This is a genomic window from Chromobacterium haemolyticum, from assembly GCF_002081825.1.
In the GTDB taxonomy this organism is placed as follows: Bacteria; Pseudomonadota; Gammaproteobacteria; order Burkholderiales; family Chromobacteriaceae; genus Chromobacterium; species Chromobacterium fluminis.
The window spans coordinates 1-55686 of sequence record NZ_MUKU01000033.1; the positions used below are offsets into that span (position 1 = coordinate 1).

The following is a 55686-nucleotide window of genomic DNA, read 5'->3' on the forward strand; positions in this document are numbered from 1 at the left end:
ATTGAATGTGTTGTGCTTTGCCAGTCTGGCATCAGCAGGTACGTTACCCGCCCAATTGGCGCGCTTACTGGAGCAGTCGAGGCTGTTTGTGCTGCCACCACGCAGACCAGGCCGACATTGCCCGCGAGTCGTGAAGAACAGGGCACACAAATATCCAACGAAAAATGCCAGTCAGCGTTAACTGACTGGCATTAGGCCGCCAGGCCGGGTTTTTCATTGCCGCTCTCTTCGCGAAACGCCGCTGCGCGCTAAGAGCCTGTTCAAAATCTTGCGAGCAAGAGCGAGACAAGGCGAAAACGGCTTCGAAATGCTCATGTACCATCTGTACATTCCGCTTCCTCAGCTGTTTTCGCCTTGTCTCGCTCTTGCTCGCTAGATCGTAAACAGACTCTAAGCGTGGCGGGAGCGGCGGGTAAAGGGTGTTTTTGCCGTGGCGGGCTGTCCGTCCGGACAGGCGGCGGCGCGGACGGGGTCATGCCTGCCGGGCGGCGAGGGGGTCATGTCCCCGCGGTGCGGATCTGGGCTCGGTTCCGGTCCGCGCGATCTTGTTTTCATACATTTCATTTTCTTTTCAATGGCTTGTGCCGTTTGGTGTCAGGCGATCCGCGCGCTGTCTTTCCGGTTTCCAAATACCGTCATGCGCTTTGTCATGGTCGGAAAATTCATTCTTGTCCCTTATACCTATCGAGTATGTCTATTACAGTGCAATCCATATTGCATAACAAGACGGCGCGCCGCCGCTTGTTGGCATCCATATCGATTGGGAGGTTTAGGCATGCAAAAGGAAAGCGCCTGGAAGGCGGTGTTGCTGTTGGCCCGGTTCGCGTTGGCGGCGGCGTTCTTGTCGGCGGTGGCGGATCGTTTCGGCTTCTGGGGCCATATGGGTGAACTGGGGGTGTCCTGGGGAACGATGGAAAACTTCTATCGCCATGTGGCCAAGCTGTGCCCGTGGGCGCCGGCCGGTCTGATTCCGGTGCTGGCCTGGGCGGTGAACGCGCTGGAGGCGGTGTTGGGCGTGACCCTGTTGCTGGGCGTGCAGTTGCGCGCCTCCGCCTGGATCAGCGCGGCGCTGCTGCTGGTGTTCGCCTTGAGCATGGCCGCGTTCCAGAGCCTGAAGCTGTCGCTGAATTTCAGCGTGCTCACCTGCGCCGCCTGCGCCGCGCTGGTGTACCTGGCCAGTTCGCTGGAAGCGGCGCCGGGCGCGCGCCGCGCTTGAAGTTTCCGGGCGCGGCCGGGCCGCGCCCGCTTCCTGTCCTTATCCAAATTTAGGAGTGTTGATCATGAGTAGCTTGCGTCTTGCGTATTACGAATTGTCCCCGGAACTGCTGCAGGGCTTCCGCCTGGTGAAGCAGGGCCTGGAAAAGAGCGTGTTGGGTCTGCCGCTGATCGAGCTGATCTATCTGCGCGTGTCCCAGATCAACGGTTGTTCCTTCTGCCTGAACATGCACACCAAGGCCCTGCGCGAGCGCGAGGAAAGCGACCGCCGTTTGGCGGAGCTGGCCGGCTGGCGCGTCAGCGCCCAGTTCAGCGAGCGCGAGAAGGCCGCGCTGGAATGGGCGGAGGCGCTGACTTATGTCGTTGAAAGCCATGCCGACGACGCCGCCTATCTGCCGCTGAAAGCGCATTTCAGCGATCAGGAGATTTCCGATCTGACCTTCGCCATCGCGTTGATGAACGGCATGAACCGGCTCGCCGTTGGCATGCGTCAGTAAGCGCCTGACCAAGGGCCCGCTCGCGAGAGCGCGAGCGGGCTCGCAGACAGTCCACCCACCCGCCTGGCCGCAAGCGGCGGGCTAAACCAACGCCAGCAGACACACACCGACATGGACCACCTGATTAAAACGCAAGCCTGGGACGCGCTGTTCAACGATCCGGAACTGGGCGCCGGCAATTTCCTGTTCAAGGCCCACGCCGCCTACGGCGGCAGCCGGGAAGACTATCTGTTCCTGGAAAAGCCTTTTATCGGCCCGCGCGGCAACGCCTATCAGTCCTTTTCCTTGGACAGCCTGTTCCATCTGGTGAGCGATCTGGCGGCCTGGTACCGCCAGCAGGGCATCCAGGCGGGGCGGCATGTCTGCTTGTTCCTGGGCGACGGCATTCCGTCCTTCCTGCACTTCCTGGCGCTGGGCAGCCTGGGCTGCGTGCCGGTGCTGATCAACGGCCATCTGCGCGCGGACATCGCGGCGCTGTACGCGCAGCGCAACCGCTTCGACGTGTTCGTCTACGACAAGGAAACCGACGCGCGTTGGGACCTGGCCGGCGCGCTGCGCGGCCTCACCGCGCTGGACGCGGGCTTCAACGCCGGCGCGGCGGTGGCGTTGGCGCCGCTGCCGGCTTCCGGCTGGCCGGCGGCGGTGAAGGACGAGGACATCGTGATGGTGTGCCACAGCTCCGGCACCACCGGCATTCCCAAGGCGGTGCTGTTTGGCCACGCGCAGTTCTTCAACGGCAAGCGCGAGCGTCTGCGCGGCTTTGTCGAGCAAGACGAAGACAAGCTGGCCACGGCGATGCCGCCTACCCACGCGGCCGGCGTCAGCTATCTGATGACGGCCACCATGCTGCAATTGCCGGCGCTGGCGCTGGCGACGCAAACCGGCCAGGTGGCGGCCAATCTGATCGCCAGCTTCCAGCCCACCATCGTCACCGCGTTTTCCCAGACTTACGCCTCCTTCGCCGAACTGAACCTGCCGGACGGCTATTTCGACTCGGTGCGCCGCTATTACAACACCGGCGACACCGCGCACGAGGCGCATATCCGCCAACTGCTGCGCCTGGCGCCGCGGGGCCGCTTCACCGATATGTTCGGCGCGTCCGAGCTGGGCATGTCGCAGTTCTTCAAGGTGTCCACGCCGGAGCAAGTGGCCAGCAAGCGCACGGTGGGTGCGGCCGCGTCCTACGCGCGCTGCGACGTACTCACTCCGCAGGGCGAGTTGCTGCCGGACGGCCAGCCGGGCTATATCGGCGTGCGTTCGCCCACGGTGACGCCGGGTTATTACGGCCAGCCGCACCTGACCGCGCTGACCACGCTGAACGGCTACTGGCTGACCGGCGACATCGGCCTGCGCCTGGACAACGGCGAGTTCGTGCACCTGGACCGCATCGTGGACGCGGTGCCGACCCCGCTGGGCGTGCCGGCCTACACCCTGCTGCTGGAAGAACATTTGCTGAGCCATGCGGATCTGTTCGACGTCAGCGTGATCGGCGTTTCGCGCGGGCCGACGCGCGAAGAGGCGGTGCTGGTGCTGGCGCGCGGCAAGGCCGGCGCGGCGCTGGACGCGGACGAGGTGCTGCGCCAGGCGCTGGACTGCTTCCCGTTCAAAGGCCGCGGCGCGCTGCCGGACTACACCGTGTGCGTGGGCGTGCTGGGCGACGACTACGCGCTGCCGGTGGGCTCCACCGGCAAAGTGCTCAAGCGCGTGGAGCGCGATCAGTTCTGGAGCTGGCAGCGCGACTACGACGACGGCCTGCGCGACGTATTCAGCGCGCTGCGCTGGAACCAGTCCCTGGACCGTCAGCCGGAGGCGGCGGCGGAGCCGCAGAGCCTGCTGGACTACCTGAGGGGCTGAGGGATGGAGACGACGGACGATCTGGAAGCGCTGGAGCTGGCGTTTCAACAGCGGATAGACCGCGGCGAGAAGATAGAGCCGCAGGACTGGATGCCGGAGGCCTACCGCCGCACTTTGCAGCGGCAGATGGCGCAGCACGCTCATTCCGAATACGTGGGCATGTTGCCGGAGGGCGCCTGGATCACCCGCGCGCCCAGCCTCAGCCGCAAATGCATTTTGTTGGCCAAGGTGCAGGACGAGGCCGGCCACGCCCAGTATCTGTACAGCGCGCTGGAGAGCCTGGGCCTGAGCCGGGAGCAGGCTTACGGGCAGTTGCTGGCCGGCGAGGCCAAGTATCTGAATATTTTCAACTATCCGGCATTGAGTTGGGCGGACGTCGGCATGATCGGCTGGCTGACCGACGGCGCCGCCATCGTCAACCAAGTGCCCTTGTCGCGCTGTTCCTACGGCCCTTACGCCCGCGCCATGGTGCGCATCTGCCAGGAGGAGAGCTTCCACCACCGCCAGGGCTTTGATCTGGTGCGGCGGCTGGCGGAGGGCACGCCGGCGCAGCGGCGGATGGCGCAGGACGCGCTCAACCGCTGGTGGTGGCCGACGGTGATGGTGTTCGGCCCGCCGGACGAGGATTCGGTGCACTCGCAGCGTTCGATGCGCTGGGGCGTCAAGCTGTATTCCAACGACACCCTGCGCCAGAAGTTCGTCGATCAGACCGTGCCGCAAGTGCTGCACCTGGGCCTGACGGTGCCGGACCCGGATCTGCGTTTCAACCCGGACACCGGCCATTACGAGATCGGCCGCATCGACTGGGACGAATTCAACCGGGTGATCCGGGGCCAGGGCCTGTGCAACCGCGAACGCATCGCCAGCCGCCGCCGGTCCTGGGACGAGGGCGCCTGGGTGCGCGAAGCCGCCGCCTGCCACGCCGTCAAGCTGGCGGCGCGGCCGCAAGGAGAACGAGATGCATGAGTGGAAGCTTTGGGAAGTGTTCGCGCGCAGCCAAAACGGCGTGGCGCACCGCCACGTGGGCAGCGTGCAGGCCAGCGACGCGGCGATGGCGCTGCAGCACGCGCGCGATGTGTTCACCCGCCGCGGCGAGTTCGTCAGCTTGTGGCTGGTGGCCGCCGAAGACCTGGTGAGCAGCGGCGAGGTGGAGCGCGCGCCGTGGTTCGAGACCGCGGCGGACAAGGGCTTCCGCCACGCTACCTATTACGAGGTGCCAGAGGGAGTGCAACACCTGTGACCCTGCATCCGGAATTGAAAAACCTGCGCGCGGAATACCTGCTGCGCCTGGGCGACAACGCGCTGATTCTGTCGCAGCGCTTGTGCGAATGGTGCGGCCACGCGCCCACGCTGGAAGAAGACCTGGCGCTGAGCAATGTGGCGCTGGACTTGCTGGGCCAGGCGCGGCTGTGGCTGGACGCCGCCGGCCTCGGGCTGACGCCGCCGCAGAGCGAGGACGATCTGGCCTACGGCCGCGAGGCCCAAGCCTTCCGCAACGTGCTGCTGGCGGAGCTGACCCGCGGCAATTTCGCCGACACCCAGATGCGCCAGTTCCTGTTCGACAGCTGGCATTGCCTGCTGCTGCGCGAGCTGTCGGATTCGGCGGACGCGGAAGTGGCCGCCATCGCCGCCAAGGCGTTGAAAGAGGCCACTTACCACCTGCGCCGCAGCAGCGGCTGGGTGGTGAGGCTGGGCGACGGCAGCCGGCAAAGCCGGGAATTCTGCCGGCTGGCGCTGGAGCGCTGCTGGCATTACGTGGGCGAATTGTTCGAGATGGACGAACTGGAGCAGGCGATGCTGGCCCAGGGCGTGGGCTGCGACCTGGCCGCGCTGTATCCGGAATGGCTGGCCTACGTCAACGAAGTGCTGGCCGCGGCCACGCTGGAGCCGCCGCGCGCGGCGCCCGGCGTTAGCGGCGGCAAGCGCGGCGCGCACGGCGAGGCGCTGGTGGCCCTGCTGATGGAGATGCAGTTCCTGACCCGCGCCCATCCGGGAGCCGGCTGGTGAGCCGGGTGCACGGCCTGGAGGTGCAAAGCGGCACCGAGCGCGTTTGGGAATGGCTGGCCGGCATTCCGGACCCGGAAATGCCCTACGTCTCCATCGTGGATCTGGGCATCGTGCGCGACGTGCGCTGGGAGGACGACGCGCTGCGCGTGGTAGTGACGCCCACCTATAGCGGCTGCCCGGCCAAGGCGCAGATAGACAGCAATATCCGCCAGACCCTGCAAGACCGGGGCGTGGAGGCGGTGCGGCTGGAAACGCGGCTGCACCCGGCCTGGAGCACGGACTGGCTCAGCGAAAGCGGCCGGTCCAAGCTGCGCGCCGCCGGCATCGCCCCGCCCTTGCCGGCGGAGCCGGGCTGGCAGCGCTTGAGCTTCGTCGCCGTCGCCGCGCCGCGGGTGTCCTGTCCGCGCTGCGGTTCCGACGCCACCCGCCCGCAGGGCGAATTCGGCGGCACCGCCTGCAAGTCGCTGTATCAGTGCGACGCCTGCCGCAATCCGTTCGAGCACTTCAAGAGTTTATGAGGGAGTAGCCATGCCGCAGTTTTACCCCTTGCAGCTGACCGAGATCCAGCGCGACACGCCGGACAGCCTGCTGTTGACGCTGGAGCCGTCGGAAGAACACCGCGACCGCTTTCGCCACGAGCCGGGCCAGCATCTGACCCTGCGCGCCTGGCTGGACGGCGAGGAAGTGCGCCGCAGTTATTCGCTGTGCAACGCGCCGGACGCGCCCAAGCTGCAGCTGGCGATCAAGCGGGTGGCCGGCGGCCGCTTCTCGCAATGGGCGCACGATAGTCTGGGGCCGGGCGCGATGCTGGAAGCCTTGCCGCCGTCCGGCCGCTTCGGCCTGCCGGCGGCGCCGGAAACGGCCCGCCATTACGCCGGCTTCGCCGCCGGCAGCGGCATCACCCCGGTCTTGTCCATCCTGCAGGCCTCCTTGCTGCGCGAACCGCTCAGCCGTTTCACCCTGGTTTATTGCAACCGCAACCTGGCCTCGCTGCAGTTCCGCGAAACGCTGGCGACGCTGAAGGACCGCTACCCGGCGCGGCTGTCCCTGGTCTATCTGTTCAGCGCGGAAGAGCAGGAGATCGAGCTGTTCAACGGCCGGCTGGACCGCGAGCGCTGCCTGGCGCTATTGCGCGGCTGCCTGCCGGCGGCCTCCATCGACCACGCTTACGTTTGCGGCCCGGCCGGCATGATGGCGGCGGTGAGCCAGGCGCTGAGCGACAGCGGCCTGCCGCCGGAACGCATCCGCAGCGAACACTACGCCGCGGCCCCGGCCGCCGGTCCGGCCCGCGCCGAGCGCGCGTTGGCGGACAGCCCGGAGCGGGTGCGGGTGACGGTGAGGATGGACGGCATGCAGCGCCAGGTGGAATTGGGCGCGCCGGTGGACAACCTTTTGGACGCGCTGCTGCAAGCCGGCGTCACGCCGCGCTATTCCTGCAAGGCCGGCGTTTGCGCCACCTGCCGCTGCCAGGTGCTGGCCGGCGAAGTGGACATGGAGGCGCCGCACGCATTGGCGCCCGAGGAGGTGGCCGCCGGCTATGTGCTCAGCTGCCGCAGCCGCCCGCTGACTTCAACACTGGCGCTGTCATTCGACTGATCCGCGCCTAAGGACACACATCATGACCTCTCAAAACGCCCTGTCCCGCTGGGCGCTGACCCTCTATTGCCTGGCCACCGGGTTTTCCGTGGCGGCGGTGGTCTACCACCAATCCATGACGCAGCTGATCGCCGTCTCCTTCGGCCTGTCCGCGGACTCGCTGTGGGGGCTGTCGGTAGCCACCCAGTTCGGCTACGGCGCCGGCCTGGTTCTGGGCTTGCCGCTGGGCGACATGATCGCGCCGCGCCGGCTGATCCCCGCCGCCATGCTGGCGCTGGGCGTGGTGCTGCTGCTGGTGGGCATCGCCCCGTCGCCTTGGCTGATGGTGCTGCTGTGCGGCCTGGCCGGCCTGCTGTCCATCGCTGGCCAGCTGTTACTGGCCTACAGCGCCAAGGCGCTGGCGGCGGAGCAGCGCGGGCGGGTGGTGGGCAGCTTGCTCACTTCTTTGTTCGCCGGCCTGCTGCTGGCGCGGGTGCTGGCCGGCTGGGGCGGCGAACATATCGGCTGGCGCGGCATTTATCTGGTGGTGGGCGGCCTGACCTTCGTCATCGGCCTGGCGCTGCGCGGCTGCATCGGCGAGGTGCCGCTGGCCGGCCAGCTGCGCTACGGCCGCATGCTGAGCCAGCAGGGCGCGCTGTGGCTGAAGCTGCCGGAGCTGCGCCGTCTGGCGCTGGTGGCCGCCTGCTTCTTCGCCGCCTCCAACGGCATCTGGGCCAATTTGTCCTCGCTGACCCATTCCACCCTGAACTGGAACGCCGGCCAGACCGGCCTGCTGGCCTTCACCTCCATCGCCGCGCTGCGCGCGCCGTGGTTGGCGCAACGCCTGCAACGGCGGCTGGACTGGCACGGCGTGATCGCGCTGCTGGGCATCGCCATCGCCGCCACCTCGCTGGCCGGCGTCTGGCTGGGCAGCCAGGTGCTGATGATCGTGGCTTTCCTGATGGTGACCGATCTGGGCGTGCGTTCGGTACAGACCATTGCCCAGGGTCGGGTGCTGGGCATAGACCCCGCCGCCGCCTCGCGGCTGAACAGCTTGTTCATGACGGTTTTCTTCTTCGGCGCCGCGCTGGGCTCCTGGTTGGGCGGCATCGCCATCCACCGCTTGGGCTGGGCCGGCATGTATCTGTTCCCGGCGGCCTGCGCCGCCGCCGGGCTGCTGTTCCTGAGCTGGCGCAACCCCGCGCTGCGCTTTGCCCGGGCCTGATTTCGCAACACCGCAACACCTGGACGCCGCGGCGCTTTCCGCGCCGCGAACCGCACACTTCGATTGGGAGATGGACATGGAAGCATTGTTGGAAAAGAGCGGCAGCAAGACCCCGTTGATCGCAGGCATGAGCTTGATCTGGGCCGACTGGCTGAAAGAAGAAGACCTGCAGGACCTGGTGGAACACCCGCTGCTGCAAGCGCTGGAACGCAATGAGGCCAGCCTGGCCACCGTGCGCACCCTGCTGATTCAGCACAGCCATTACTCGCGCCACTTCACCCGCTATCTGTGCGCCTTGATGGGCCAACTGAGCGATCCGGCCGACGTGATGGCGCTGATGGAAAACATGCGCGAGGAAATGGGCGTGGACGGCGGCAGCGCCATCACCCACGCCGAAATGTTCCAGCGCACCTTGCGCGTGGTGGGCGCGGTGCCGGCCTCGCACGCGCCGCTGCCGCAGACCCTGGCGATGGTGGACACCATGATGGGCCACTGCCAGTCCTCGGACGCGTTGGCCGGCCTGGCCGCGATGTGCCTGGGCGCGGAAGCCATCGTGCCGTTGATCTACCGCCCCATCCTGCAAGCGCTGCAACACCACGGTTTTGGCGAGGACGCCACCGAGTTCTTCAGCCTGCACATCGAGGAAGACGAAGACCACGCGCTGACCATGCTGGCCATCATGCAGCGCCTGACCCTGGACCAGGACGCGCGCCGCGAGCAAGCCATCGCCGTGGGCCGCGAGCTGATCGCCCGCCGCGTGGCGATGTTCGACGCCATCTGGGCGCATTGCCAGGCGCAGCCGGCCGCCGCGCCCGCCGCGGCCCCGGCCGGCCATTTCTCCTCCGCCGATTTCTGGCGCGTGCCCAGCCAGTTGCAGGCCCAGTTGCCGGCGCGGCTGAGCCACGAGCAGGTGATGGCAGCCAGCCAGGGCGGCGACCAGGCCTTCTCCTCCGAGCGCAAGCACAAGGTGCACATCGTCGATCTGCCCAGCCGCACCATCAGCCTGACCATAGGCCGGCTGGAAGAGGGCGAGTCCACCCGCCTGCACCGCCACAACTACGAGACGGTGATCTACGTCACCCAGGGTCAGGGCTATTCCCGCATTGGCGACCGCCAGGTGCCGTGGCGCGCCGGCGACGCCATCTACGTGCCGGTTTGGGCCGAGCACCAGCACGTCAATACCGGCGCGGAGGAGTGCGTCTACCTGGCCTGCGAGAACGCGCCCTTGTTGCAGAACCTGGGCGGCATCGCGCTGCGCGAGGAACTGAGCGCCTGAAGCCCGGCCGCGTCTCCCGCCCCTGGGCGGCGCGGCCCGCCAGCCTTGCCCGGCGCAAGCGGCCCTTGTCGGGCGGGCTTTTCCCAATCAGCACCCGATAAACGAGATCCCGATGCTGACACTATCCAAAGCCTGGAGCCCAAGCAGCTGGCAGGCGAAACCGCACACGCAAATGCCTGATTACGACGACGGCGCCGCGCTGCATGCCGTGCTGTCGCGTCTGAGCGCCTATCCCAACCTAGTGCCCTCCGCCGAAATCCGCCGGCTGCGCGCCGCGCTGGCCGGCGTGGCGAGGGGCGAGGGTTTCGTCATCCAGGCCGGCGACTGCGCCGAGCGCTTCGCCGGCCTGCGGCCGGACGTGCTGGGCGGCCACTACCGCCTGCTGGAGCGTATGGCCGCGGACCTGGGCCAGGCGCTGCAACGCCCGGTGCTGCGCATCGGCCGCATCGCCGGCCAGTACGCCAAGCCGCGCAGCCAGCCGCAGGAAGCGCTGGGCGGATTGAGCCTGCCCAGCTACCGCGGCGACATCATCAACGGCGTGGAATTCGCCGCCGCCGCGCGCGCCCACGACCCGCAGCGGCTGGAATCCGCTTACTTCCACGCCGCCGCCAGCCTCAACTACCTGCGCGGCCTGGACCGCGAGGCCGCGCCGCGCGACAGCGGCTACTACGTTAGCCACGAGGCGCTGCTGCTGCCCTATGAACAGGCCCAACTGCAACAGGACGAGCGGGGCGACTGGTATTGCGGCTCCGGCCACTTCCTGTGGGTGGGCGAACGAACCCGCCAACTGGACGGCGCGCACGTGGAATTCCTGCGCGGCGTGAACAACCCCGTGGGCGTCAAAGTGGGTCCCGGCATGGCGCGCGACGAACTGCTGCGTCTGATCGACGCGCTGAACCCGGACAACGAGGCCGGCCGGCTGACCCTGATCACCCGCTTCGGCGCGGCTCACATCCAGCGCCTGCCGGAACTGCTGAACGCGGTGCGCGCCGAAGGCCGCCACGTGTTGTGGCTGTGCGACCCGATGCACGGCAACGGGGTACAGGCCGCCAACGGCGTGAAGACCCGGCGCTATGAAGACATCCTGGCCGAGGTGGAGGCCTTCCTCGCCGCCCACCGCGACTGCGGCAGCCACGCCGGCGGCGTGCACCTGGAATTGAGCGCCCAGGACGTCACCGAATGCCTGGGCGGACCGGAGGCGCTGGCCGAGGAAGACCTGGGCCGCGCCTATCACAGCAGCTGCGACCCGCGGCTCAACCCACGCCAGGCGCTGGCCCTGACCGATCGCTTGATCGCCGCGTTGACCCAGCCCTCCGGCGCGGCGGCGAGGCCGGCGCCGGACGCCGCCGCCCCGGAACCGCTGATCAATCTGGCCGAGCGCCTGGCCGCCAGCCGGCCGGACAGCGACCGGCTCTGCTTTGTCGGCCCCGGCTTCAGCCTCAGCTACCGCCAGCTCAACCGCGCGGTGCGCCGCCAGGCCGCCTGGCTGCAAACCGAAGGCGTGGCCGCCGGCGAGCGCGTGCTGATTGCCCTGGACGACGGCCCGGAGCTGGCGGTGGCTTTCTACGCCGCGCTGGCGGTGGGCGCTTTGCCGGTGGTGGCCAATCCGCGGCTGGACGCCGCCTCGCTGCACCATCTGCTGGCCGACGCCGCCCCGGCGCTGTGCCTGGGCCAGTCCTCGCAGATCGCGGTGTGGCCGGCCGCGGCCAAGCTGCGGCTGCTGGACGCCGGCGCTCACCTGGAATGGCTGGCCGGCGACAGCGCCGACGACGATTGGGACGATTTCGCGCGCCAGCCGGAAGACGCGCCGGCGCTGATCCAGTACACCTCCGGCAGCACCGGCCAGGCCAAGGGCGTGGTGCACAGCGCCCGCTCCATGCTGGCGGTGTGCTCGCACTTCGCCGCCGGCCAACTGCGGCTGGGCGCGGACGACGTGCTGTACTCGGCGCCCAAATCCTTCTTTGGCTACGGGATGGGCAACAGCCTGTTCTTCCCGCTGTATCTGGGCGCTTGCGGCGTGCTGGACGGCGCCTGGCCGTCGGCCGAACGCGTGGCCGGCGTGCTGCGTCAGTTCCGCCCCACCGTGCTGTTCGCCGTGCCCACTCTGTACCGGCTGCTGCTGGAACACGGCCTGGAGCCGTCCGACGTGGCGATCCGGCTGGCCTTCTCCGCCGGGGCTCCGCTGTCCGCCCCCTTGGCGCGGCGCTGGCGTCAGCGTTTCGGCTTTGATCTGCACGATGGCATCGGCGCCACCGAAATGTGCCATGTGTTCGCCACCAGCTACCCGGACGCGCTGCGCTCCGGCAGCGTTGGCCGCATGTTGCCGGGCTGGGAGGCGCGCATCGTCGACGCCGACGGCCGGGACGCGCCGGCCGGCGAATGCGGGGTGCTGCTGGTCAAGGCGCCCAGCCGCGCGCTGGGCTACTGGCGGCGTCCGCAGGAAGAACAGGAGCGTTTCCAGGACGGCTGGTATCGCACCGGCGACCTGTTCAGCCGCGACGAGCACGGCTATCTGAGTTTCCACGGCCGCGAGGACGACCGCTTCAAGGTGTTCGGCCGCTGGGTGGTGCCGGTGGAAATCGAAAACCTGCTGGCCGCGTTGTTGCCGGAACTGGGCGACGCCTATGTGGTGGCCGCGCCGGACCGCGACGGCGAAGCCCGCCCGGCGCTGATTCTGCGCGCCGGCGACGACAGCGAGGCGCTGGTACGCCTGGTGCACGCCACGCTGGAAGCCCATCTGGAAAGCTATAAGCGTCCGGCGCTGGTGCTGGCGCTGGAGGAGATTCCGCTGAACAAGAACGGCAAGCCGGACCGGCGTGCGATGGCGCAGCTGGCCGCCCGGGAACAGGCGGAGCGCAAGGAGGAAAAAGTATGCTGAGCGAAGAGGCGTTTCTGCGTTACGGCGACCACGGCTTCAGCCTGGCGCCGCTGTGGCGGACCCTGCCGCTGCCGGCGGGCGCGGACCCGCTGGCGCTGTACCAGGCGCTGGCCAACCAGGGCAGGGACTATCTGTTTGAAACCGGCCACTGGCGCTACGGCGAATTCCAGCGCGCCTATTCGGTGATCGGCCTGCCCTGCCGCGAGCGGGTGGAACTGGACGAAGGCCGGCTGCGCCATTGGCGCGACGGCCAACTGCTGCGCGAACTGGAGTGCGAGGACCCGCTGGCGGAGCTGGCCAGGCTGCGGCTGGGCTGGACCGCGCCGCATTTCAGCGCCTTGCCGCCGTTCTCCGGCGGCCTGTTCGGCTATTTCGGCTTTGAAACCACCCGTTTGATCGAGCCGCGGCTGCGCCGCCAGCCGCGCAAACCGTCAGGGCTGGCGCTGCCGGACGCGCTGCAATGGCTGAGCCTGGATTTGCTGGTGCTGGACCACCAGCAGGCCAGCGTCTACTGCATCGTCCACGAATCCACCGAGGCGACGGCCGCTTACGCGCGCGGCCAGCGGCGCTTGAGGGAGCTGTGCGAGCGCACCCGCGCGCTGCTGGCGGAACCGCCGGCGCCGCCGCCGGCGTTCGCCGCGGACGCGGCGGCGGACCCCGCGCTGAATCACGCTTTTTCGCGCGAGGACTTCCAGCGGGCGGTGGGCCGGATCAAGGACTACATCGCCGCCGGCGACGTGATGCAGGTGGTGCTGTCCCAGCGCATGAGCCAGCCCTTCGCCGCCGATGCGCCCACGCTGTACCGGGCTCTGTCCGGCCTGGGCGACACGCCTTACCGCTACCTGCTCAATCTGGGCGACGCCCAGATCGTCGGCGCCTCGCCGGAAATGCTGTTCCGCCAGCAAGACGAGCGGGTGACCAGCCGCCCGATGGCCGGCACCCGCCGCCGCGGCGCGGACGCGGCGGAAGACCAGGACCTGCGCCGCGAACTGCTGGCCGATCCCAAGGAAATCGCCGAGCACATGATGCTGGTGGACCTGGCGCGCAACGATCTGGGCCGGCTGGCCGAGCTGGGCAGCGTGCAGGTGGACGAGTTGCTGACCGTGGAGAACTTTTCCCACGTCATGCACATCGTCTCCACCGTGTCCGGCAAGCTGCCGCAACAGGCGCAGGCGCTGGACGTACTCAAGAGCACCTTCCCGGCCGGCACCCTCAGCGGCGCGTCCAAGGTGCGGGCGCTGGAAGTGATCGCCGAGCTGGAGCCGCATTCGCGCGGCGTCTACGGCGGCTCCATCGGCTACATCGGCTGGCGCGGCAACGCCGACCAGGCCATCACCATACGCACCGGCGTGCTGCAAGGCGGCCAACTGCACGTGCAGGCCGGCGCCGGCGTGGTGCAGGACTCGCTGGCCGAGCGCGAATGGCAAGAGACCCTGGAAAAAAGCCGGCTGATGCTGCTGGCGGCCAAGCTGGCCGCGGCGGCGCGGCAAGAGGAGGCGGCATGCATTTGATGATCGATAACTACGATTCCTTCACCTACAACGTGGTGCAGTACCTGGGCATGCTGGGCGCGGACATCATGGTGAGGCGCAACGACGAGATCAGCCTGGAGGAGATAGAAGCGTTGCGGCCGCGCTCGCTGATCGTTTCGCCCGGACCCTGTTCGCCCGCCGAGGCCGGGGTGTCGCTGGCGGCGATTCGCCGCTTCGCCGGCCGCCTGCCCATCCTCGGCATCTGCCTGGGCCACCAGTGCATCGCCGCCGCCTTCGGCGCGCAAGTCCGCCGCGCCGACGAAGTGCTGCACGGCAAGGTGTCGCGCCTCCATCACGACGGCGAGGGCCTGTTCGAAGGCCTGGCCGACGGCCTCAAGGTGGCGCGCTACCACTCGCTGGTGGCGGACGCGCTGCCGGAGGAACTGGTCGCCACCGCCTGGGCGCTGCGCGCCGACGGCGGCCGGGGCGAGATCATGGCGCTGCGCCACCGCAGCTTGCCCATTCACGGCCTGCAATTCCATCCGGAATCGGTGCTGACCGAACAAGGGCTCAGCATGCTGGGCAATTATCTGCGGCTGGCGGAGCGCGCCGCGCAAGCGGAAGCCGAACCTATCTGACACGCGTAAGGGGCGGCCATGGCCGCCCACGCCAAGAAAGCGACAAGATGCAAGATCCCCATTTTTCCAAGGCCTACCCGATCCGCTTCTCCCACTGCGATCCGGCCGGCATCGTTTACTTCCCGCAATACCTGGTGCTGAGCAACTGGCTGGTGGAAGACTGGTTCACCGAAGGGCTGGGCATCAGCTTCGCCGACTTCATCGGCCCGCGCCGGCTGGGCCTGCCCATCGTCAAGCTGGACTGCGAATTCCTGCGCCCGTCCCGCCAGGGCGATCAGCTGACGCTGCAACTGCGCGTGGCGCGGCTGGGCGGCAGCTCGCTGACCCTGGACATCGAAGGCCACGCCAACGGCGAACTGCGGCTGCGTTGCCGCCAGGTGCTGGTGCACACCTCGCTGGACAGCGGCGCCGCCATCGACGCCCCGGCCGACGTGCGCGCCGCCTTGAGCGGTTTGCTGGAGGAGGCGGCGGCATGATGCAAATCCTGCAACCACCGGAATGGGCGCGCCCGCGCGGCTACGCCAACGGCATCGCCGCGCGCGGCACCCTGGTGTTCACCTCCGGCCAGCTGGGCTGGGACGCGGAAGAAAAGCTGGTGGGGCCGGGCTACGCCGAGCAGGCGATCCAGATCCTGAAGAACATCGTGGCGGTTCTGGCCGAGGCCGGCGCGCGGCCGGAGCATCTGGTGCGGTTGACCTGGTATGTGTCCGACCGCGACGCTTATTTCGCCGAGGCCCGGGAAGTGGGCCGCGCCTACCGGGAGCTGATCGGCCATTTCCCGGTGATGAGCGCGTTCCAGGTGGCGTCTTTGATGGTGCCGGGGGCCAAGGTGCAGATCGAGGCGACGGCGGTGATTCCGGATTGAGGCTTACTGGGTCGGGCGGGGCCCTTGGGCGACGCCCGCCAAGCCCCGCCGTTTTCAACGCCGTATCGACGACGCGCGGCAGATCGTAAACAGGTTCTCAGCCGCCCGACGGCAAGGACCGGCCTTCCAGACATAGGCGCAGATTCCGCGCCTGTTGCGCGGCCTGCTCCGGCGTGGCCACATTGGCGAAACCGAACAACAGCCCTTTGCCGCAATCCGCCTCCAGCGCCCGCGCAGACAGCGCGGCGATGCCGAAGCGCTCGCGCTTGGCGCGCTGAGCCAAGGCGATGTCGTCCTCCGAACGATGCAGCCGCGCCAGCAAATGCAGGCCGCAGGCCGGCACGTCGAAACTCATTCGTTCGCCGAACTCATGCCGCAAACTGGCGATCACCAGCTCGCGGCGCTGGGCGTAGGCGGAGCGCATCTTGCGCAGATGGCGGATGAAGTGCCCTTCCTGCATGAAATCCACCACCACCCCCTGATTCAACAGCGGGCAGCCGTCGTGCCAGGTGTGGCAGGCGGCGTTGAAGCGCGTCAGCAGGGGCTTGGGCACCACCAGATAGGCCAGGCGCAGCGCCGGGCTCAATACCTTGCTGAAGCTGCCGACGTAGAGCACGTTGTCGTTGGCGCCCAGGCTGGCCAGCGCCGGCTGCGGGCGACCGTCGTAGCGGTATTCGCTGTCGTAATCGTCTTCGATGATGAAGGCGTTGTTGTGCTCGGCCCAGGCCAGCAGCTCAAGGCGCCGCACCAGGGACAGCGACACCCCCAGCGGGCTTTGATGCGCCGGGGTCACCAGCGCGAAACGGGCGTGCGGCGCTCTCTCCTTGGCGATGGCCACCTGCATGCCGTCCCGGTCCACCGGCACCGGCACCAGCTCCGCGCCCATTTCCGCCATCAGGTGACGGCTGGGCGGGAAACAGGGGTCTTCAATCCACACCTGGTCCAGCGGCCGCAGCAGGGTGCGGCCGATCAAATTCAGCGCGCCGCGGTAGCCGGCGGTGATGAATACCTGCTGCGGCGAGCAGTCCAGCCCGCGCGACAGGTGCAGATAGGCGGCGATGGCCTCGCGCAGCGGCCCGTAGCCGGCGGGCTGCGGGTAGGACAGAAAACGGTTTTGCAGCCGCAGCTGGCGGGTGTTCAGGCTGGCCCACAATTTGCGCGGGAACAGGTCCAGCGCCGGCAAGCCCAGTTGATAGGGCAGGGGCTGCCAGTCCGAGGCGGAGTCGAACAAGGACAAGCTGGCCGGGCGCGGCGCCGGCGCGTCCGCAGGGCGGGGCTGCTGCATGCGCACTTCCGCCAGCCGCGGCGACACCACGGTGCCGGCCTGGCCGCGCGCCTCCAGATAGCCTTCGCCTATCAATAATTCGTAAGCCAGCTCGACGGTATTGCGCGACACTTGCAGCTCGCTAGCCAGCGCGCGGATGGACGGCACCCGTTGTCCCGGCGTCAGGCTGCCCTGGCTGATGGCCTGGATGAAGCGTTGATACACTTGGCGGTACAGCGGCAGCGCGTCGTCCTGACTGGATAGCTCCGGGGCGGCAAGGCCGGCGCTCACGTCGGCGCTCCCGAGCGCGGACAGGAGAAGAGGGGGACTTGCGGCAACTGAGGCATGGCGGCTTCCTGAAAGCGGTTTAGTTTGAAAGTCGATAGCCGTTGCAGAATCAATTCTGACATTTGCTGTCATCATTAAAAACAAAACAATATGCTCATGTCAAATTAAGATTCCGCAGCCGCGCCCGTAGTTCGGGGAAACATCCTTCCGGCGCGGCGGTCAAGCACTAGACGGACGAATTCATTGAAGCAAGGAGAGCAAGCGTGTTGACCATGGGGTTTCTGAGCTGGTTGTTCGGGGATGAGAATCTGATGTCCTTGCTGGCGCAGAACTGGGTGCTGGGGGTGTGGATCGTGGCCGCCATCGTGTTTTGCGAAACCGGTCTGGTGGTCCTGCCCTTCCTGCCCGGCGACGGGCTCTTGTTCGCCACCGGTGCCTTGTTGGGCGCGCAGGGCGTGTCGCCGTGGTGGCCCATGGGGCTGATCATGCTGGCGGCCATCCTGGGGGATTTGCTGAATTACAGCATTGGCCGCTCCGCCTTGGGACAGACGCTGATCCGCCGCGGCTGGGTCAAGCCGCGGCATCTGGCCAAGACCCAAACCTTTTTCGACCGCTACGGCGCGCCCACCATCACCATCGGCCGTTTCGTGCCCATCGTGCGCACGGTGGCGCCGTTCCTGGCCGGCTTGACCGGCATGTGTCCGCGACACTTCGCCTGCTACAACGTGCTGGGCGCGGTGATCTGGTGCGGCGGGCTGGTGTCCATGGGCTATTGGCTGGGGGCGATTCCATGGGTGCAGGACAATATGCTGTGGCTGGTGCTGGGCATGGTCGCGCTGCTCTTGCTGCCGCCGCTGTGGCAATGGCAGCGCAGCCGCCGGAACGGCTGAGCCGGACTCAGCGCGGCCCTAGCAGCCGTTGCAGGGTGGCCGCCGTGGGCAAGCCCTGCACTTTTTGCAGCTGGCCCTGGGCGTCGCGGTAGAAGGAGGCCGGGGTGGCGAACACGCCGAAGCGTTCCATCAACTGTTGGTTGGCCGCCAGTTTGGCGCCGACGGCGGCCGGCGGTTTGGCCAGCGGTTGGATTGAAGCGCCGGCCTCGTGGCGCGCCAGCGCGGCGGCCGGGTCCGGCGCGGCCAGCAGGGCGGCGGCCTTGGCCGGGCTGTCTTCGGCCAGCAGGCCCACCAGGATGTGGCGGATCTGGACCTTGCCGGCCTGGACCCAGGGCCGGGCGTCGCGCCAGAGTTGTCGGCAGTACGGGCAGTTGGGATCAGTGAAGGTGTAGATCACGCGTTGGGCGCCGGCCTTGCCGTCGGCGATCCAGTGGCTGGTCTCCAGCTGCCGCCACAGCGCGGCGCTGAATTGCCGGTCCAGCAGCTCGGAGTTCCATTTTTCGCCCTTGGCGTCGGTGACGTTGCCGACGATGGCCTGCTGGCCGTTCGCGGTCAGGTAGACGGCCTGCGGGCGGCCCAGGTAGAGCGAGGCGTAGCCGGTGAGCCCGGATGGGCCGGGAAAGCTGCCGAGAATTTCATAGCCCTGGGCCTCCAGTGCCTGGATAGGCGCCGGCCAGGGCTGGGCGTGGGCCGGGAGGGCGTTCAGGCTGAGCCAGAGCGCCAGCGGCGCCAGGCGGAGAACGAGCGGAGCGGTCATGGTGCGCTTATTCCTTGGAGTTTGAGCGGGCGAGCGTTTGCAGTTTGCTGGCCAGGGTGGCCGTGGAGAGTTCGCCCAGATGGACGGAGGCCAGACGTCCGTCTGCGTCGAAAAACAGCGTGGTGGGCAGCGCCACGGAGCCGTATTCCCGGCCCAGAGCGCCGGCGGGGTCCAGCAGCACGTGCTGAAGCCGCAGCGGCTGTTTGCGGAAGAAATCGCGCACCGCGACTTCGTCCTCGCCCTGGTTGGCGAAAAGGAAGCGCACGTCGGACCTTTGCTGTTGGGCGTCTTGCAGCAGCGGCATTTCCCTCAGGCAGGGCGGACACCAACTGGCCCAGAGGTTGAGCACCACCGGCTTGCCGCTGGCCAGGGCCGGCAGCGAGGCGGGCGGGCCGTCCAACTGGCGCAGTACGCGCGGAGACAGCGAGGCCTCGGTGCCGCTTTGTTGCAGCGCTTCGCCGCCGGCCCAGACCAGGGCGCCTGTCAGGACGGCGGCGGCCAGCGGGCGGCGCCGTTCCGGCCGGCGCCAGCCGCGCCACGCGGCCAGGGCGAGCGCGGCGGCGATGCCGGCCCAGGGCAGAAAGCCGCCGTCGCGCAGGTCCAGCATCGCCAGCGGCTGGTGGGCGTACAGCGAAAACCAATACAGGACGAAACCGACGCGCGCGGCGACGAAGCCCCACAGCAGCATGTCGTTGAGGTGGGCGGCCACGCTGACGCGGCGGCCTCGACCGGCGAGCAGGCCGGCGCTGTGGGCGGCCAGCCAGGCGGCGACGACGACGATGGTCAGGCTGGTGGGAATGGCCAGCGGGCCAAGGTGGAAAGAGAGCATGGTTCAGTCCTGTGCCGCGCGGGGCGGCATGGCGGGGGCTCCCTCTTCGCGCCGGCCGCTTAAGATGGCCGTGCGCGTGGCGGGGGCTGTTTTTTTAATCGTTTGAATAGACTGAGTTCTTTCCAAAAAATTCAGAGGGTCGCGTCGGTTTGGCGTCAAGCCGGCGTCAACGCGGGCCAAGAATGCGGCGCAGCAGTTCGGAATTGGGCGCGCCCTGGATTTTTTGCAGGGCGCCCTTGGCGTCGGCATAGAAGATCACCGGGGTGGCGAACACGCCAAAGCGCTCCATCAGTTGATGGTTGGCTTCCAGTTTGGCGCGCGCCTCGGCGGGCGGCTTTGTCAGCGGTTTGACGCCGCCGCTGGCGTGTTGCCGCTCATGGCGGTTCAGCGCGGCGGCCGGGTCGGCATCGGCCAGGATGGCGGCGGCCTTGCCCGGGCTATCCGCCTTGATCACGCCCACCAGGATATGGCGGATTTGAACCTTGCCGGCTTGCACCCAGGGGCGGGCGTCGTTCCAGAAGCGGTTGCAGTAGGGGCAATTGGGGTCGGTGAAGACATAGACGGTGCGCGGGGCGCGGGCGTCGCCGTCGGCGACCCAGTGGCTGTTTTCCAGCTGCCGCCACAGGACTTGGCTGAATTGCCGTTCCAGTTGCGAGGCGTTCCAAGGCTCGCCGTTGGCGTCGCTGAGCTGGCCGACGAGGGCCTGCTTGCGGTCCTGAGTCAGGTAGACGGTTTGAGGCCGTCCCAGATAAAGAGCGGTGTAGCCGCTGAGGCCGCCAGGCGCGGGGAAGCTGCCCAGGATTTGATAGCCTTGGCGTTCCAGCGCCTGGATGGGAGCGGGCCTGGCCGGCGCGGCCAAGGCGTGGACGGGCAGGCTCAAGGCCAGCAGCAGGGGCGGAATCATTCTGAAAAACATCGATAGTCCTTTGCGGTGTGTTGAGCTCAGCGGGCCTGCCGCGCCTGGTTTAGGCGATCTAGGAAGGCGTCTGGACTAAGCGCACCGACGATGCGTTGAGCGCGGCGCTCCTGGCCGTCCGGGCCGATCAACAGCAGCGTGGGCGGGCCTATCACTTGGCGCGAGGCCAGCAGCGCGGCGCTGTCCGGGCCGGATTCGGTCACGTCGGGCCGCAGCAGCGTCATGCCGGCCAGCGCTTGTCGCACGAGGGGATCGCCAAACACCTTGTGCTCGATTTCCTTGCAGGCTACGCACCAGTCGGCGTAGTAGTCCACCAGCGCCCACCGGCCTTGGCGCGCGGCCTCGTCCAGACCCTGTTGCAGAGAGCGGACGTCGCGCACGGTGACGAAGCCGAGTTGTTCCATGCCGGCGGCGGGCGTGGCCGCGGAGGAGACGAAGGCGAGCGGCCGCAGCGGATCGCTTTGCCCGGCGGCCGCGCCGATCAGCATCGCCGCCGCCCACAAGCCCAGCAGCGCCGCTGCGCCGCGCAGCGTCCATTGGCCGGGGCTGGCGCGCCAGGGCCGGCTCAGCGTCAGCAGGCCTATGGCGACGGCGAACAGCCACGCGCCCCACAAGGCCAGGCTGGCCGCCGGGGGCAGCACGCGGCCGAGGAACCAGATCGCCATGCCCAGCAGCAGAAAGCCGAACACCGCTTTGACCCGATTCATCCACAGGCCGGGACGCGGCAGCAGCTTGGCGCCCAGCACGCCCACCAGCAAGAGCGGCACGCCCATGCCCAGGCCCATGGAGAGCAAGGCCAGGCCGCCTTTGAGCACGTCGCCGCTGTCGCTGATGTAGAGCAGGGCGCCGGCCAGCGGCGCGGTCATGCAGGGGCCCACCAGCAAGGCGGACAGCACGCCCATCGCCGCCGAGCCGCCCAGGGTGCCGCCGCGCTGGCGCTGGCTGGCGGCGGCCAGCCGGTCGCGCAATACCGTCGGCAATTGCAGCTCGTAAACGCCGAACATGGCCAGCGCCAGCAGGACGAAGAGCGCGGCGAACAGGCCCAGCGCCCACGGCGTTTGCAGCGCGGCCTGCAGATTGGCGCCCATGCTGGCGGCCAGCGCGCCCAGCGCCGCGTAGGTCAGCGCCATCGGCAGCACAAAGGCCAGCGCCAGGACCAGGCCGCGTCGCGGCGTGGCGCCGCTGCCCACGATCAAGCTGCTGAGAATGGGCACCATGGGCAGCACGCAGGGGGTGAAGGTCATCAGCAGGCCCAGGCCGAAGAAGGCCAGCAAGACCCAGCCCGCGCCGGATTGCGCCAGCCGCGCCGCCAGCGCCTGGTCTTCGCCCAAGGCCGGCGCGGCGGGGGCTGCGCTTACCAACCCAGCGGCGGCGGTTTTCACGGCTTTGCCGCTACCGGATAGTTCAACGGTGCGATGCTGCGGCGGATAGCACAGCCCGGCTTCGGCGCAGCCTTGCCAGCTCAGCGTGAGGCGGCGCGCCTGGCCGGCCTGCACCAGCAGCTCCAGCCGCTGGTAATACACCTCCGATTCGCCAAAGAATTCATCATGGATGGTTTTGCCGGCAGGCATCGCCGGCGGCGGGACGCTGCCGACGGGTTCGGCCGCGATCTTGATGTTCTTGCGATACAGGTAATAGCCGTCGCGGATGTCCCAGCGCAGGCGGACCTGGCCGTCGCCCAACTCGCTGACGCTGAGGCGGAAGGCCTGTTCCGGCGGCAGAAAATCGGTTTGCGCCTGGGCGGCGGGCATCCAGAGAAAAAGCAGCAGCAACAGGCTGCGGAAAATGAGCGGCATTGCGGTCTCCATGGCGATGAATGCGCACAGCCTGGGCGCCGGGGATTAAGCCGCCGTTAACAATGGGATAATCCGTTGCCGGCAAGCTGGCGGCGACAAGGAGGCAGGAAATGCGGGTGTTATTGGTGGAAGACAACGAGTTGATCGCGCTGGGCATCGTCGCCGGGCTGCGCGCTCACGGCCTGACGGTGGACGCGGTGGGCAGCGCGGCCCAGGCCGAGGCGGCGCTGGCGACGCTGGACGCCGATTTGATGATTTTGGACCTGGGGCTGCCGGACGAGGACGGCATGCGTTTGCTGGCGCGCTTGCGCGCGCGCGGCGTGGCGCTGCCGGTGCTGGTGTTGACCGCGCGCGACGCGGTGGAAGACCGGGTGGCCGGCCTGCGCGCCGGCGCGGACGATTATCTGCTCAAGCCCTTTGATCTGGACGAACTGGTGGCGAGGCTGCACGCTTTGCGCCGGCGCGCCGCCGGCCGTTGCGTGGATGTGATCGAGGACGGTCCGCTGCGGCTGGACCCGGTGCGCGGCGAAGTCTGGCTGCACGGCCGGCCGGTGGCGCTGGCGCGCCGCGAACTGGCGCTGTTGGCGGCCTTGATGCAGGCGCGGGAGCGGATTCTCAGCGCCGAGCAGCTAAAGGACCGGCTCTATGATTACAGCGAGGAAATCGAAAGCAACGCCCTGAACGTGCATATCCACCATTTGCGACGCAAGCTGGGGCCGGCGGTGGTGGAGACGGTGCGCGGCCTGGGCTACCGCTACGGCAGGGCCGGCGAATGAGCTTGCGTCTGCGTTTGTTGTTATGGATAGGGGTGTCGCTGTGCCTGCTGTGGGGCGGCGTGGCGGCCTGGACGCTGCATGATCTGGACCGGCAGATGCGGCTAACGCTGGACCGGCGGCTGGCGATGTCGGCGCAGATGGTGGCCGGCCTGATGGAACAATTGCCGGCGCCGCCGCCGCGCGCCTTGCCGCGTTTCGAGGGCATAGGCGCCGGCATTGCGTGCCAGATTGTTTCCGTGCGTGGCGAAGTGCTGGCGCGCACGCCGGGCGCGCCGGATACCCGCGCTGACCCGGCGCCGGGCTATGCCGAGCAAACCCTGAGCGGCGAGCGCTGGCGCAGCTATACGGTGGTGGCCAACGGCTTGCGGGTGACCACGGCGGACAGGCTGACCGAACGCGAGGCGATGTTGACGGATATCCGTTGGGCCGCCGCCGTGCCCTTCCTCGCGGCCTTGGCCGGCAGCCTGGTGGCCTTGTGGCTGGGCGTGAGCCGGGGCTTGAGCCCGCTGGAGCGGCTGCGCCGCGCCTTGGCGCGCCGCGCGCCGGAAGCCCTGGAGCCGGTGGCCACTCAGGGTTTGCCGCGCGATGTGTTGCCGCTGGCGGACAGCCTGAATCAGCTGCTGCGGCGCGTTGGCGAGGTGTTGCAACGCGAGCGGCGTTTGACCAGCGACGCCGCCCATGAGCTGCGCACCCCGCTGACGGCGATCAAGACCCACCTACAAGTGGCGCGCATCACTCAGGGGCCGGACGCGGCGCAGGCGCTGGCCCACGCCGCCGAAGGGACGGAGCGTTTGCAGAACACCCTGGGGCAGTTGCTGATGCTGGCGCGCTTGGAAGGGGCTTTCGATTGGGAAGAAGGTCCTCCGGCCCGCATAGACGAGGTGGCGCGGCTGGCGATGCGCGACGCGGAGCCCGCGCCGCCGCGGCGCCTTGTCTGCGGCCCGTTGCCGGAGGCCACGCTGGCCTTGCCTCAGGCGCTGGCGGCCACCGCGCTGCGCAATCTGCTGGACAACGCTTTGCGGTATTCGCCGCCGGACGCGCCGGTGCGTTTGGAGGCCGCGCTGAGCGAGGCGGGTTTGCGTTTTGAAGTGTGCGATCAGGGGCCGGGATTGACGGCGGCTCAACGCGAGCAGGCCGCACAGCGCTTTTGGCGCGGGCGGCATGCCGGCGCCGGCAGCGGCCTGGGCCTGTCCATCGTCTCCGCGATCGCAGGGCGTTTTGGCGGCCGCCTGGAACTGCTGGCCGGCGAGGAGGGCGGACTATGCGCCGCCCTGACGCTGCCGGCGCTCAGCTCGACTGATGAAGGCGCATGAACGGCGGCGCGGCCACCACGTCCGGCACGCTGCTGCTGACCGGGTGCTGCATTACTTTCTGCGCCACCAGCTTCAGCTCGTACATGATGCCGATGGCGGCGTCCAATTGCCGCGGCTCGCCGTTGAAGGTGCGGTCCAGCGCGGCCAGCAGGTTTTGGTAGGCCTGGTAGAACTGGGCGCCGCTGACGGCCGCGCCGCTGCCCGCCGGGTAGTCTGAAAGCGCGGCGTTGGGCAGCAGGTTGAACACCCCGGTTTCGTCCAGAGGCACCGGCTCGCCGGTGTAGGACCAGCCGGAGGGGCTGGAATAGTCCCGGATCAGCCGCTTGCCGTAGTAGATTTCGCCAAACTTGAAATAGTGAGCGTAGCCGCCGCCGGCCTCGTCCTTGGGGTTGATCCAGTCTTCCTCCACCTGCACGCCTTCGCCCTGGCGCACGATGGTGTTGATCACCGCCCGGGCGCTGGCCATGTCGTAGACCTTGCCGTCCGGACAGCCCGGCACCTCGTGCGGGAACCACTGGCTGACGTCCACCTGTTCGTCCAGCCGAGGCTGGGCGAAGCAGTCGTGGCCGTGGTTTTCCAGGTGCTGCAGCCGCTCCAGAATGGCCTGGTAAAAGCGGCCGATGGAATCGAAGCCGGGCTGGTTGTCGACATAGGCCTGGGTTTCGCCGGGCAGGATGGCTTGGGTGTCCGGGCGTTCTATCTCCATGAACACTTCCTGCGCCTGCTGCCGGCTCAAGGCCTTGAGAGTGACGATAAGGCCGGTGTCCACGCACATCGGCAGCGGCCCAGGGTAATTGAGCGCCAGGCCGTCTTCGACGACGCGGGGGTTGCCGCCGATGGCGATCAAGGTGTTGGCGGCCAGGGTCATGTGCAGCATTTCCTCCACCACCACCGATTGCACCAGCGCGCGCGCTTCCTGGTTTTGGCCGGGCTTGATGGAGAACAGCGCGGTTAGATAAGTGGGGATGGTGGACAGCTCCAGCTGCACCGCGCCGGCCAGCATGTCCCGCACGGCTTGCACATTGTCGGCCTGGCGCAGTTCGTCCATCAGTTCTTGACGTATCTTCAGCATGGCTTGGTTTCCTTGGAAGGTAGGATGACGGGGCCGGAATCAGCCGCGGGGCTTGCGCAGCTTGCTGGCGGACGGGGAGGCGAGCGTGGCGGCGATATCGGCTTCGCTGGGCGGCGCGCTTTGGCGCAGCGGGCAGCGCTTGCCGTACATCAACTGGCGGTCGAAGGTTTTGCCTGTGCGGTCTATCACGTTCTGGAAGTAGTTGATCAGCATGCGGCGCTTGCTGGCGGACAGGTCGCGCGTTACCGGCATCTGGTCCGGGTCTTCCATCGGCTTGTCGAAAACGAAGCGCATGATGAAGGCGCTGGCGTCCGCCACCGCTTGCTTGGAAAAGTCGAACAGGCCCTGGCTCATCACCGGATAGAGGTTGGCGTATTGCTGCAGGATGGGCTGTACGTCTTCCCAGCGCGGATTGTCCAGGTCTATGTCCTGGCCCGGCTGCGGGAAGCTGCTGAAAACCACCACCGCCAGGTTGTCGTAATGTTGTTGCAGCGCCGGATCGGAGCCGGCCAGATTGTAGGAAAGGGTGAACAGCTGGCCGTCCATGTATTCACGCGGGGTGCCGAAGCTTTCCGGCCCGTGCAGGGTGATGGCGGCTCGGCCGGCCTGATCGGTGACCGGTTCCGCCGGGCTGATGCGGATGGCGGCGTTGGGCACGTTGTTGACCGGCAGCAGCGCGCGCGGGGTGGTGCCCACGGTGGTGTCCGCGGGGGTGTTGCTGTAGTCCAGCATCGGCGCGCCGGCCCAGAAGGCCAGCGCTGCGCCGGCCAGGGGCTGGCCGTAGCGCGCGGCGTAGACATGGGTGTGCTGGTGGTTTTTATCCGGGTGGTTGGGGTCCAGGCGGATGGCGAAGTCTTCGGCGCGCACCTCGTTGCCCAGCAGCGTTTCGCGCACGCAGACGGTGGCGCGGCCCTCCGCGCCCACCGGCTGGACGATGGCCAGCGGCAAGGGCTGATTGGCCAGCCGCAGTTGCTCCTCGGTTAGTGGCACCGACTGGATGCCGGCCTGCTGGTCTTGCAACGTTTGCGAGGTGTCCACGCCGGAGATGAGGGTGTAGTCGCGGGGGCCTATCTCCGCGTCCTGCGCGGTCCATTCATTGTGCAGGATGGCGTATTGCAGCGCGGGCAGCGCGGCGATCTGGTTATTGCCGTCCAGCGGCAGCGCGTTGCTGAGATCCACTTGCAAGCTGGCGCTGTCAGGGTCCAGCCAGGAGGAGAAACAGCCAATGCCGTTGCCGCTTGCCGAATCCTGGACGCTGTTTTGCGTGGTGGGCATGAAGCGGCGGCCCAGGATGAAAGAGCGCGGCTGGCCGGCGTAGGCCGGGCCGATGGCGCCGAGCACGGTGCCGTAGCCGAACAGCGGCGCGCCGGCGTTCATATTGTAGCCGTAGGTGGTCAGGCGGATGGAGAGCCGGTCCTGATCGCTCAGCTCGATCAGGCGAGCCAGCAGCGGGCTGTCGAAGCCGTCCAGATGCCAGTGGATATTGGTGAGCACGGATTGGAAGATCGCCGAGGCGCCCATATCGCTGCCGTTGCCCTGGCCGCGGCCGAACCATAAATCGCGGAAGGGGTTGCTCTGGTAGTCGGCGGTCATTAGCGGCGTGCCGTCCGGCTTGAGCAGCGACACCGCCAGGCCGTAGACATTGGAGGCCAGCTGCCAGTCCGGATCCAGGTCCACCATTTTGGCGGACGGCTTGCCAATGGCGTTGCCCACGCTACAGGACAGCAGCGGGTCCTGCGCCGGATCGGTGATCAGGATGCCGCTGGGCCCGCGCAAGCTGCTCACCTGGCAGTTGGCGAAGCGCATGATGGCGGTGCCGGTGGGGTGCCACCAGCCGTTGTTGGTGTCGCCGGCGGCGCTGGTCTGCTGGAATTCCTGGAAGCGGGCTTCGAAGGTGGCGTTGTCGAAGTGGCGCGGATCGTTGTTGACGGTGGAGACGTCGGCCTGGAACTGACCGGAAAAGGCCAGGCGGGGAAACTGCAGATAGCTCATATTGGCTCCTTGCTGGCCGGAAAATCCGCGGACAGCTGTGGCTGGCGATTTAATTCCATAGGCATGGCGCGGGTATAGGCAGCGCTGACCATAAGGGCAATGTTCTTTAGGACAGGTGGATGCCGGGCGCGGCGAGACGAGGCCGGCGCTTTGCGCGCGCCGGCTGGCGTTGAGCGCTTACTCCGCGCCCAGCGACATCGCGTGCTTGAACACATTGCCCGGGTCGTATTTGCGCTTGATCGCCACCAGCTCCGGATACAAGGCGCCGTAATACAACTCGCCCCAGCTATAGCCAGGGGTGTCCGGCTGCGCGCCGCTCAACATGTCCACATCCGGGTAGTTGATGTAGCAGCCCTGGTAAGGCGAGTCCGGCAAAGCCGCCGAACTTGGATACGGCGTGCCGTTGAAGCCGTGCGCGGCGTAGACGGCGTCGAAGAATTCCCGCATCCAGTTCACATGCATGGCGTCGTTGGCCGGGTCGGTCCAGTAGCTTTGGTATTGCAGCTTCATTACCGAGGCGCGCTGCGGCACCGCGGTCTGGTTGTCGGCCGGGTCGAAACCGTTGTTGCCGGCGCTGCGGTGGTTGATCGCGCCGCCGTAGGAATCCAATTGCAGCAGCGACTGGGCAAGGTCCTGGTTGTCGGGATCGGACGTCAGATGCAGGTGGATGGCCTTGCACTCTGCCGCGGAGAAGTTTTGCTTCATGTAAGCGGACTTGTATTTGCCGCGCTGATTGCTGCCGGAGCCATTCAGCGTCTGGGTGGCGTACAGCCAGTCCATCGCCTGCGCGTGTTCCGGCAAGGGAGCGGCGTTTTTGGGCGGCGAGCGATGCGGGATGTGGGGCAGGTGGCCGCCGCCGGGCAGATAGGTGTTGAGCAACTGCGGCGAGGCCACTTGCTTGATGCGCCGGTAGAAATCGTTGAAGGGCGCGGTGTGGTTCAGCTTGCCGTCCCTGTCGGTGTATTGCACCACCAGGCCCAGGTTTTGGCGCTGACATGAGTCAGCTTGAGCAGGCTGAACAGGCCGTAGCCTTCGGGGTCGTTGTCCGCCTCCTGCCAGTATTGGCCGTAGGTTTGCAGCAAGTCGGTGAAGCGGCCCGGGTCCTGGAATGCTTTCCAGTCGAATTGCAAGAGCTGTACGCCCACCTGCTGCGGCGCCGGCGGCAAATCGTCAAAGTAAAAGCTGGTGATCAGGCCGACATTGCCGCCGCCGGCCCCCTTGCACAGCTTGAGCAAGTCGGCGAACTCATTGTCGACGCGGCGTGTACCTTGCGCACCTTGCCGCCGTCCGCCAGCAGAATGTCCACTGCGCTCAGCCAGTCCACGGTTAGGCCCTGCAGCCGCGATAGCAGGCCGTAGCCGCCGCCGCTAATGTGGCCGCCGGCGCCCACTGAGTAGCAAGAGCCGCCGGGCATGGTCTTGCCGGTGAGTTTGTACAGGCCTACGTAGCCGTCCCAGTTTTGATTGCCGGCCAAAAGCTGGAAGCCATAGCGCCGGCCGTCCGCGGCTATGTCGCGGCGTAGGCCGGAGAGCTGGCCGATGTCTATGATCAGGCCGCCGGGGTTGTTGCTGACGAAGCCCTCGTAGCAATGGCCGCCGCTGCGGATAGTGGGCTTGAGCTTGTGGTCCAGCGCGTATTGCAGCGCGGCGACGACTTCGGCTTCATCGCTGCAGATGATGATGCCGCCCGCGGCCTGGCCGGCTGCCGGCCAGCGAAGATTGAAACCTTTTTTCAGTGTTTCGTAGCGGTGATCGTCCGGGGTGATGGCATTTAGGCCCATAGCGCTTTCTCCTTGTGCGGCCGCAGTGGCGGCGTCAATTTGATTTTCATGACATTGTTTTATAGACGAGACGAAAGCGGAGAAAGCTGGCAAATGCTGAGCGTGGAGGGTCTTGAGTGTTTTATTACTTCATTGTTGGCCCTCAATGCTTGAAACAGTTAGGTATTGTTCTGGCATGAAATGACATTTGTATGTTGTTTTGCTACGCTGCCAGCCAACTCAGGAGCGAGCGGACATGATCAAGCAATGGATGGGCCTGGCCCTGCTGGCGGGAAGTTTGAGCGGCGCGGCGCAGGCCGGCGAGGCGTTTGGCGCGCCGGGGCTGACGCCGGTGCGCGGCCCGGCGGCCAAGTCTTTCGTGGGCGTGGCGGCGGAGGGGCCGTCGCGGGTGTATTTCACCGGCTATCGCGGCGTGGTGTCCGAGGTGTTCTATCCGGCGGTGGACACCCAGGCGGCGGTGGATCTGCAATTCCTGGTGGGCGACGCCGGCGGCGGCTTCGTCGACGAGGAAAAGCGGCAGGACTACCGCGTGCAGCGGCTGCATCCGCGCAGCATGAGTTGGCAAGCGCAGACCGGCAACGCGGCCCATCACTGGCGCATCAGCAAGCGCATCTTCACCGATCCGGCGCGCGACGCGCTGATCCAGCGCGTCACCTTCAACGCGCTGGACGGCCGCCGCGTCGGCGATTTCCGGCTTTATCTGCTATTCAAGCCTTATCTGGACAATGCCGGCGCCGGCAATAGCGCCACCACGCTGGAGCGAGCCGGCGGCGGCACGGCCTTGGCGGCCAGCCGCAATCAGCGCGCCTCGGCGCTGCTGAGCAGCTTGCCGTGGAAGACGCAGAACGGCCGCCGCATGCTGTCCAACGGCTTTGTCGGCCTCAGCGACGGCTGGACCGATCTGTTGGGCGGCGCGGCGGACAAGCGCATGGACTGGACTTTCGATTCCGCCGGCAACGGCAATGTGGCGCAGATGGGCTGGCTGGATTTGGGCGACCCGCGCGCGGCCAGCGTGTCCTTCGACGTGGTGCTGGGCTTCGGCGCCAGCCAGGGGCAGGCCCTGGACACGGCCGCCGCCGCGCTGGGCGGTGATCTGGAGGCGGCGCAGCGGCGCTACGACGCCGGCTGGCAGGCTTACGCCGCCGGCCTGTCCGATCAGGGCGGCAGCGCCGACGACGGCTACTACCTGGCGGCGATGACGCTGAAAACCATGCAGGACAAGGCCAGCGGCGCGATGGTGGCCGGTCTGGGCACGCCGTGGGGCGCCAGCCAGGGCGACGCCAACGCCGGCGGCTACCATCTGGTGTGGCCGCGCGACCTGTTCAAGTTCGCCAACGCCCTGCTCACCGCCGGTGACCGCGCGACCGCAGCGCGCGTGACGGATTATCTGTTCAATACCTTGCAGCAGCGTCGCGACTGCGGCGCGGCGGAATACGACGCCGCCGGTTGCCCGGACGGCTTCAGCCGCAATGGCCGTTTCCCGCAAAACGCCTGGGTCAGCGGCGCGCAGTATTGGCAGGGCACCCAGATGGACGAGCAGGCCATGCCCATCCTGCTGGCCTGGCGGCAGGGACCGGCGGTGTACTCGCCGCTGTGGCCGCGCATCAAGCTGGTCGCCGACTACATCCTGAGCGCCGGGCCGTGGACCTATCAGGAGCGCTGGGAGGAGAACAGCGGCTATTCGCCGTCCACGCTGGCGGCGCAGATCGCCGGGCTGGCCGCCGCCGCCGACATCGCCCGCGCCAACGGCGACGACGCCAGCGCGGCGCGCTATCTGTCCGCCGCCGATTACTGGCAGCAGAATGTGGACGCCTGGACCTTCTCCCGCAGCGGCTGCTTTGGCGACGGCCGCTATTATCTGCGCCTCAATCCGTCCGCGCGCGCCGGCGGGGCCAGCCGTGCCGGCCAGGCGCCGGCGTTGGGCCCGGACACGCCGCAGACGCTGGAAGTGAAAAACGGCGGCGGCAGCCGCGACGCGCGCCGGGTGGTGGACGGCGGTTTCCTGGAACTGGTGCGCATGGGGGTGAAGCGCGCCGACGATCCGGCTGTGCTCGCCACGCTGGGCATTTACGACGCGGTGCTGGGCCAGCGGCTGGAACTGCCCGGCGTGCCGGCTTTGCCGGTCAACGCCTGGTTCCGCTACAACTTCGACGGTTATGGCGAGCGCAACGACGGCGGTGATTTCGCCGGCAGCGGCGTGGGCCGGCTGTGGCCCATCTTCACCGCGGAGCGCGGCATCTATGAAATTGCGCGCCAGGGCGGCGGCGCGGCCGGCCAGCCGTATCTGGCCGCCTTGAAACAGCTGGCCACGCCGGAGGGCATGCTGCCGGAGCAGGTGTGGCCGCACAGCGCGGTGCTGCCGGACGGCTGGGCGGTGGAGACGCCGGCCGGCAACCGCGCCGGCACGCCCACCCGCTCGATCGCGCCGCTGAGTTGGGCGATGGGCGAATACATCAGCCTGCTGGCTTCCATCCGCGCCGGCCGCGTCGTCGATCTGCCGGAAGCCGCCTGCGCGCGTTACTACGCCTGCCGCGTTGAACCCAAGGCCGGTGAGGCGACGGTGGAGATCCAGGCCGCCGCCGAGACCAGCTGGGGGCAGCAGCTGTATGTAACCGGCGCGGCCCGCGCATTGGGCAATTGGAACACCGATCTGGGCCTGCCGGCGGACGCGGCGGCCTACCCGCTGTGGAAGACCCGGGTCAATCTGCCGGCTGGCCAGCGCATCGAGTACAAGTACTACCGCAAGAACGCCGACGGCAGCGTGAGCTGGGAGCAGCGCGCCGGCAACCGCGTGTTGCAGGCGCCGGCCGGCGGGTTGACGTTGAATGATCAGGTGAACTGGTAAGAGCCTGTTCAAAGCCTGCTGCGCTGCGGCGATACGGCGTTGAAAACCAGCTCAAAATGCTCATGTACCACTTGTACATTCCGCTTTTTCGCTCGTTTTCGCCTTGTCTCGCTCTTGCTCGCGAGACTTTGAACAGGCTCCAATACGCTATTGATTTATTTGGAATATTGAAAGCAAATTTAATTACTTTTTGATATTAAACATGGCTTTTATAGTGTGCTGAGTCCCCCTTGTTCAGGAACTCGCCATGTCCATGTTCATCTCCCGCCGTTCCCTGCTGGCGCTCAGCTTCGCCAGCCTCTCTCTCGTTGTCTTGGCGGCAAACGCCGCCGAGGCGCCCATCGTCATTGGTTACCAGACCGGAGTCGATCCTTCCAAAGTGGCCCAGGCCGACGGCTTGTATGAAAAAGCCATCGGCCGGCCGCTGCAGTGGCGCAAGTTCGAGAGCGGCGCGGAAGTGCTCGCCGCGCTGGCTTCCGGCGACGTGCATATCGCCGATCTGGGCTCCAGCCCGCTCAGCGCCGCCGCCACCCGCCAACTGCCGATCCAGACCTTTCTGATCGTCGCCGAGATCGGCAATTCCGAAGCGCTGGTGGCGCGCAAGGGCAGCGGCATCAAGACCCCGCAGGACCTGATCGGCAAAAAGGTGGCGGTGCCCTATGTCTCCACCACCCATTACAGCCTGCTGGCCGCGCTCAAGCACTGGAAGCTGGACCCGGCCAAGCTGTCCATCGTCAATCTGCGCCCGTCCGAGATCAGCGCCGCCTGGCAGCGCGGCGACATCGACGCCGCCTATGTCTGGGACCCTGCCTTGAGCCAGGCGCTGAAAACCGGCTCGGTGCTGGTCAATTCCGAACAAGTGGGGCAATGGGGCGCGCCCACCTTCGAGGCCTGGGTGGCGCGCAAGGATTTCGCCGCCGCTCAGCCGCAGGCGCTGGCCGCCTTCGCCAAGGTGACTTTGCAGGCCTTCGCCGATTACCGCGCCAAGCCGGCGGCCTGGAGCGCCGGCTCGCCGCAGGTGGCCAAGATCGCGCGGCTGACCGGGGCCGATCCGGCGCAGATTCCCGGCCTGCTGGCCGGCAGCCGCTTCCCGCTGGCGCAGGAGCAGCTGTCGCCGCGCTTGCTGGGCGGCGGCACCGCCAAGGCGCTGCGCGACACCGCCTTGTTCCTGAAGGAACAGAAGAAGGTGGAAGCGGTGCTGCCGGATTATCAAGCCTATGTCGAGCCGCGCTTCGTGCGGCTGGCGCAGCCGCGCTGAGCGCGAGGAGGCCGCGATGGCGAGCTTGATCGTGGAAAACGCCGGCGTCAGCTACGCCGGCCCGTCCGGCCCGGTGCAGGCGCTGGACCGGGTGTCGCTGGAGCTGCGTTCCGGCGAGATCGTGGTGGCCCTGGGGCCGTCCGGCTGCGGCAAGTCCACCTTGCTGGGGCTGATGGCCGGCTTCCAGACGCCCAGCCAGGGCCGGGTGCTGGCCAATGGCCGGCCGGTGCGCGGGCCGGGCGCGGATCGCGGCGTGGTGTTCCAAGACGACGCGCTGATGCCCTGGCTCAACGCCGAGGACAATGTGGCCTTCGGCCTGCGCCTGCGCGGGATGCCGCGCGAGCAGCGGCGAAGCGAGGCGCGCCGCATGCTGGGCTGGGTGGGGCTGGAAGCCTTCGCCGGCCACGCGCTCAGCCAGATGTCCGGCGGCATGCGCCAGCGCCTGGGCCTGGCGCGCGCGCTGGCGGCCGATCCCGACTTCCTGCTGCTGGACGAGCCCTTGGGCGCTCTGGACGCGCTGACCCGGGAAAAGATGCAGTCGCTGATCCTCAGCCTGTGGCAGCGCAGCGGCAAGGGCATCTTCCTGATCACCCACAGCATCGAGGAAGCGCTGTTCCTCGGCACCGAGCTCTTGGTGCTGACGCCGCGCCCCGGCCGCATCGCGCTGCGGCAGAAACTGGGTTTCGCCCACCGCTACGCCGCCGGCGAATCGGCGCGCTCGATCAAGGCCGATCCCGCCTTCATCGCCATGCGCGAGCATTTGCTGGACTGGATTTTCCGCGCCGAGGAGGCCGACCATGCCGCCGCTTGAACTGACTGAATTGGGCCCGTCCGCGCAGGCCGAGCTGAGCGCGCCGCCGCCGGCCCATGCCCCCGCACCGCTCTCCGGCCGCTTCGCCGCCTGGCGTCGGCGCTGGCCCAGCGCGCTGTCCGTGGGCGGCCTGCTGCTGCTGTGGTGGGCGGCCAGCGCCGGCGGCTTGGTGTCGCCGTTGTTCCTGCCCGACCCGGCCCAGGTGGCGGCGCGGCTGGCGGACCTGGCCGTCAACGGCTTCATGGACGCCAGCCTGTGGCGTCACGCCGCCGCCAGCCTGGGCCGGGTGGGCCTGGCGCTAGTGCTGGCCGCGGCTACCGCGGTGCCGCTGGGCATGCTGATGGGCCTGAGCCGGCGCGCGCATGCTGCGCTGGACCCGCTGATCGAGTTCTACCGGCCGGTGCCGCCCCTGGCCTATCTGCCCCTGATCGTGATCTGGTTCGGCATTGGCGAGGCCAGCAAGGTGCTGCTGATCTATCTCGCCATCTTCGCGCCGCTGGCCATCGCCACCGCCGCCGGCGTGCGTCGCGCGGACCCGGCGCGGCTGCAGGCGGCGCGCTCGCTGGGCGCCAGCCGCGGCCAGCTGCTGCGGCTGGTGGTGTTGCCCAGCGCGCTGCCGGAGATTCTGACCGGGCTGCGCATCGGCCTGGGCGTGGGCTGGTCCACCCTGGTGGCGGCGGAGCTGGTGGCCGCCACCCGCGGCCTGGGTTTCATGGTGCAGTCCGCCGCCCAGTTCCTGGTCACCGACGCGGTGATCGCCGGCATCCTGATCATCGCCTGGATCGCGCTGGCGCTGGAATTGGGGCTGCGCTGGGTGGAGCGGCGCTTCGCCGGCTGGGCCGCGCCTGAGCGTTTCTGATCTGGTTTTCGTTTTTCTTGGTATTGAATCCGCCGCGCGGATAAGGAGCACATTCATGAGCCTGCAATTGCAAGCCATCAGCCCGGCCCTGGGGGCCATCGTTTCCGGCGTCGATCTGAGCGCGCCGCTGTCCGGCGCCGAGCGCGACGCGATCGAGGCGGCGCTGCTGCGTCACCAGGTGCTGTTCTTCGAGAACCAGCCGCTGACGCCGCGCCAGCAGCGCGACTTCGCCGCCCGTTTCGGCGATCTGCACCTGCATCCGGTCTACCCGACGGTGGCGGAGCAGCCGGAGATCATCGTGCTGGATACCCATGTTGACAACCTGCCGGACAACGACAACTGGCATACCGATGTCACCTTCATCGCCACCCCGCCGTTGGGCGCGGTGCTGGCGGCGCGGCAGCTGCCGGACGTGGGCGGCGACACGCTGTGGAGCAGCAACAGCGCCGCTTACGAAGCGCTGTCGCCGGCCTTGCGCGCGCTGCTGGACGGCCTCAGCGCCGAGCACAGCTTTATTCACTCCTTCCCGGAAAGCCGCTTCAAGGACACGCCGCAATACGCGCGCTGGCAACAGGCCAGCCGCGACCATCCGCCGGTGGTGCACCCGGTGGTGCGCACCCATCCGGTCACCGGCCGCAAGGGCCTGTTCGTCAACGAAGGCTTCACAACCCGCATCCTGGAACTGGCGCCGCGCGAGAGCGATGCCTTGCTGGCGCTGTTGTTCGCCCACGCCGCGCGGCCGGAATTCACCGTGCGCTGGCGCTGGAAGGAAAACGACCTGGCGTTCTGGGACAACCGCGTAACCCAACATTACGCGGTGGCGGATTACCTGCCGCAGCGGCGAGTGATGCACCGCGCCACTATCCTGGGCGACCGGCCGCGTTGAGCGCGGCGGAATGAGCGGGAAAAGGAAACCCGGCATTGCCGGGTTTTTTACGGGGTCGTACAGCGTATATCTTCAAATGAAATGATATTGGCATCTTAATTTAACGATTTTCGGGTAATATCCGTTCGCCATAAAAACGGCGGGCGGCGCGCCCGTCTCGGCATATCACAATCACAAGAGAAACCGTCATGAAGAAATTTACGCTCGCCCTGTTATTGTCCGCCGCCTTCGCGCTGCCCAGCGCTCAAGCGGTGGCCTGGGGTCAGGAAGGCCACCGCATCACCGGTTACATCGCCCAGCAATTGCTGAGCCCTCAAGCCAAGGCCGCGGTCAATCAATTGATCCCCAACGCGGACTTCGCCCAGCTGGCCTTGTACATGGACCAGCACAAGCAGGAATTGAAACAGCAGCTGCCGGGCTCGGATCAATGGCATTACAACGACGAACCGGTGTGCGACGGCGTGGAAGAGGACGATTGTCCCAGCGGCAACTGCGCGTCCAATCAGATCGGGCGCTACAGCAAGGTGCTGGCCGACAAAACCGCGAGCAAGTCCGCCCGCGCCCAGGCGCTGACCTTCTTGCTGCACATGATCGGCGACATCCACCAGCCGCTGCACGCGGCCGACAACCACGACCGCGGCGGCAACGACGTCCGCGTGCGCCTGGCCGGCAGCAGCAAGGTCAGCAATTTGCATTCGGTGTGGGACACCGCGTTGGTGCAGCAGGCGCTGAACGGCGCCAACGAGCAGAGCTGGGCGGCGCAGGACCTCAAGTACTACGCGCGCAATATCGCCGGTTGGCAGAGCGGGCAGGTCAATGACTGGATCAAGGAATCCAACCAGTACGCGCGCAGCGAAGTGTACGGCCCGCTGTCCAACTTCAGCTGTGGCAGCGCGCCCAGCGACGTGGCCTATCTGGACCGCACCTACCAGACAGCCGGCGCTCAGCTGGTCAAACAGCAGTTGGCCAAGGCCGGCGCGCGCATCGCCATGGTGATCAACCAGGCGCTGCAGTAAAACGGCGCGTCCGCGCTAGAATGGCGGCTCCGTCGTCACCGGAGCCGCCATGTCCATTCACGAGCTCAGCCTCAAGGGTTTCCGTTCCATCCGTCAGCTGCGGCTGGAGCTGGAGCCGCTCAACGTCGTCGTCGGGCCCAACGGCTGCGGCAAATCCAACCTCTACAAAGCGGTGCGCCTGCTGCACGAGGCCGCCTGCGGCCGCCTGTCCGCTGCGCTGGCGGAAGAAGGCGGCATCCAGAAGGCGATGTGGGCCGGCGGCCTGCGCCGCGGGGACCGCAAGGGCGAGCCCAAGCGCATGGCGCTGGCGGCGCGGCTGGCCGATTACGACTACGAATTGCAGCTGGGCTACCCCGAACCCAGCCGCAGCCTGTTCTCGCTGGACCCATTGGTGAAGGAGGAGACGTTGTGGCTGGCCGGCCAGGGCCGCCGCCCATCGGCCCAGGTGTTGGAGCGGCGCAATCAGAGCGCCTTTCTCACCAGCGTGGACGGGGTCAGGACCACCTATCCATTGGGCCTGCAGGCTGAGGAGTCGGTGTTCGGCCAGTTGTCGGAACCGCATCTCTATCCCGAGGTGTCGCAAGTGCGGGAGACGCTGCGGCGCTGGCGTTTCTACCATGAGTTCGCGGTGTGGCCCGGCTCGCCGCCGCGCGCGCCGCAAGTGGGCATCCGCTCGCCGGTGCTGGCGCACGACGGCGGCAACCTGGCGGCCGCCTTCCAGACCATCGTGGAGATCGGCGATGTCGAGCTGCTGCGCAGCGTGCTGGCCGACGCGTTTCCGGACAGTGGCTTTCAGGTGGAAGCGCTGCATGGTCGTTTCCAGATGCTGATGCAGCGCGACGGCATTCTACGGCCGCTGGAGGCGGCCGAATTGTCCGACGGCACCTTGCGTTTCCTATGCCTGGCGGTGGCCTTGCTCAGCCCGCGTCCGCCGGCTTTCATGGCCTTGAACGAGCCGGAAAACAGCCTGCACCCGGACTTGCTGCCGGCCTTGGCGCGGCTGATCGCCGAGGCCGGCCGCCACAGCCAGCTGTGGGTGACCAGCCATTCGCCGCGCTTGGCGGAGCTGATCGCGCTCCACCGGCCGCTGCGTCGTTTCACGCTGACGCAGCGCGATGGCGAGACGGTGCTGGCGGATGAGGATTGAGTTGGGGTTGAGGTGTGTTTCAGGCTGCGCGCCGAGTGCAAAAAGCCCAAGCATCCGCTTGGGCTTTTTTCATCACTCAGACCACTCGCTCAGACCGGTTGCAGAAACAGCGCCTGCTCCGCCGCGCGGCGCCGGGTGAGGCCGGGCAAGACCTTGCCGCCGGCCTTGTTCCAGCGCGGAAACTGGGCGGCGGCGCCGGCGTAGTCGCGCTGATTGAGCAGGCGCAGCAGGGTGGAGTTCTGCAGCGAGCCCAGGCCCAGGTTGTAGCTGAAGCTGACCAGCGCGTCGAACTGGTTCTGGTGCAACGGCACCGCCGCCAGCCGGGTGACGCCGGTTTCGAAGCGGCTCAAATCGCGCGCCAGCAGCGCGTCGGCCTGGGCCTGGGTGATGACCAGGCCCGGCGTCACGTCCGGACCGGTGTGGCCGTAGCCTATGGTCCAGACGCCCACCGCGTCCTGGTAGGCCTTGAGGCGCAGGCCTTCGAATTGCTGGATCAATTTGACGCCGTTGGCGCTGATATTCATGTCGGGCTCCTGGGAAGGGCCCCCGGCGGACGCGGAGAGACGCTCGAAAGAATCTGAGGCAGGAGGAGAAGCGGGCGGGGGCGGGACCGGCCGCGCGGAGCGGTCCGGGTGCGTCGTCCCCATTATGCTCAGGGCCCGGAAACGGGCCGAGGCGACAGGCGTCAGTGGCGGGAGAGGGGTATTTTTGCGGCTCCCCCACCCTAGGAGTGATTGCTCGTTATAGGCAGGGTGGGTGGAGCGTAGCGATACCCACGCGGGAATCCCATCGGGAGATGGCGTCGCGGAACGCAGCGCACTTTGACGCGGTTTTTAGTATACGAAGCGCTCGCGCAGGTCTTCCAGGTTCAGCTCTTTCAGAATCGCCTCCTGGCGTTCGCGCGCGCTGTTTTTGCGCTGGCCGGTGTACTTGGCGATGATCAACTCGTTCTTCATCGAGTGCTCCCAGCCCACCAGCTCGGTGACGGTGAGCTGATAGCCGCGCGCTTCCAGCTGCAGGCAGCGCAGCACATTGGTCAGATGGCTGCCGAACTCGCGGGTGTGGATGGGGTGGCGCCACATCTCGGACAGCGGAGTCATGCCGAAGCTCTGGTTTTTCTTCTGGCGCAGCACGCCGGCCACTTCCGCCTGGCAGCAGGGCACCAGCACGATGTAGCGCGCGTTCTTGGCCAGCGCGAAGCGGATGGCGTCGTCGGTGGCGGTGTTGCAGGCGTGCAGCGCGGTGATGATGTCCACCTGCTCCGGCAATTGCTCCGAGGTGATCGACTGCTCCACGCTCAGGTTCAAAAAGCCCATGCGTTCGAAGCCGAGGCGAGCGGCCAGCTCTTGCGAGCGGCTGACCAGTTCCGGCCGGGTTTCGATGCCGTAGACGCTGCCGGCGGCCTTGTCCTTCAGGAACAGGTCGTAAAGGATGAAGCCCAGATAGGATTTGCCGGCGCCGTGGTCGGCCAGGCTCATCTCGCCTTTTTCCGCCAGCACGTCGGCCATTAGCGGCTCGATGAACTGGTACAGGTGGTAAACCTGTTTCAGCTTGCGGCGGGTGTCCTGGTTGATCTTGCCGTCGCGGGTCAGGATGTGCAGCTCTTTGAGCAGTTCCAGCGATTGCTGCGGTTTGATCTCGGGAATCAGGCTCATGGCGGCCTCCTGCGAAAAACGAATCGCCGGATTTTAGTCCAATTCGCGGCGGCGCGCTTGGGAGCTGGTTTCAATGCTCCTGTCTAACTGTCCCGCCGAAGCGCGGCGGACATTCTCAGGCGTAGAGCCTGTTCAAAGTCTCGCGAGCTAAGGCGAGACAAGGCGAAAACGGCTGAGAAAGCGGAATGTACGCGTGGTACATGAGCATTTCGAAGGTGTTTTCAACGCCGTATCGCCGACGCGCAGCAGACTATGAACAGGTTCTCAGCCTGTACTGACCGGCTGCACGCTAATCCGCTCCAACCAGCGCAGCATGTCCTGCTCCACTTCCACGCGGTTGGTTTCGTTCAGCATTTCGTGGCGGCCACCGGGGTAGACCGTGGTTTGCACGTCCAGCAGGCCGGCTTCGCGGTAGCGGATTTCCAGCTGGCCCAGGCCCAGCTTGCCCAGGCTGACCGGGTCGCGGCTGCCGGCCAGCAGCCAGACCGGACAGCGGCGCGGCAGGCTGTCGCCGCTTGCCTCGCCGCGTTCCATGGCGATGATGCCGCCGAACAAATCTATCCACAGGCCGGGGCAGGGGTCGAAGCCGCATAGCGGGTCCGCCAGGTATTTGTCCACTTCCGCCGGGTCGCGGCTCAGCCAATCCATGCCGGTGCGGGCGGGCAGGAAGCCCAGGTTGAAGCTGCCGAAGATCAGCCGCGCCAGCAGCCGGCTGGGGCGCTCCGGGCTGCCGAAGCGGGCCGCCAGCCGTGCCAGGCCGCGCAGCAGCCAGGCCAGCGGCCGCTGGCGGTAGCCGGTGGCGGACAGGATCAGGCCGGACAGCGCCGCGCCGTGGCGCAGGAAATAGGCGCGGGCGATGAAAGAGCCCATGCTGTGGCCGAACAGCGCCACCGGCAGGCCGGGATGGTGTTCCGCGGCGTGGCGGCGCAGGGTGTCCACGTCGGCCACTACCTTGTCCCAGCCATTCTCGGTGGCGAAATGGCCGCGCAAGCGCGGCGCGGCGCCGTGGCCGCGGTGGTCGTGGGCGTAGACCGCGTAGCCGGCGGCGGTCAGCGTTTGGGCGAAGCGGTGGTAGCGCACCGCGTATTCGCTCATGCCGTGGGAGATCAGCACCACGGCGCGCGGCGCGCCGTCCGGCAGCCAGCAGGCGGCGTGCAGGGTTTCCCCGTCGTCGGCGTTCAGGTGGAAGGTTTGCATGGCGGTGAGCCCTTTTATGGCCTGTTTCGACCGCGTCGCGGCATCAGGGTTGCGGCGCGGCGGCGGTTTCACAGCAGAACATGGCGCGACGATGCTGGCAAGCGCTATCCAAATGTCCTGGCGCGGGTGCCGTCATCGGGATGGGGTGCCGGTTTTCCGAAACGCGCCCGGGCCCTCCGCGCTTGACCAGGCCCGGCGGGGTGGGCAACATGGGCCGCGTGCCGTTTCATACAGCGCGGCATCAGGAATGGAAGCCTGAATTGAGTCGGGGGACTTATCATCCCAATGCCACGCTATAGCTGCGCCCATCAGGGCAGGTTATGGCAGGGAGGCCTTTGGCCTGCTGGCTCCGACTCGCCTGTCTTCCAACCCTGCCATATGCCTGCCCATCTTGATTGGAAGCGGGGTGGCAGGCTCATTTTGGATCGGAGCCCGTCATGCCTCTATTGTCAGTTCTGTCCCTGCTTTCCAAACCGCCTCCGTCCAAGGAGGCCGCTCAATCTCCAGCCGCTCTCCCTGCGGCCAGCCGTCTGATCAAGACCGTCAAACATCTGCAAGGTCTGCGTTCGGAAAATACCGTGCTTTCCGCCATCGATCCCGTTCTGATTCATTTAGCCCGTTGCTGCGAGCATTACGACGATATCGCCGAAGAGCTGCGTCAATGCAATGAGGCCTTGGGCGCGGTGCTGTTGATGCTGCGTCACACCGAAAACGCGCAAGTGCGCGGCAAGGCGCTGTGGGCCTTGCTGGAGCCTTTGCAGCAGCGTTTGCAGGGGGCGATGGAGAGGCTGGAGACGGTGACGTCTTAGAACGTGTTTACGATCCGTTGCGTGTTGCGAGCAAGGCCTTGTTTCGCTTTGGTTGGCGTGATCCTCAACCGCGGGTGCTGGTGGGTATCGCCTGCGGCTCCACCCACCCTACGTGTGGTCGTTGGCCAGGGGTAGGGTGGGTGGAGCGCAGCGATACCCACGCGGCGGTCTTGGAGAGGCTTGGGGCGCTTCGGATAGGCGGTTTCCTGTGCGGCAAGCCAGGGTCAAAACACTGAAAAGGTCGTGAACAGGCTTTTAGCATCGGTACTCGTCGCACCGTGTGTCTACTGATGCGCAGCAGATGGTGGACAGGCGCTCAGGCCAGCATGTGTTCCGGGTCGAAGTCCGGATTGAGCCGCGAGCTCAGCACGTGGTCGCGCCAGGCGCCGTTCAGATAGAGGTAGTTCTTGGCGTGGCCTTCGATCTCGAAACCCAGCCGCTTGAGCAGGCCGGCGCTGCGCAGATTGTGCGGCTGGTAGTTGGCCTGGACCCGGTGCAGCTTGAGGGTGTCGAAGGCGCAGCGTATCACCGCTTCCAGCGCTTCGCGCATCAGGCCCTGGCCCTGGCAGTGCTGGTCCAGCCCATAGCCCAGATGACAGGACTGGAAGGCGCCGCGGCTGACATTGCTGAGGCCGACGCTGCCTATCACCCGTTCCGGCTCGGCGTGCAGTGCCAGCAGGAAGCGGCCGCCACGGCCTTCTTCCCAGTCGCGGGCGCGCTGGCGCAGCTGCATGGTCCAGTACAGCTCGGTGTAAAACATGTCGCCGGGCTTGGGGTCCCAGGGTTCGAAGTGCAGGCGGTTGTGGACGTGGAAGTCCAGCATCGCGCGCGCCAGCGCGGGCTGCGCCGGCAACAGCAGCAAGCGCGGCGTGCTGAGGGTGGGCTGGGCGATGGGCATGCGGGGCGGGTCAGGCGCTGGCGGGAAAGGCGATCTCAGCCGCCGCGCGCAGCAGGATGGGCACGCCGAAGCTGCCCAGCTTGGGCAGAGTGGCGTTTTCATGGGCGCGGATCTGGGCGGCGCTGGCGTGGTCCTTGTCGTGGGTGGTGTGTGCGTCGCTGACCAGGATGATGGCGTAGCCGTGGGCCGCCGCGCTGCGGGTGGTGGTGTCGATGCAGAATTCGCTGGCGTAGCCTGCGATGACCAATTGGCCGACGCCCCATTGTTGCAGCTGCTCATGCAGGCCGGTGCGCAGGAAGGAATCCGGCGTGGTCTTGCGCAGGTAGTGGTCGTCCGGCTGCGCGTCCAGGCCGCGGGCCAGCCGCCATTCTGCCGAGCCGTGGGTCAACGGCGCGCTGGCGCGTTCATGCTGAACCCAGACCACCGGCGTTCCGGCCGCGCGCGCGGCGGTGGCCAGTTGATTGAGGCGGGCGATGACGGCGTCGGCCTGGTCGGCGCGCGGTTCGTGGTCGAACATGCCGCTTTGCACGTCGATGATCAGCAGGGCGGTTTTCATCGGGGTTTCCTGTCGCGGGATTGAGTCGCCAATGTCATATGAAACGCGGCAAAAAGCAAGCCCCGCTAGGGCGGGGCTTGGGTGGGAACTTGGAATCTGTTTACGATCTCGCGAGCTAAGGCGAGACAAGGCGAAAACGAGCGAAAAAGCGGAATGTACGAGTGGTACATGAGCATTTTGAGCTCATTTTTAACGCGGTATCGCTGAAGCGCAGCAGATCGTAAGCAGGTTCTCAGGCGGTCAGCCTGTCCAGTGCTTCTCTATACTTGGCCGCGGTCTTCTCGCGCACTTCCAGCGGCACCGCCGGCGCCGGCGCCTGCTTGTCCCAGCCGGAGGCTTCCAGCCAGTCGCGGACGAACTGCTTGTCGAAGGACGGCGGGTTGCCGCCCGGCGCGTAGCTGTCCGCCGGCCAGAAGCGGCTGGAGTCCGGGGTCAGCGCTTCATCCATCAGCGTCAGCACGCCGTTTTCGTCCAGGCCGAACTCGAACTTGGTGTCGCAGATGATGATGCCGCGGCTGGCGGCGAATTCGGCGGCGGCGCGGTAGAGCTTGATGGCGGTGTCGCGCACCTGGGCGGCCAGCTCGGCGCCGACGATTTCCTCGCAGCGCTGGTAGCTGATGTTTTCGTCGTGATCGCCCACCGCCGCCTTGGTGGACGGGGTGAAGATGGGTTCGGGCAGCTTGTCCGCCTCGCGCAGGCCGGCTGGCAGCGCCAGGCCGCAGACGGTGCCGCTTTGGCGGTACTCCTTCCAGCCGGAGCCGGCCAGGTAGCCGCGCACCACGGCTTCGATCGGCACCGGCTTCAGGCGCTTGGCCACCACCGCGCGGCCGGCCACTTGCGGCAGGTCGGCGGCGGAGACTACGTCTTCCGGCGCGTCGCCGGTCAGGTGGCAGGGCACCAGGTCTTTGAGCTTGTCGAACCAGAAGTTGGAGATGGCGGTGAGAATCTGGCCCTTGCCGGGAATGGGGTCGTCCAGGATCACGTCGAAGGCGGACAGCCGGTCGGTGGCGATCATCAGCATGCGCTGGTCGTCGATCTCGTACAGGTCGCGGACCTTGCCGGAGTAGATTTTCTTCAAGCTGGTCAGTTGGGTGGTGTTGAGTCCGGTCATTGGAAGTCCTCGGTGGAACGGGCAATGTGTTTCAAGGCTTCGCGCCGGCTGAGCCCGGATAGCGGCGTGGCCGCTACAAAGGCGCGCACGGCGTTGGCGTCGGTGTAAGCGTATTCGCGCAAGGCCCAACCTATGGCCTTGCGGATGAAGAATTCGGCGTCGCCGGCATTCGCGGCGCAGTAGCGGAACAGGCGTTCGGCGTCGGTGTCGGCTTTCCAGCGCAGCTGGTGCAGGATGGCGACGCGGCGCAGCCAGAAGTCGGCATCGCCGCTGAGGGCGTCCATGTCGCGCTGCAAATCCCGGTGCTGGCGCGTGAGCGCGCCGACCACCCAGGCGGCCAAGCCGTCCACGCAGTCCCACCAGGGCTTGGCGGCGGCGAGGGCCAGCAGCCGCGGCAGGCTGGCGGCCGGCAGTTCCTCGGCGCGCGCGGTCAGCAGGTCCACCGCCGCGTATTGGAATTCGCGTTCCGGTTGCCGCCACAGTTGCTCGGCCAGGTCCAGGCAGTATTCCGCGGAGCGGCTCTTGAGCGCGCGGATCCAGGGCGTGGATACTTTTCGGCGCGCCGGCGTGGGCACGCCGAGAAAGTCGAACCGCTCGCGCATATAGGCGCGCATCGGCGCGGCCTGCTCCGGGACGGCGGCGGCGCTGAGTTCAGCGCGCAGCGCGGCGATGTCGGCGTTCACGCCGGGGCCTCGTCGAAAAAGCGCATGCCGGCGTAAGGCCGGGCGCGGCAGGCGGCCAGCCGCGAGGCCAGCGTGCCGACATGCAGTTCCAGTTGATGGCCGTCCGGGTCCAGGAAGTAGAGCGAGTCGCCCTCGCTGCGGTTGTCCCGCCATTGGCGGACGCCGGCGGCGGCCAGGCGTTCGCGCCAGGCCGGGAAGTCGGCGGCGTCGACGCCGAAGGCGTAATGGGTGTAGCCGGCGGGCGGCACGGCGTCGGGGTCCAAGGACAGGCACAGCCACAGGCCGTCCAGGCTCAGATAGCCGCCGCTGTCCCAGCGCGCGTGGGGCTGGCAGCCCAGGATGCCGGCGTAGAAATCCCAGGCGCGCTCCAGATCTCGCACCGCCAGGGTCAGGTGATTCAGTCCGTTCAGTGTCATGGCGGAAAAATGGCGAAGTTCTGTAAGAACCTGTTCAAAGTTTAGCGAGCTAGAGCGAGACAAGGCGAAAACGGCTGAAGAAGCGGAATGTACATGTGGTACATGAGCATTCTGAAGTCGTTTTCAACGCAGTATCGCCGACGCGCAGCAGACATTGAACGGGCTCTTAGGCTTCGCCATGCGCTTACAAGGTGTCCTTCAAGGCCCGGGCCTGGTCCAAGGCTTCGTCGGCCGTGGCCGCCATCACATTGAAGTGGCCCATCTTGCGGCCGGGGCGCGCGCTTTTCTTGCCGTACAGATGTAGTTGGGCGTTGGGCGCTTCCGCCAGCACGTCCCAGTTGGGCTGGCCGCCGTTGTCCTTCCACACATCGCCCAGCAGGTTGACCATCACCACCGGGCTGAGCAGGTCGGTGCGGCCCGGCAGCAGGCCGCACATCGCGCGCACCTGTTGCTGGAACTGGTCGGTCAGGCAGGCGGTGAGCGTGTAGTGGCCGGAGTTGTGCGGCCGCGGCGCGATCTCGTTGACCACCAGGCTGTCGTCGTCCAGCACGAAGAATTCCACCGCCAGCACGCCAACATAGTCCAGCGCCTCGGCCAGCTTGAGCGCCATGCTTTGGGCTTCGGCCGCCAGCGCAGGCTTGATGCGCGCGGGCACGATGGATTCGTCCAGAATGCCGCCGGCGTGGATGTTCTCGGCCACCGGGAACACCGCGCACTGGGTGGCGCTGACCCGGGTGACGATGGCGGACACTTCCAACTGCAGGTCCAGCATCTTTTCCAGCACGCAGGCTTGACCGCCCAGATTAGCGTAGGCGGCGCGCGCTTCTTCCGCGGTGCCGACCCGCACCTGGCCCTTGCCGTCATAGCCCAGGCGGGCGGTTTTCAGGATGCCGGGCAGGTAGGGCGCGAGTTCAACCTGGATGTCCTCCACGCTCTGGATGGCCAGATAGGGCGCGGTGGGCAGGCCGGCCTTGGCGATCCAGGCTTTTTCCACGATGCGGTCTTGGGCGATGGCGACGCAGTCGCCGGACGGGGACACGCGGGTGGTCTTGGCCAGCAGGCGCATGGCGTCGGCGTTGACGTTCTCGAATTCAGTGGTGACGGCGGCGCAACTCTTGGCCAGGTCTTCCAGCGCGGCGGGGTCGTTGAACGGCGCGCACAGGTGGCGGTCGGCGAAGTCCGCCGCCGGCGCGGCTTCGTCCGGGTCCAGCACGGTGACGCGGTAGCCCATGGTCTTGGCGGCCACGGCGAACATGCGGCCCAACTGGCCGCCGCCCAGGATGCCCAGCATCGCCGGGGGTAGGATGGCGGCCATTATTCGATCTCCGGCAGGGTCATCGCCAGCACGGTTTCTTCTTGCTTGCGGCGGAAGGCGATCAGTTGTTCCGCCAGTTCCGGGCGGGTGGCGGCCAGCATGGCCACGGCGAACAGCGCGGCGTTGGCGGCGCCGGCTTCGCCGATGGCGAAGGTGGCCACCGGGATGCCCTTAGGCATTTGCACGATGGAGAGCAGCGAATCCTCGCCGCGCAGGTATTTGGACGGCACCGGCACGCCCAGCACCGGCAGATGGGTCTTGGCGGCCAGCATGCCCGGCAGGTGGGCGGCGCCGCCGGCTCCGGCGATGATGGCCTTCAGGCCGCGCTCGGCAGCGGTTTCTGCGTATTGGAACAGCAGGTCGGGAGTACGGTGGGCGGAGACGACGCGGGTTTCACAGGCGATGCCGAAGTCCTTGAGCACGCGGGCGGCGTTCTGCATGACTTCCCAATCGCTGTTGCTACCCATCACGATGCCGACTTCAATCATGGCGGAGAAGCTCGCTGGTTGAGGCTAAAGGCGTGATTTTACCCGATTGGGGCCTGCTGCCGTTATGGTTTTTTATTTTGACATCAAGGTACTTAGGGCATATCACATCAGCCGCGGATAAGTGAACAGAATCAGGTGCACAGTGTTGAAAGCGACGTGAGCCAGCACCGCCCACAAGACCTGGCGGGTGGCGGCGTAGACCAGGCCGTAACCCAGGCCGGCGAGGGTGGCGAGGCCGACCCAGACCCAGCCGCCGGCGATGTGGACCAGGCCAAAGGCCACGGAGGCGGCCATCAAGGCGGCAAAGGGTTCGGTGCGCAGCTCCAGCCAGCGTTGCAGGCCGGTGCGGAAGAAGGCTTCCTCGGCCAGCGAGACCAGGAAGAAGTTGGCGAACAGCCAGGGCAGCAGCCAGTGCGGCCATTTCGGCGCCCAGGCGATGACGCCGGCCACGCTGGCCAGGCCCAGCACGACCAGCAACAACAGCGCGCCGACGCCGGCGGCGGCCGGTCCCCAGCGCCGTTCCACCTGCGGACTGGCGGACAGCACCATCAGCAGCAGCCAGCCGGCGGCGCCTTTGTCGTAGCTCCAATACAGCCGATAGGGCGCGCTGTTCGGCGTGCTCAGGCCTTGCCACAGCAAGGGGTTGTCGAAGCCGGGCAGCGCGTGCAGCGCCAGCGCCAACAGCAGCGCGATCCAGACCAGCCACAACTCCGGCCGCCGGTAGCGGCTCGCGGCCAGGCTGACGGCGAGGGCGGCGATGAGGGCCGCCGCGCCCAAGGGCTGCACCAGGCCGCAGGCGACGGCGACGCCGGCGCTGCTGAGCGCGGCCAGACGCGACGGCCAGCGCAGACGCAGGCTTTCCGCCAGCAGGGCCAAAGCCAGCAGGGCGAAGGCGGCCAGGGTGAGGGTATCGGGCAGGGGCATGGCGGGCTCGCGGAGGATGGGCGGAAAGCCAATGATACTGAAGCGGGGCGGCGACAAAAAGACCGCCGCGGGTCAGGCCGGAACCGGACCCGCGATGGTAGAGCGCTCCCGTGTGCGGGGAGAGGCGATGTTTAGTTGAGTTTGGCCGCGCGCACCGCGGCGGCGGCGTCGGTGATGCCGGCGGAGCAACCTTCGCAATCCGCCGCCGGTTGGCGCGCGGTCTTGATCAGGATGTTGCGCACCGCTTTCCAGTTGAGGCTGGGGTTGGAGGACAGCATCAGCGCCACCAGGCCGGCCACGTGGGGCGTGGCCATGGAGGTGCCCTGGAAGGCGGCGTAGCTGTCCGCTCCCGGCACGGTAGTACCGCTGTTCAACGTGGAATAGATGCCGGGGTCGCCGCTGTTGAGGTCGCCGCCGGGCGCGGTGACGGTGGTGATCGCGCCGTAGTTGGAGTAGGAGGCGATGCCGCCGGATTTGCCGTTGGAGGCCACGGTGATCACGTCGGGGCAGCTGGCCGGGTTGGTGTTGCGCACGTTCTTCATCGCGTTGCCGGCGGCCACCACCACCACGCCGTTGCGGGCGTTGACCTGCTGGATGGCGTCGCGATAGGTGCGGCTGCAAGGCTGAGCGCCGCCCAGGGACATGCTCAGCACCCGCGCCACATTGGCGTTGATCGGCGCGCCGGGCACGGTGGCGCCCACCGCCCACAGCATGGCGTCGGCGATGTCCGAGCTGGCGCCGCCGCACTGGCCCAGCACGCGCAGCGGCAGCAACTTGGCCTTGGGCGCTACGCCGGTCAGGCCGTTGCCGTCGCCGGCGGCCGCGGCGATGGTGCCGGCCACGTGAGTGCCGTGCCAGCTGCTGTTGCCGGCGCGGCACAGGCTGCCGTCGCTGTAATCGCCCTGATCCAGGCCGTTGTTGGTGCGCGCGCTTTGCACCGGCTGGCCGTTGCTGTCCAAGAGCGGGCTGCCGTCGGCGTTGGTTTGCGCCACCGCCGGCAGGCGCGCGCGCTTGGCGTCGGAGATGAAGTTGTAGCCGGGCTCCAGCAGATTGGGCTTGAGGTCCGCGTGCGGACGGTAGCCGGTGTCCAGCACCGCCACGGTGACGCCGGCGCCCAGGGACAGGTCCCAGGCGGCGGGCAGGTTCATCGCGCCCGGTTCGCCGGCGCTGGCCTGCATATCCCATTGCTTGCCGGCGTACAGCGGGCTGCTGGGCAGGTAGTTGGGGCTCATGACGAAGTCCGGCTCGGCGTATTCCACCGCCGGGTCTTGCTGGATTTTGCGCGCCAGGGTTTGGGCTTCGGCCACGCTCATCGCCTTGCTGCTTTGATAGACGTAGGCGCCGGTGCCCATCTGGTGATGGAACTGCAGCGGGCTGCCGCTCAGTTGCTGCACGCGTTGGGTGCGGGAGGCGAAATCCGCCGGGCGGCTGGACGGCGCGCGGCCGCCGTTAGCGATGCGAGCCTGGGTCAGTTGCAGCTGGGAGACGCTGTGGTATTTGACGATGATGCCGGTGATGCCGGCGGCGGAGGGCGCGGCCATCGCGATTTCAGCGCCGGCGCCGGCCAGCAGCGCGGCGGTCAGCAGGGACAGCGAGGTTTTGCGGTTCATATTCTGTTGCTCCAGTGCGTCGGGGACTTAGTTCTTGACGTAGGGGATGGCGGCGAGGCCGGCCGGGGCGTTGCCGCCGGCGGACGGGCTGCCCCAGGCGACGAACTTGCCGTCCTTGGCCACGGCGAGGAAGCCGCCGAGCGGGGTGCTGTAAATGGCGCGGATATTGACCAGGCGCGAGCGGATGGCGGAGCTGTCGCCGCCGTGGGTGGGCGCGCCCCAGGTGACCACGCTGCCGTCGGCCTTCAAGGCGGCGAAGGCGTAGTCGTTGGCGAACACGGCCACCACATCGCGCAGGCGGTGCCGCACGGCGCTGCTGTCGCCGCCGCGCAGTTCGTCGCCCCAGGTCACAACGCTGCCGTCCTGACGCAGCGCGGCGAAGGCCAGTTCGGTGGAGGTGATGGCGCGCACGCGGTTGAGCTGGTGTTGCACGCCGCTGGCGTCGTTGCGGGCGCTGTCGCCCCAGGTGACCACGCTGCCGTCCTTGCGCAAGGCGGCGAAGGCGGTCTTGCTGGCGTAGAGTTTGGCCACGCCCGCCAGGTTGCCGGCCACCGGGCCGGTGTCGGCGCCGCGGTCGAAGTAGGCGCTGCCTATGGTGGCGACGCTGCCGTCCTGCTTCAGCGCGGCGAAGACGTTGAGGTTGGTCTGCACGGCGCTGACGCCGGCGGGCATGGGCTCGCTGCCGTCGTAGTAGTCGCTGGTCTGGCCGTCCCAGTTCAGGCCCCACACCACCACGCTGCCGTCTTTTTTCAGCGCGGCGAAGTTGTAGTCCGTGGCGGCGATGCTGGCCACGTTGTTGAGTTTGGCGGCCAGCGGCGAGGCGTCGCCGCCGGAGTTGGGGTCGCCGAAGGCGAGCACGCTGCCGTCCTTCTTCAGCAGCGCCACCGCGCCCAGGTTGTGGCTGACGCTGGCGACGTCCTTCAGCGAGGCCAGTCGGGCGGCGTCGAAGTAGGAGGAGATGGATTTGGAGCCGCCGTTGCCGTCGAAGGTGGTTTCGATATTGCCCCAGCTGGTGGCGCTGCCGTCGCCGTTGAGGGCGACGAAGCCGCGCTTGGTGGGCCACAGTTTGGTGATTTTGCCCAGCGGCGCCACCGGCGAAGTGGAGTCGGCGCTGCCTATGCCCACCGGGCCGGCGAAGCTGGCGCCGGAGCCGGCGCGGCCCCAGCCGACGACGGTGCCGTCGGCCTGCAGCGCGGCCATCGCGCGTTCATTGCCGGCCACCGCCACTACGTCTTTGGGTTGGGCGGGCAGGGCGGAGGTGTCGCCGCCCAGGCGGCTGCTGCCCCAGACCGCCAGCGTGCGGTCCGCCTTCAGCACGGCGAACACCGACGGCGCGCTGAACACGTTCTGCGGCACCAGGGTCTGGCTGGCGCTGGTCAGCGCGCAGCTGACGGTGGCGGTCAGCGGCTGGTCCGGCGCGCTGTCTTCGGCGCTGAAGCCGCGGGCGCCATTGCTCCACTGCACGCGCGGCTGGCCCAGGCACAGGCCGCTGGGCACCGCGGTCAGCACGCCGCCGCGGTTGCCGAAGATGTCCACCGCCAGGCGGCCGCTGCCGCCATGATGGCTGGAGCCGTCGCCGGGCTGGCTGCCGCTGCCGTCGTCTTCGCAGCCGGACAGGCCGCCGATCAGCGCTACGCCCACGGCGATAGCGCCAAGCCGGAACCATTGGGTTCCGCTTGCTTGTGTGGTTCTCATCACGGGTAACTCCTTTGTATATCTTGTCGTTTGTGTTTTTATCCTGGGTTTAAACCCAGAATGAATATATTGTCATGCGGTAAGCATGTTTGGTAGAGAAAACGCATGGACAAGGCAAGAGGGAGCGGGAGGAGAAGCAGATGGAAAAGACGGAGCAATGCGCTATTTTGGTGCAGCGTGCCGATAACCAGCGGTTATAATTATTTGTGTTTTAATTTTTTGTTGAAAAATCAGGTATTTGCCGGGGGAGAAAATGGCGCGTAAGACAAAGCCAGCCGCGGCGGGCTGGCGTCAAAATGGGGCATGAGGGCCGGAAGGGAGCCGGCCGGGGTGTTACATTTTTGCCAGTTGCTGGCGCGCTTTCTGGGCGGAATCGGTCTTGGGATACAGTTTGATCAGGCGTTTGTAAGTGGTTTTGGCCTGATCCATCTGGCCCAGATCGCGCTGGCAGTTGCCGATATTGCGCAGGGCCTCCGGCGCGAAGTGATTGTCCGGAAATTGCTCGACGAAGCGGCGGTGGATGTCGATGGCGGCGTCGTATTGGCGCAAGGCGGTGTGGGACACGCCCAGCCAGTAAGTGGCTTCAGCCACTTGCGGCGCCTGCGGGTTTTGTTCGATGAAGCCGCGCAGCGCGTCGGCGGCTTTGGCGAAGTCGCGAGCGCGCAGCAAGTTCAGCGCCTTGTCGTAATCCGGGCTGGTGGCCGCGCCGCCGTCCGCGGAGCCCGAGGCGTCGCCGTGCGTAGCGGGCACCGGTTTGGCGCCGCTGTTCTCCAGATGGCCCAGCCGGCCGTCCAGGTCGTTGTACAGATCGTTCTGACGCTTTTGGGTGGTTTGCAGATTGTAGTTCAGCACTTCCACGTCGCCGCGCAGCTTGGCCACTTCTGCCTTCATCGTTTCCAGTTGGCTGACCATCTCCAGCAGCTTTTCATTGGAAAGCTTGCTTTCCACTTCATTGAGCCGCGTAGAGGCCTGGCGGTTGACTTGGTCCAGCTGGCGGCGGGTTTCTTCCAGATCGCCGGTGGTGGCGCAGCCGGTGAGGACCAGCAGCAGCGCGCTGCAAAGGGTGAGCCGTTTCATGGTTGTCCCGGGATGTCCCGCCGTCCGGCCCGGAGGGGACGACGCTAGTGAGTTGGGTGGCAATGAATACAGCCGGATATCTTAACGGCAAGCGCGCGAAAGCGCATCCGCCCGATGTCCGGCTGTAATGCCGGCCCGGAGGGCCGGCGTCGTAAACAGACCCAGTGCTTTTAGTGGCCTTGGTACACGATGTCGGCGCGACGGTTCTCGGCGAAGTCCGACTCGGTGTTGCCGGTGGCGCGCGGTTTTTCCTTGCCGAAGCTGACCGCTTCCAGCTGGCTTTCCTTGGCGCCCAGCACTTCCATCGCCTTCTTCACGCTCTCGGCGCGGCGCTGGCCCAGGGCCAGGTTGTATTCGCGGCTGCCGCGGGCGTCGGTGTTGCCCTGGATGATGACTTTTTTGTCAGCGTTCTGCTTCAGGTAGGCGGAGTGGGTTTCCACTACCGGTTTGCCGTTGGCGTCGACGGAGGAGGAGTCGAAGCCGAAGTAGACGCTGCGCTTGGCCAGCGGGCTGTTGGGATCGTTCAGCGGATCCACGGACACCTGGTTCTGGTTGCCGCTGCCGGTGTCCACCGGCGCGGTGGTCTGCGGCGCGGTGGGCTGCTGGGTGCCAGTGGTGGTGTCGGCCGGTTTGGTGCTGGCGCAGGCGGCCAGCAGGGTTACGGTGGCGGTGCCGAGGACGAGTTGTTTCCAGTTCATATCAATAGCTCCAATTAAGGACGATTAAATGGGCCCCAAGCCGGGTCCTGTACATCGCCGTTGATAACGGCCAATTTCACTTTGCTGCTGCCATCCGTGGTGGCGGCGTACAACACGCTCTTGCCGCCGGCGTCGCTGGCGTACAGCACCATGCGGCCGTTGGGGGCGAAGCTTGGGCGTTCGTTGTAGCCGCCGTCCGACAGCACTCGGCTGTCGTTGGTGGCCAGGTCTTGCGCCATCACGCGGAAGTTGCCTCCCTCGCGACGGATGTAACTCAGGGTCTTGCCGTCCGGCGACACCTTGGGCGACACGTTGTAGCGTCCTTCCCAGGTGACGCGCTGGGCGTTGCCGCCGTCGGCGGACACGCGGTAGATCTGCGGGCCGCCGGCGCGGTCGGAGACAAAGTACAGGCTGCCGCCGTCCGGGCTCCACGCGGGCTCGGTGTCGATGCCTCCGTTGTACATCAGCCGGCGCGAGCCGCCGCCGTTGGCGTTGATCACGTAAATCTGCGAATTGCCGCTGGTGGTCAGCACCACCGCCAGCTTGCTGCCGTCCGGGCTCCAGGCCGGGGCGGAGTTGCTGCCCTTGAAGTTGGCGGCGGCAAAACGCTGGCCGGTGGCCAAGTTCTGCACCCAGACCACCGGCTTCTTGCTTTCAAACGACACGTAGGCGATGCGTCCGCCGTCCGGGCTCCAGCTCGGGGAGATGATGGGCTCCCTGGAGCGCAGAATGGTCTGGGCGCGCCCGCCGTCCACGTCCGCCACTTGCAAGAGATAGCTGCCGCCGGTCTTCAGCACGTAAACGATGCGGGTGTTGAAGAAGCCTTTCTGGCCGGTGATCGCCTCGTAAATCATGTCGGCGATCGCGTGCGCCACCTGGCGGGTGCGGTCCGGGGTGACGGTGAATTCGCCGCCGGTCAGCTGTTTCTTCTGCGCGACGTCCATCAGCCGGAAACTGATCTTCAACTGGCCGCCGCCGGCCGCCTCCACCTTGCCGATGGCGACGGATTGCGCACCGGCGGCTTGCCACAGCGGGTAGCGGATGTCAGCAGGCTCAAACGGCACATTGGCCACGCCGGCCGCGTCCACCATGCGGAAGACGCCGGAAATCGTCAGATCATTCTTGATCACCGGACCCAGGCCGCCCTGGGCGTTGGCCTCGTCCTTGAACGGAGCGATGGCGATGGCGTGGCGATTCGCCCCGCCGCCGACGATCTCAATAGTCATTTCCGCTTGCGCGCCGCCTGCGGCCATCAGACCCAGCGTGACGAGCAGCATATTCAACAGAGTTTTAAAGCTGGACATTAGTTCCCTCGAATCAGTCTATCGGCATGAGGCGACGCCGCAGCCGTTCCATCATGGCTTGTGCTTGATCCGTCTTATGACCTGGGACGGAATTCCATTTTGAACTGCCGGTAGCCGTCGTTGAAATTGGCGCCGGGCGGCAGCGCCGGAAAGGTTTTCGCTTCCCAGATCGCCCTTTGCACAGCGTCGTCGTAGGCCTTGCTGCCGCTGCTTTGCAGCAGTTGAACCCGGTTCACTTCCAGCGAGGGCAGCAGGCTGACCTGCAACACTACCTTGGGGTTGCCGCTCAGTTCCGGCGGCACCTGCACCAGCGGAGTGACTTTGGCCTTGACCCGGCTGATCCAGCCGGCCTTGGCCGTTGACGAGCCGTTGGCCGCGCCGCCGGCCACGCCGTTGGGGGAACCGGCCTGGTCGCTGCGCGCATTGGCTTTGCCGTGGGTGCGGGGGCTGTCCAGGCTGGCCAGCAGGTCGTCAGCCTCCGGATTGTAGGTCTTGGACGGCTTGGGTTTTGCCTGCGGCTTGGCGGCCGGCGCCGGCGGCGCTTTGGCCTCCGGTTTTTTCTCGGCCGGTTTGTCCGCTTGTTTGGGTTCGGGCTTCTTCGCCGGCTCGGGTTTGGGCTCCGGCTTAGGCTCGGGCTTGGGTTCAGGTTTGAGCTTGGGCGGCTCCGGCGGTTTCTTGTGGCGGCCCAGGTTGACGTCGGCCGGCGGCTCCGCCACGGCGGGACGCGGCGGCTCCACCACCGGCGCGGGCTTGGGTTCGGCCACGGCGCTGGGCGCGGGGGGCGGAGGCGCGGTGGTCCATAGCTCCAGCGCCACCGGCGCTTGTTCCTGCAAGGTTTGGGAATGGAAGCCGCCCCACAGCAGCAGGCCGACCACGGCGACGTGCAGCAGCACCGAAACGATCAGCGACCAAGGACGCGGCGAGGTGGACACTGCGGCCATCATCCCTGCTTCTGCTGCTTGACTGTCAGCGCCACGCGCTTGACGCCGGCCTGGTGGAGTTTGTCAGCGATCTGCACCACTTCGGCGTATTTGAGGTTGGCGTCGGCGGAGATGGCCACCGGGCGCTCGGCCGCGCCCAAGGCCTGGATTTGCACCGCAAGATCGGCGACGGAGGCGACGTCGGTCTTGCGGTCGTTGTCTATCAGTTGAATCTTGCCCTGGGCGTCCACGGTCACTTCCAGAGGACGGATGTCGATGCTGGTGGCTTGGGACACGCTGGGCACTTCGATCACGCCGGGCGTGAACATTGGC

General features: G+C 67.1%; 54 protein-coding genes (1 of these 54 only partly in view). 26 read left to right on the forward strand and 28 right to left on the reverse strand.

Features of this window, described 5'->3' with window-relative positions:
• Positions 1-775: 775 nt before the first annotated feature.
• The 15 genes from B0T39_RS19240 to B0T39_RS19320 all read left to right on the forward strand — a co-directional run bounded on the left by B0T39_RS19240 (position 776) and on the right by B0T39_RS19320 (position 15502).
• On the forward strand, positions 776-1216 hold the full coding sequence (locus B0T39_RS19240) for a MauE/DoxX family redox-associated membrane protein (protein ID WP_052052126.1): 441 nt from the start codon (positions 776-778) through the stop codon (positions 1214-1216).
• 64 nt (positions 1217-1280) lie between these two features.
• Positions 1281-1712: a carboxymuconolactone decarboxylase family protein gene (locus B0T39_RS19245; protein WP_081549457.1), complete on the forward strand. Its 432-nt coding sequence runs from the start codon at positions 1281-1283 to the stop codon at positions 1710-1712.
• Between the two features lie 111 nt (positions 1713-1823).
• Positions 1824-3566 carry a class I adenylate-forming enzyme family protein gene (locus tag B0T39_RS19250; RefSeq protein ID WP_081549459.1) on the forward strand — a complete coding sequence of 581 codons (1743 nt, stop codon included), beginning with the start codon at positions 1824-1826 and terminating at the stop codon, positions 3564-3566.
• A 3-nt stretch (positions 3567-3569) separates the two neighbouring features.
• Positions 3570-4532 (forward strand): 1,2-phenylacetyl-CoA epoxidase subunit PaaA, encoded by a 963-nt coding sequence (paaA, locus tag B0T39_RS19255; RefSeq protein WP_019104275.1) that lies wholly within the window; start codon positions 3570-3572, stop codon positions 4530-4532.
• The gene (gene paaB / locus B0T39_RS19260; RefSeq protein ID WP_019104274.1) at positions 4525-4806 is read left to right on the forward strand and encodes a 1,2-phenylacetyl-CoA epoxidase subunit PaaB; all 282 of its coding nucleotides are present in this window, start codon (positions 4525-4527) and stop codon (positions 4804-4806) included. Before paaA ends, paaB begins: the two co-directional genes overlap by 8 nt.
• Positions 4803-5573, forward strand: a complete 771-nt coding sequence (paaC, locus tag B0T39_RS19265; protein ID WP_081549461.1) for a 1,2-phenylacetyl-CoA epoxidase subunit PaaC — start codon at positions 4803-4805, stop codon at positions 5571-5573. The genes paaB and paaC overlap by 4 nt, the downstream gene beginning before the upstream one ends.
• On the forward strand, positions 5570-6091 hold the full coding sequence (paaD, locus tag B0T39_RS19270; protein WP_217806286.1) for a 1,2-phenylacetyl-CoA epoxidase subunit PaaD: 522 nt from the start codon (positions 5570-5572) through the stop codon (positions 6089-6091). Before paaC ends, paaD begins: the two co-directional genes overlap by 4 nt.
• A 10-nt stretch (positions 6092-6101) precedes the next feature.
• On the forward strand, positions 6102-7169 hold the full coding sequence (locus B0T39_RS19275) for a 2Fe-2S iron-sulfur cluster-binding protein (RefSeq protein ID WP_081549463.1): 1068 nt from the start codon (positions 6102-6104) through the stop codon (positions 7167-7169).
• Between the two features lie 22 nt (positions 7170-7191).
• A complete protein-coding gene (locus B0T39_RS19280) occupies positions 7192-8373 on the forward strand; it encodes an MFS transporter (protein WP_081549467.1) in 1182 nt (393 codons plus the stop codon).
• Between the two features lie 76 nt (positions 8374-8449).
• Entirely contained in the window at positions 8450-9649 is a 1200-nt protein-coding gene (locus tag B0T39_RS25935; RefSeq protein ID WP_217806287.1) for an iron-containing redox enzyme family protein, read from the forward strand.
• Positions 9650-9761: 112 nt separating this feature from the next.
• Complete coding sequence (locus tag B0T39_RS25940) at positions 9762-12527, forward strand: 3-deoxy-7-phosphoheptulonate synthase (RefSeq protein WP_217806288.1); 2766 nt, start codon at positions 9762-9764, stop codon at positions 12525-12527.
• Positions 12521-14038, forward strand: coding sequence for an anthranilate synthase component I family protein (locus tag B0T39_RS19305; protein WP_081549469.1), 1518 nt, complete (start codon positions 12521-12523; stop codon positions 14036-14038). The genes B0T39_RS25940 and B0T39_RS19305 overlap by 7 nt, the downstream gene beginning before the upstream one ends.
• Positions 14029-14637: an anthranilate synthase component II gene (locus tag B0T39_RS19310; protein ID WP_081549473.1), complete on the forward strand. Its 609-nt coding sequence runs from the start codon at positions 14029-14031 to the stop codon at positions 14635-14637. The genes B0T39_RS19305 and B0T39_RS19310 overlap by 10 nt, the downstream gene beginning before the upstream one ends.
• A 47-nt stretch (positions 14638-14684) precedes the next feature.
• The gene (locus B0T39_RS19315; protein ID WP_081549475.1) at positions 14685-15113 is read left to right on the forward strand and encodes an acyl-CoA thioesterase; all 429 of its coding nucleotides are present in this window, start codon (positions 14685-14687) and stop codon (positions 15111-15113) included.
• Positions 15110-15502 (forward strand): RidA family protein, encoded by a 393-nt coding sequence (locus B0T39_RS19320; RefSeq protein ID WP_081549478.1) that lies wholly within the window; start codon positions 15110-15112, stop codon positions 15500-15502. Before B0T39_RS19315 ends, B0T39_RS19320 begins: the two co-directional genes overlap by 4 nt.
• Positions 15503-15599: 97 nt before the next feature.
• Here B0T39_RS19320 and B0T39_RS19325 read toward each other — a convergent pair whose 3' ends face one another.
• Complete coding sequence (locus B0T39_RS19325) at positions 15600-17057, reverse strand: PLP-dependent aminotransferase family protein (RefSeq protein WP_217806289.1); 1458 nt, start codon at positions 17055-17057, stop codon at positions 15600-15602.
• A gap of 269 nt (positions 17058-17326) precedes the next feature.
• Here B0T39_RS19325 and B0T39_RS19330 point away from each other — a divergent pair, with 269 nt between their 5' ends.
• On the forward strand, positions 17327-17944 hold the full coding sequence (locus B0T39_RS19330; protein ID WP_176219608.1) for a VTT domain-containing protein: 618 nt from the start codon (positions 17327-17329) through the stop codon (positions 17942-17944).
• Between the two features lie 7 nt (positions 17945-17951).
• Here the strand turns inward: B0T39_RS19330 and dsbG (B0T39_RS19335) are convergent, their stop codons facing one another.
• The 4 genes from dsbG (B0T39_RS19335) to dsbD form a co-directional block, all read right to left on the reverse strand.
• Positions 17952-18701 carry a thiol:disulfide interchange protein DsbG gene (gene dsbG / locus B0T39_RS19335; RefSeq protein ID WP_081549481.1) on the reverse strand — a complete coding sequence of 250 codons (750 nt, stop codon included), beginning with the start codon at positions 18699-18701 and terminating at the stop codon, positions 17952-17954.
• A gap of 7 nt (positions 18702-18708) precedes the next feature.
• On the reverse strand, positions 18709-19530 hold the full coding sequence (locus tag B0T39_RS19340; protein ID WP_081549483.1) for a TlpA disulfide reductase family protein: 822 nt from the start codon (positions 19528-19530) through the stop codon (positions 18709-18711).
• A 166-nt stretch (positions 19531-19696) separates the two neighbouring features.
• Positions 19697-20446, reverse strand: coding sequence for a thiol:disulfide interchange protein DsbG (gene dsbG, locus B0T39_RS19345; protein WP_081549485.1), 750 nt, complete (start codon positions 20444-20446; stop codon positions 19697-19699).
• 26 nt (positions 20447-20472) lie between these two features.
• A complete protein-coding gene (dsbD, locus tag B0T39_RS19350; protein ID WP_081549487.1) occupies positions 20473-22242 on the reverse strand; it encodes a protein-disulfide reductase DsbD in 1770 nt (589 codons plus the stop codon).
• A gap of 110 nt (positions 22243-22352) precedes the next feature.
• Between dsbD and B0T39_RS19355 the strand changes: the two genes are divergently transcribed.
• On the forward strand, positions 22353-23018 hold the full coding sequence (locus B0T39_RS19355) for a response regulator (RefSeq protein ID WP_081549489.1): 666 nt from the start codon (positions 22353-22355) through the stop codon (positions 23016-23018).
• Entirely contained in the window at positions 23015-24331 is a 1317-nt protein-coding gene (locus tag B0T39_RS19360) for an ATP-binding protein (protein WP_081549491.1), read from the forward strand. The genes B0T39_RS19355 and B0T39_RS19360 overlap by 4 nt, the downstream gene beginning before the upstream one ends.
• Here the strand turns inward: B0T39_RS19360 and B0T39_RS19365 are convergent.
• The 5 genes from B0T39_RS19365 to B0T39_RS25955 all read right to left on the reverse strand — a co-directional run bounded on the left by B0T39_RS19365 (position 24306) and on the right by B0T39_RS25955 (position 29175).
• On the reverse strand, positions 24306-25403 hold the full coding sequence (locus tag B0T39_RS19365) for a ferritin-like domain-containing protein (protein WP_081549493.1): 1098 nt from the start codon (positions 25401-25403) through the stop codon (positions 24306-24308). The two genes, B0T39_RS19360 and B0T39_RS19365, sit on opposite strands and share 26 nt — an antisense overlap.
• A 39-nt stretch (positions 25404-25442) precedes the next feature.
• Positions 25443-27395 (reverse strand): hypothetical protein, encoded by a 1953-nt coding sequence (locus B0T39_RS19370; RefSeq protein ID WP_081549495.1) that lies wholly within the window; start codon positions 27393-27395, stop codon positions 25443-25445.
• Between the two features lie 177 nt (positions 27396-27572).
• Positions 27573-28364 (reverse strand): BBE domain-containing protein, encoded by a 792-nt coding sequence (locus tag B0T39_RS25945; protein WP_217806290.1) that lies wholly within the window; start codon positions 28362-28364, stop codon positions 27573-27575.
• Positions 28334-28630 carry a hypothetical protein gene (locus B0T39_RS25950; protein WP_217806291.1) on the reverse strand — a complete coding sequence of 99 codons (297 nt, stop codon included), beginning with the start codon at positions 28628-28630 and terminating at the stop codon, positions 28334-28336. The genes B0T39_RS25945 and B0T39_RS25950 overlap by 31 nt, the downstream gene beginning before the upstream one ends.
• Positions 28585-29175, reverse strand: coding sequence for an FAD-binding protein (locus B0T39_RS25955; protein ID WP_217806292.1), 591 nt, complete (start codon positions 29173-29175; stop codon positions 28585-28587). Before B0T39_RS25955 ends, B0T39_RS25950 begins: the two co-directional genes overlap by 46 nt.
• A gap of 235 nt (positions 29176-29410) precedes the next feature.
• Between B0T39_RS25955 and B0T39_RS19380 the strand changes: the two genes are divergently transcribed.
• The 7 genes from B0T39_RS19380 to B0T39_RS19410 all read left to right on the forward strand — a co-directional run bounded on the left by B0T39_RS19380 (position 29411) and on the right by B0T39_RS19410 (position 37997).
• Positions 29411-32020 (forward strand): glycoside hydrolase family 15 protein, encoded by a 2610-nt coding sequence (locus tag B0T39_RS19380; RefSeq protein WP_081549497.1) that lies wholly within the window; start codon positions 29411-29413, stop codon positions 32018-32020.
• A gap of 247 nt (positions 32021-32267) precedes the next feature.
• Entirely contained in the window at positions 32268-33278 is a 1011-nt protein-coding gene (gene tauA / locus B0T39_RS19385) for a taurine ABC transporter substrate-binding protein (protein WP_254894605.1), read from the forward strand.
• 16 nt (positions 33279-33294) lie between these two features.
• Positions 33295-34089: a taurine ABC transporter ATP-binding protein gene (locus tag B0T39_RS19390; RefSeq protein WP_081549552.1), complete on the forward strand. Its 795-nt coding sequence runs from the start codon at positions 33295-33297 to the stop codon at positions 34087-34089.
• Positions 34076-34948 (forward strand): taurine ABC transporter permease TauC, encoded by an 873-nt coding sequence (gene tauC, locus B0T39_RS19395; protein ID WP_081549499.1) that lies wholly within the window; start codon positions 34076-34078, stop codon positions 34946-34948. The genes B0T39_RS19390 and tauC overlap by 14 nt, the downstream gene beginning before the upstream one ends.
• 55 nt (positions 34949-35003) lie before the next feature.
• On the forward strand, positions 35004-35834 hold the full coding sequence (gene tauD / locus B0T39_RS19400) for a taurine dioxygenase (RefSeq protein WP_081549501.1): 831 nt from the start codon (positions 35004-35006) through the stop codon (positions 35832-35834).
• Positions 35835-36022: 188 nt separating this feature from the next.
• Complete coding sequence (locus B0T39_RS19405; RefSeq protein WP_081549503.1) at positions 36023-36850, forward strand: S1/P1 nuclease; 828 nt, start codon at positions 36023-36025, stop codon at positions 36848-36850.
• Between the two features lie 49 nt (positions 36851-36899).
• Positions 36900-37997, forward strand: coding sequence for an AAA family ATPase (locus B0T39_RS19410; RefSeq protein ID WP_081549505.1), 1098 nt, complete (start codon positions 36900-36902; stop codon positions 37995-37997).
• 89 nt (positions 37998-38086) lie between these two features.
• On the opposite strand, the gene B0T39_RS19415 is transcribed toward B0T39_RS19410, so the two are convergent.
• From B0T39_RS19415 to B0T39_RS19425, 3 genes are all read right to left on the reverse strand, one after another.
• Positions 38087-38521, reverse strand: a complete 435-nt coding sequence (locus tag B0T39_RS19415; RefSeq protein WP_081549507.1) for a lysozyme — start codon at positions 38519-38521, stop codon at positions 38087-38089.
• A 309-nt stretch (positions 38522-38830) separates the two neighbouring features.
• Positions 38831-39652 carry a class I SAM-dependent methyltransferase gene (locus B0T39_RS19420; protein ID WP_081549509.1) on the reverse strand — a complete coding sequence of 274 codons (822 nt, stop codon included), beginning with the start codon at positions 39650-39652 and terminating at the stop codon, positions 38831-38833.
• Positions 39653-39916: 264 nt separating this feature from the next.
• Positions 39917-40849: an alpha/beta hydrolase gene (locus B0T39_RS19425; protein ID WP_081549511.1), complete on the reverse strand. Its 933-nt coding sequence runs from the start codon at positions 40847-40849 to the stop codon at positions 39917-39919.
• Positions 40850-41286: 437 nt separating this feature from the next.
• On the opposite strand from B0T39_RS19425, the gene B0T39_RS19430 reads away from it, so the two are divergent.
• A complete protein-coding gene (locus B0T39_RS19430; RefSeq protein WP_081549513.1) occupies positions 41287-41658 on the forward strand; it encodes a hypothetical protein in 372 nt (123 codons plus the stop codon).
• A gap of 316 nt (positions 41659-41974) precedes the next feature.
• On the opposite strand, the gene B0T39_RS19435 is transcribed toward B0T39_RS19430, so the two are convergent.
• The 15 genes from B0T39_RS19435 to B0T39_RS19505 form a co-directional block, all read right to left on the reverse strand.
• A complete protein-coding gene (locus B0T39_RS19435) occupies positions 41975-42556 on the reverse strand; it encodes a GNAT family N-acetyltransferase (RefSeq protein WP_081549515.1) in 582 nt (193 codons plus the stop codon).
• 10 nt (positions 42557-42566) lie between these two features.
• Positions 42567-43112 carry a cysteine hydrolase family protein gene (locus B0T39_RS19440; RefSeq protein WP_081549518.1) on the reverse strand — a complete coding sequence of 182 codons (546 nt, stop codon included), beginning with the start codon at positions 43110-43112 and terminating at the stop codon, positions 42567-42569.
• A 232-nt stretch (positions 43113-43344) separates the two neighbouring features.
• Complete coding sequence (locus tag B0T39_RS19445) at positions 43345-44223, reverse strand: phosphoribosylaminoimidazolesuccinocarboxamide synthase (RefSeq protein ID WP_081549520.1); 879 nt, start codon at positions 44221-44223, stop codon at positions 43345-43347.
• A complete protein-coding gene (locus tag B0T39_RS19450; protein WP_081549522.1) occupies positions 44220-44906 on the reverse strand; it encodes a DNA alkylation repair protein in 687 nt (228 codons plus the stop codon). Before B0T39_RS19450 ends, B0T39_RS19445 begins: the two co-directional genes overlap by 4 nt.
• Positions 44903-45322 carry a fosfomycin resistance glutathione transferase gene (locus B0T39_RS19455; protein WP_081549524.1) on the reverse strand — a complete coding sequence of 140 codons (420 nt, stop codon included), beginning with the start codon at positions 45320-45322 and terminating at the stop codon, positions 44903-44905. The genes B0T39_RS19450 and B0T39_RS19455 overlap by 4 nt, the downstream gene beginning before the upstream one ends.
• 184 nt (positions 45323-45506) lie before the next feature.
• Positions 45507-46637: a 5-(carboxyamino)imidazole ribonucleotide synthase gene (locus tag B0T39_RS19460; protein WP_081549526.1), complete on the reverse strand. Its 1131-nt coding sequence runs from the start codon at positions 46635-46637 to the stop codon at positions 45507-45509.
• Positions 46637-47125 carry a 5-(carboxyamino)imidazole ribonucleotide mutase gene (purE, locus tag B0T39_RS19465; RefSeq protein WP_081549528.1) on the reverse strand — a complete coding sequence of 163 codons (489 nt, stop codon included), beginning with the start codon at positions 47123-47125 and terminating at the stop codon, positions 46637-46639. Before purE ends, B0T39_RS19460 begins: the two co-directional genes overlap by 1 nt.
• Positions 47126-47227: 102 nt before the next feature.
• The gene (locus B0T39_RS19470; protein ID WP_141111313.1) at positions 47228-48049 is read right to left on the reverse strand and encodes a CPBP family intramembrane glutamic endopeptidase; all 822 of its coding nucleotides are present in this window, start codon (positions 48047-48049) and stop codon (positions 47228-47230) included.
• A 131-nt stretch (positions 48050-48180) separates the two neighbouring features.
• Positions 48181-49659, reverse strand: coding sequence for a S8 family peptidase (locus B0T39_RS19475; protein WP_081549532.1), 1479 nt, complete (start codon positions 49657-49659; stop codon positions 48181-48183).
• A gap of 27 nt (positions 49660-49686) precedes the next feature.
• The gene (locus B0T39_RS19480) at positions 49687-51354 is read right to left on the reverse strand and encodes a hypothetical protein (RefSeq protein ID WP_141111314.1); all 1668 of its coding nucleotides are present in this window, start codon (positions 51352-51354) and stop codon (positions 49687-49689) included.
• A gap of 333 nt (positions 51355-51687) precedes the next feature.
• Positions 51688-52431 carry a tol-pal system protein YbgF gene (gene ybgF / locus B0T39_RS19485; RefSeq protein WP_081549536.1) on the reverse strand — a complete coding sequence of 248 codons (744 nt, stop codon included), beginning with the start codon at positions 52429-52431 and terminating at the stop codon, positions 51688-51690.
• A gap of 170 nt (positions 52432-52601) precedes the next feature.
• The gene (gene pal / locus B0T39_RS19490) at positions 52602-53129 is read right to left on the reverse strand and encodes a peptidoglycan-associated lipoprotein Pal (RefSeq protein WP_081549538.1); all 528 of its coding nucleotides are present in this window, start codon (positions 53127-53129) and stop codon (positions 52602-52604) included.
• A 14-nt stretch (positions 53130-53143) separates the two neighbouring features.
• Positions 53144-54433 carry a Tol-Pal system beta propeller repeat protein TolB gene (tolB, locus tag B0T39_RS19495; RefSeq protein ID WP_081549540.1) on the reverse strand — a complete coding sequence of 430 codons (1290 nt, stop codon included), beginning with the start codon at positions 54431-54433 and terminating at the stop codon, positions 53144-53146.
• Positions 54434-54507: 74 nt separating this feature from the next.
• On the reverse strand, positions 54508-55377 hold the full coding sequence (locus B0T39_RS19500) for an energy transducer TonB (RefSeq protein ID WP_043592472.1): 870 nt from the start codon (positions 55375-55377) through the stop codon (positions 54508-54510).
• Positions 55374-55686 carry the 3' portion of a biopolymer transporter ExbD gene (locus B0T39_RS19505; protein WP_081549542.1) on the reverse strand. Its footprint extends 98 nt past the window's final position, so the window shows 313 of its 411 coding nt (coding positions 99-411); its start codon lies off the right edge, out of view; the stop codon is at positions 55374-55376. The genes B0T39_RS19500 and B0T39_RS19505 overlap by 4 nt, the downstream gene beginning before the upstream one ends.

Coding starts and splice junctions, on each gene's coding strand:
- B0T39_RS19275 (WP_081549463.1), top strand. CDS start 6,102: ATGCCGCAGTTTTACCCCTTGCAGCTGACCGAGATCCAGCGCGACACG.
- B0T39_RS19320 (WP_081549478.1), top strand. CDS start 15,110: ATGATGCAAATCCTGCAACCACCGGAATGGGCGCGCCCGCGCGGCTAC.
- B0T39_RS19340 (WP_081549483.1), bottom strand. CDS start 19,530: ATGCTCTCTTTCCACCTTGGCCCGCTGGCCATTCCCACCAGCCTGACC.
- dsbG (WP_081549481.1), bottom strand. CDS start 18,701: ATGACCGCTCCGCTCGTTCTCCGCCTGGCGCCGCTGGCGCTCTGGCTC.
- B0T39_RS19310 (WP_081549473.1), top strand. CDS start 14,029: ATGCATTTGATGATCGATAACTACGATTCCTTCACCTACAACGTGGTG.
- B0T39_RS19440 (WP_081549518.1), bottom strand. CDS start 43,112: ATGAAAACCGCCCTGCTGATCATCGACGTGCAAAGCGGCATGTTCGAC.
- B0T39_RS19355 (WP_081549489.1), top strand. CDS start 22,353: ATGCGGGTGTTATTGGTGGAAGACAACGAGTTGATCGCGCTGGGCATC.
- paaA (WP_019104275.1), top strand. CDS start 3,570: ATGGAGACGACGGACGATCTGGAAGCGCTGGAGCTGGCGTTTCAACAG.
- B0T39_RS19405 (WP_081549503.1), top strand. CDS start 36,023: ATGAAGAAATTTACGCTCGCCCTGTTATTGTCCGCCGCCTTCGCGCTG.
- tauA (WP_254894605.1), top strand. CDS start 32,268: ATGTCCATGTTCATCTCCCGCCGTTCCCTGCTGGCGCTCAGCTTCGCC.
- B0T39_RS19360 (WP_081549491.1), top strand. CDS start 23,015: ATGAGCTTGCGTCTGCGTTTGTTGTTATGGATAGGGGTGTCGCTGTGC.
- B0T39_RS25940 (WP_217806288.1), top strand. CDS start 9,762: ATGCTGACACTATCCAAAGCCTGGAGCCCAAGCAGCTGGCAGGCGAAA.
- B0T39_RS19315 (WP_081549475.1), top strand. CDS start 14,685: ATGCAAGATCCCCATTTTTCCAAGGCCTACCCGATCCGCTTCTCCCAC.
- tauD (WP_081549501.1), top strand. CDS start 35,004: ATGAGCCTGCAATTGCAAGCCATCAGCCCGGCCCTGGGGGCCATCGTT.
- B0T39_RS19245 (WP_081549457.1), top strand. CDS start 1,281: ATGAGTAGCTTGCGTCTTGCGTATTACGAATTGTCCCCGGAACTGCTG.
- B0T39_RS25955 (WP_217806292.1), bottom strand. CDS start 29,175: ATGGGCCTAAATGCCATCACCCCGGACGATCACCGCTACGAAACACTG.
- purE (WP_081549528.1), bottom strand. CDS start 47,125: ATGATTGAAGTCGGCATCGTGATGGGTAGCAACAGCGATTGGGAAGTC.
- tolB (WP_081549540.1), bottom strand. CDS start 54,433: ATGTCCAGCTTTAAAACTCTGTTGAATATGCTGCTCGTCACGCTGGGT.
- B0T39_RS19470 (WP_141111313.1), bottom strand. CDS start 48,049: ATGCCCCTGCCCGATACCCTCACCCTGGCCGCCTTCGCCCTGCTGGCT.
- B0T39_RS19430 (WP_081549513.1), top strand. CDS start 41,287: ATGCCTCTATTGTCAGTTCTGTCCCTGCTTTCCAAACCGCCTCCGTCC.
- B0T39_RS19475 (WP_081549532.1), bottom strand. CDS start 49,659: ATGAACCGCAAAACCTCGCTGTCCCTGCTGACCGCCGCGCTGCTGGCC.
- B0T39_RS19460 (WP_081549526.1), bottom strand. CDS start 46,637: ATGGCCGCCATCCTACCCCCGGCGATGCTGGGCATCCTGGGCGGCGGC.
- B0T39_RS25935 (WP_217806287.1), top strand. CDS start 8,450: ATGGAAGCATTGTTGGAAAAGAGCGGCAGCAAGACCCCGTTGATCGCA.
- B0T39_RS19390 (WP_081549552.1), top strand. CDS start 33,295: ATGGCGAGCTTGATCGTGGAAAACGCCGGCGTCAGCTACGCCGGCCCG.
- B0T39_RS19410 (WP_081549505.1), top strand. CDS start 36,900: ATGTCCATTCACGAGCTCAGCCTCAAGGGTTTCCGTTCCATCCGTCAG.
- B0T39_RS19420 (WP_081549509.1), bottom strand. CDS start 39,652: ATGAGCCTGATTCCCGAGATCAAACCGCAGCAATCGCTGGAACTGCTC.
- B0T39_RS19250 (WP_081549459.1), top strand. CDS start 1,824: ATGGACCACCTGATTAAAACGCAAGCCTGGGACGCGCTGTTCAACGAT.
- B0T39_RS19365 (WP_081549493.1), bottom strand. CDS start 25,403: ATGCTGAAGATACGTCAAGAACTGATGGACGAACTGCGCCAGGCCGAC.
- B0T39_RS19480 (WP_141111314.1), bottom strand. CDS start 51,354: ATGAGAACCACACAAGCAAGCGGAACCCAATGGTTCCGGCTTGGCGCT.
- tauC (WP_081549499.1), top strand. CDS start 34,076: ATGCCGCCGCTTGAACTGACTGAATTGGGCCCGTCCGCGCAGGCCGAG.
- B0T39_RS19500 (WP_043592472.1), bottom strand. CDS start 55,377: ATGATGGCCGCAGTGTCCACCTCGCCGCGTCCTTGGTCGCTGATCGTT.
- paaB (WP_019104274.1), top strand. CDS start 4,525: ATGCATGAGTGGAAGCTTTGGGAAGTGTTCGCGCGCAGCCAAAACGGC.
- B0T39_RS19280 (WP_081549467.1), top strand. CDS start 7,192: ATGACCTCTCAAAACGCCCTGTCCCGCTGGGCGCTGACCCTCTATTGC.
- ybgF (WP_081549536.1), bottom strand. CDS start 52,431: ATGAAACGGCTCACCCTTTGCAGCGCGCTGCTGCTGGTCCTCACCGGC.
- B0T39_RS19380 (WP_081549497.1), top strand. CDS start 29,411: ATGATCAAGCAATGGATGGGCCTGGCCCTGCTGGCGGGAAGTTTGAGC.
- dsbD (WP_081549487.1), bottom strand. CDS start 22,242: ATGCCGCTCATTTTCCGCAGCCTGTTGCTGCTGCTTTTTCTCTGGATG.
- B0T39_RS19455 (WP_081549524.1), bottom strand. CDS start 45,322: ATGACACTGAACGGACTGAATCACCTGACCCTGGCGGTGCGAGATCTG.
- B0T39_RS19415 (WP_081549507.1), bottom strand. CDS start 38,521: ATGAATATCAGCGCCAACGGCGTCAAATTGATCCAGCAATTCGAAGGC.
- B0T39_RS19305 (WP_081549469.1), top strand. CDS start 12,521: ATGCTGAGCGAAGAGGCGTTTCTGCGTTACGGCGACCACGGCTTCAGC.
- B0T39_RS19370 (WP_081549495.1), bottom strand. CDS start 27,395: ATGAGCTATCTGCAGTTTCCCCGCCTGGCCTTTTCCGGTCAGTTCCAG.
- B0T39_RS19435 (WP_081549515.1), bottom strand. CDS start 42,556: ATGCCCATCGCCCAGCCCACCCTCAGCACGCCGCGCTTGCTGCTGTTG.
- B0T39_RS19425 (WP_081549511.1), bottom strand. CDS start 40,849: ATGCAAACCTTCCACCTGAACGCCGACGACGGGGAAACCCTGCACGCC.
- B0T39_RS19240 (WP_052052126.1), top strand. CDS start 776: ATGCAAAAGGAAAGCGCCTGGAAGGCGGTGTTGCTGTTGGCCCGGTTC.
- pal (WP_081549538.1), bottom strand. CDS start 53,129: ATGAACTGGAAACAACTCGTCCTCGGCACCGCCACCGTAACCCTGCTG.
- B0T39_RS19445 (WP_081549520.1), bottom strand. CDS start 44,223: ATGACCGGACTCAACACCACCCAACTGACCAGCTTGAAGAAAATCTAC.
- dsbG (WP_081549485.1), bottom strand. CDS start 20,446: ATGTTTTTCAGAATGATTCCGCCCCTGCTGCTGGCCTTGAGCCTGCCC.
- B0T39_RS19330 (WP_176219608.1), top strand. CDS start 17,327: ATGGGGTTTCTGAGCTGGTTGTTCGGGGATGAGAATCTGATGTCCTTG.